The following is a 46,097-nucleotide window of genomic DNA, read 5'->3' as shown; positions in this document are numbered from 1 at the left end:
AGCTGACGCTGGCCGGGCCTTCCTGGCGTTTCGCGGCCCCTTGCGGCGGGGCTGCCGGGGCTAGCGCCGGGCGCGAATGGCCTGCAGCCGAAGGCTCTTCGCTGCACCGTCGGACAGCCGCCCGGCAGCCAGGCGGTGGAAGTACAGGACCGCGACGGCGGCCGTCACGATGCCGCCGAGGTTCACCAGCAGCTGCAGCGCAGAACTGGCAGCCTTGCTGAATTCGCCAAGGACCAGGGCAACGGCAACGAAACCAGCCGCGGGCACGGTGGTCACCGAAATAAAGACGCCGATGAGGGCGGCCGAGCGTCCGCTGATCACTGACAGCATCCCGGCAGCGCCGGCCAGGACTGCCACTACCAGCGAGAAGGGGCCCGGGTGGTAAATGAACTCGGCAGCCGAGGCGCGGTCCAGCACGTCCCGCGGGAACAGGCCCGCGGGCAGCGCGAGCCAGGTGATCAGCGCGGTGGTGAGCATCGCCGTCGGAAATCCCAAACCCAGCGCAAGTGCCGCCCGGCCGCCGAGCTTCCAGTTTCCTCGCACCACGGCCACGGCCAGCGCCGCAAGCGGCCCGAATTCGGGTCCCACCGCCATGGCGCCGACGATGGCGATGGTCGAGTCGGTGACGATGCCGATGGCCGCGAGCAGGGTGGCCAGCACAAGGAACGACAGGAAGGTCCAGCTGAGCCGGGACTCCTCGCCGGTCTGCCGCGAGACCTCCTCCCAGATGACCGTGTCCGCGCCTTCCCCCGGCGCGGTCTCCTCGGCTCTGTCAGCCCTGTCGGAGAGGACAAACTCCGGAGCGGACACGGCAATGGACCCGAGACTTTCGATCTTCAGGACATGGAGCTTTTCCAGCACTTCCTCAACCGATTCCCGGGCGACATAAGCCACCACGACATCCCCCTTGGGAAGAACCGACGCGCCGGTGTGCACAGCGACCTCAGCCGTGCCGGCCTGCTGCTGGCAGAGGTCAGCCACCAGGGCCGTCAGTTCGGCAGGGACGCAAATCCGCATCTGCACGATCACCGGACACTCCCATCGCCACGCCGTAACTCCTGTGAGGCAGACTCTACAGTGCCCAAAAACCCCTTGGCATGCCCAAAAACCAGGGTTCTGACGGGCCGAGACGCCAGTCACACCCGGCGCGTTTGATTCGTCTGGAATGTCACGAATCGGTAACATGGGTACTTTGTGCTGCCGTTTGAGGGGTTATCTGTGCCAGAAGCGAGATCGACGGACCCGAAGAGAAGCGTGACGTCCGAGGCGCCGGCGGGAAATTCCGACCTTGGGCAAAACGTCGCGCCGCGGGCTGCACGGCTCAAGGCAAAGCAGGGCTACCGTCCCGAGGTGCAGGGCCTCCGTGCCCTGGCCGTGCTCATGGTTGTCACCTACCACGTGTGGCTGGGCCGTGTTTCCGGCGGCGTGGACATCTTCCTGCTGATCTCGGCGTTCCTGCTGACCCTGTCCTTCGTCCGCAAGGTGGAGAAGGGCACGCCGCTGCGCCTCGTGACCCACTGGCTGCACCTCTTCAAGCGCCTGCTCCCGGCGGCCGTCGTCGTGATCCTGGGCGTGCTGGCCGGAACGTGGCTGGTCCTGCCGCAGAGCCGTTGGCCGGACCTCCTCAATGAGGCCTGGGCGTCCCTTCTCTATGGACAGAACTGGCTGCTGGCCAACACGGCGGTGGATTACTACGCGCAGGACCACTCCGGGGCCAGCCCCCTCCAGCACTTCTGGTCGCTGTCCATCCAGGGCCAGGTCTTTATTCTCTGGCCGCTCATCTTCGCCGGCTCCGCACTGGTGTGGCGGCTCCTGCGGCGCCGCCGGGACGTCAGCTACCGGTCCGTCCTGATGGTTGCCTTCGGCGCCATTTTCATCGCATCGCTGGTGTTCTCGGTCGACCAGACAGCCAGCAACCAGGCCTATGCCTACTTCGACACCCGGACCCGGCTGTGGGAGTTCGCGCTGGGATCGCTGCTTGCGCTGGCGCTGCCTTACCTCAAACCGGGCAAGGCGCTGCGTGTGGTGCTTGGCTGGGCCGGGCTCGCTGCCATGATTTCCTGCGGCCTGCTGCTTACCGTTGACCGCTCCTTCCCGGGCTTCATTGCGCTGTGGCCCACCCTGGCCGCGGCCGCCATCATCGTCGCAGGGCAAAGCGGCAGCCGGTTCGGTGTGGACCGGATCCTGAGCTCCAAACCGCTGGTGGCCCTGGGGGACAACTCCTATGCCCTGTACCTGTGGCACTGGCCCATCCTCGTCCTGTCGCTGGCGGCCACCGGCATTGCGGCGCCCAATCTGTTCCAGGGCCTGGTGATCGTGGGCTGTTCGGTGGTGCTGGCCGTGCTCACCACCCGGTTCGTCGAAAAGCCCCTGCGCGAATGGCACTGGCCGCAGCTGCGGGCCTGGCGCACCGCCGTCGTCATTGTTGCCTGCGGTGCGCTGCTGGCCGGACCGGTTGCGCTGTGGCAGACCAAGCTGACCGCCGAGGAGGCGGCAGCAGCGGCGCAGCCGCGCGAACTCACCCCCGGCGCCGCGGCGCTGGCGCCGGAGAACGCCGGCAAGCCGACCCCGGAGGCCACCGTCATTCCTGCCCCGGCCGCCATGAAGAACGAGTGGGCGGACATCGACGGTCTGTGCACCGACGGCAACGTCCCCAGCGACCCGCTGCTCAATGGATGCCTGCAGAACAGCAAGCCGGACAAGGTCACCAAGCGGATCGTGGTGCTCGGCGATTCCCATGCCCAGCAGTACATGGCCGCGCTCGGCCCCATCGCCAGGGACCACGGCTGGGAGGTGGTCACCCTGCTGAAGGGCAACTGCCGGTTCGGTGCCGAATCCCCGGAACGCGACGCCGACTGCAACGCCTTCAACAAAGCCAGCGCCGCGTACGTCATGGAGCACAAGCCGGACGCGGTGTTCACCGTGGCATCCCTCACGCACAAGGAAGCCCCGTTTGAAACCGAGGTGCCCGGCTACCTCGAAGGCATCAAACAGTTCACCGACGCCGGGATCGACGTTGTGGGGGTCCGGGACAACCCCCGCTTCGCCATCAACATGCCCGAATGCGTGCAGAAGTACGGCACCGACGCACCCGAATGCAACCCGCCGCTGGGCGAATCCCTGGCCGCGAAGTCGCCGCTGGACGCGTACCGGGGCAAGGTGAAGGGGCTGTCCCTGATGGACATGAGCGACTTCATCTGCGCCGGCGGCATCTGCCCGGCCGTGGTGGGCAATGTCTACGTCTACAAGGACGACAACCACCTCACCAAGACCTACGTCCAGTCCATGATTCCGATGTTCGAGAAGCGGCTGCTGGCCGCCACGGGGTGGAAATAGGGGCCCACGCTTGCGAGGTTAGGGAGCGAGCGGGAGTGCCATTGCTCACAATGCCGGCATGGAATATGGGGATGGCCGCCGAGGTTCTAGTATTAATTCAATTCCTCCAGAACCACCTCCTGGCCCCGCTTTAACCAGCACAGGGCCAACCCTGCACAGGCCAGTCCCGTAATGACGGGCTGGTCATCGGCTGCAACCCCTACCCGTGAACCTGCAAAACAAGGTAAGAGGCGCACTCATGACCCAGCCCGAGCACGACCCCTTCGGCTTCATTGGCCTGACGTACGACGACGTCCTGCTGCTTCCCGGCCACACCGACGTGATCCCCTCCGAGGCTGACACGTCCTCCCGTATCTCCAAGCGCATCACCGTCCAGACGCCGCTGCTGTCCGCCGCGATGGACACTGTCACCGAATCCCGGATGGCCATCGCCATGGCACGCCAGGGCGGCCTCGGTGTCGTCCACCGCAACCTCGCGATCGACGACCAGGCCGACCAGGTGGACCGCGTCAAGCGCAGCGAGTCGGGCATGATCACCAACCCGCTCACCATTGGTCCCGAGGCCACGCTGCTGGAACTCGACGAGCTGTGCGCCCGCTACCGCGTCTCCGGCCTCCCCGTGGTCGACGACGGCAACCGGCTCCTCGGCATCGTCACCAACCGCGATACGCGCTTCGTGCCGGAATCCGACTTCCCGATCCGGCTGGTCAGCGACGTCATGACCAAGATGCCGCTGGTCACCGGCCACGTGGGGATCAGCCGTGACGAGGCCTCGCACAAGCTGGCCACCAACAAGATCGAGAAGCTTCCGCTGGTGGATGACCAGGGCCGACTGAAGGGCCTGATCACCACCAAGGACTTCACTAAGGCCGAGCAGTACCCGCTGGCCACCAAGGACGATGAGGGCCGGCTACGTGTCGGTGCCGCCATCGGCTTCTTCGGTGACGGCTGGGAGCGCGCCATGAAGCTGATCGACGCCGGCGTGGACGCCCTCTTCGTTGACACCGCAAACGGCCACTCGCAGGGTGTGCTGGACATGATCCGCCGCCTGAAGTCCGATCCCGTAGCGGCACACGTGGACATCATTGGCGGCCAGGCCGCCACCCGCGAAGGTGCCCAGGCACTAATCGACGCCGGTGCCGACGGCATCAAGGTGGGCGTGGGCCCCGGCTCCATCTGCACCACCCGCGTGGTGGCCGGGGTGGGCGTCCCGCAGATCACCGCCATCTACGAATCGGCGAAGGCCGCCATTCCGGCGGGCGTTCCGCTGATCGCCGACGGCGGCCTCCAGTACTCGGGCGATATCGGCAAGGCGCTGGTTGCCGGGGCCGATACCGTGATGCTGGGCTCCCTGCTGGCCGGCTGTGACGAATCCCCGGGTGAGCTCATCTTCGTCAACGGCAAGCAGTTCAAGAGCTACCGCGGCATGGGCTCCCTCGGCGCCATGCAGTCCCGCGGCAAGAACACGTCCTACTCGAAGGACCGCTATTTCCAGGCCGACGTCTCGGGCGACGACAAGCTCATCCCCGAGGGCATCGAAGGCCGCGTGGCCTACCGCGGTCCGCTGGCCTCGGTGGCATACCAGCTGGTGGGCGGCCTCCGCCAGACCATGTTCTACACCGGAGCGCCGACCGTTGCCGACCTGAAGGCCCGCGGCAAGTTCGTCCGGATCACCCCGGCCGGCCTGAAGGAATCGCACCCGCACGACATCCAGATGACAGTCGAGGCGCCAAACTACGGCTCCCGCTAGGTCCTCCGAAGGCCGGGATGGGCAGTTCTGCCCATCCCGGCCTTTTGTCTACTTAAAGTACAATCGATGGATAAATGGTTGCCGTCCTGGGGGAGAGCTTGTTGAGCGGTTTGCAGGGTGCCGACGTGGCAGAGCTGAGGCAGTTGGCGTCGAAGATGCGTACGGCGGGCCAGAAACTGGAAGGGCAGCGGCACTCGTTCAGTGCTTGTATAGCCGGGACCTCCTGGCCCGGACCGGACGGGGATCGGTTCCGTCAGGACTGGCGAGCTGATCACAGCCGCACGCTGGGGGCGGCGGCCCTCTTCCTCAAGCAGGCCGCCGACGAGCTGGTGCGGCACGCCAACGAGCAGGAGACGGCAAGCGCGGGAAGCGGCGGCTCGCTTGCGGGTGGAGCGCGACCCGGGGTGCAAGCCTCGGTGCCGGGCCCGGGTGACGTTATGGGAAAGTCTGCTGCCGAGGTCCGCACCTGGTGGCTGGGCCTCACCGCTTCCCAGCAGCGGGCCTTCGTCCAGAAGTACCCCACCGTGGCGGGCAACACCAACGGCATACCGTTCGCAGCGCGGATCGAAGCGAATCGTGCCAACGCCCAGAGCAGGATCGACTGGCTGAAGAACCACGACCCGGAGCCACGGTTCAACCCGCTCCTCATGGACATTAGTTACCCGGCCCGGTACGCGAAAGAGCACGAGGCGTGGCAAGTTCGCCAGGAGAAGGGGCTGGAATACTTCCAGCAGGTGGTCGCGGGCGAGGTGCAGCTTGCGGCCTATGATCCCGCAGCCAATTCCATCGTGGAACTCATCGGAAATTTTGACGAAGAGACGTCCACGGTGCTCACCTACGTTCCCGGTACGCTGACCAACGAAGCGTCGTTCTACAGCGGGGGTGGGGCACAGGACATGGCCAAATACCTGGTCAGCAACACCGGTAGCACCGCAGCCTTTGTGTACAAAGGCACCGAGTTCCCCGACGGCGGCCCGGAGGCCTTCCTCGTGGAGGCCAGAGAGGAATATTTTGTTGATGCCACGGCGCCGGTGTTGAGGGATTTCCAGGCTGCAGTTGACGTCGAGAAGCCTGACGATGCACAGACCGTCGGCATTGGCCACAGCTGGGGCGCACGCAACCTCACCGGCTCGGAGGCTGCGGGGGCACACTATGACAAGGTCCTCGCTTTGTCAGGCGCGGCCATTCCGACCGGCTGGACCCCGGATCCCCACACGGAATACTTCGCTTACTCTTACCCCGACCTCCTGCTTTCAGCGGAACTCGCTGGTGCCGTAGGTGCCAACTACCCCATGAAGGAACCAGCTTTCGATAAGTACTTTTATGCGCCTCCCGGCGGAGTGGAATGGGGAGACATGGTCAGCATGGAAAACCACAGCCTAATCACCAGCATCGGGCCGGAGAACGAAATGGCGATGCGGGACATCAGGAAGGAAATCAGTCGGTGATGGGCCATCGGAAGAGCCGTGCGGCATGGCCGCAGGCCGCGGCAGCGGTCACTCTGGCCTTGGGCCTTTCATCGTGCGGAGCAGCAGGAGCAAGCAAGCAGATGCCAAACATCACGCTAGAAGAAGCAAAAACGAAAGTTCTAGCCCTCCAGCATCAGATCGTTGAGAAGGTTCCCAAGGACCTGGTGATTTCCGTCTTCGAAAGCGATACCTCAAGCCTCATGTCTTGCGGGGGCGACCGGAAGAAGTGGATCGGAACCGGGCAGGTTGATCTTCAGCCTGGGCTGGACCGCGACAAATTCCTCGACGACGTCCGGGACAGTGTGTCCGGTCAGGCGGGCTGGAAAGCCGGCGACAGCACGGACAAGGACGGAGCGCGTATCGTGGACCTGCTCCACGACGACGGTACGCACCTGATCGTGGGCATCTGGGACGGGCCGGAGAGCCTGCAGATAGACAGCTTCAGCGCCTGCTTCGACTTCCCGGAATACCAGTACGGTGAAGAGTACTGACGGCTATCACACCGGCCTGCCGGACTAGGCTGGAGCCATGTCCCAACCACGCCATCCCGCCGAACTGAACCCGAAAAGGGAACCCCAGCGGCGGCTGGCACTGAAGCCCTATGCCCGGGCCGTCGCCCAGGTCCTGCGCGTCAGTTTCCGCGCGTCGCCAGGTGCCGTGCTTATGAAGGTCGCAGGTTCGCTGATTTCGGCGGTGCTGCCGCTGGTCACCACGTACTTCGCCGGCCTGACCACCACCGCGCTGGCGGCCGCGTACAGCGGGGACGCCGGCGCCGGGCAGCAGGCCATCGTCTACGTCATCATCACCGCCGCGCTGGGGCTGTTCTGGGGTGCGTTCGGCAGCGTGGACCGCTACATCCAGCAGGTCATGAGCTTCCGGGTGGGAGCCATCGTGGGCGACCTGATGTACGAGCGCTTCCTTGCGCTGGACTTCTGGCGCTACGACGACAAGGAAACCGTCGACCTTTACGACCGCGCCAAGCGGTTCTCCGACTCCTACGCCAGGGTCCTGGACCGGATCGCGGCCATCTTCACGCAGCTGGTGTCGGTGGTCCTGGCCATCGGCGCGCTGCTGCTCGTGAGCTGGTGGATTGCCGTGATCGTGCTGGTCGCGATCGTCCCCAGCGTCTACCTGCAGTTCAAGCTGTCCCGCGAGCAGATCGCGCACTGGAACACCCAGGTGGATTCACGGCGGCAGCGGCGGATGATCGAGACCAACCTGCTCCGACCGCAGCACATCGCCGAGATGCGCCTGTACGGGATTGTCCGGTACCTCATGGACTTCCGCTCCCGGCTTCGGGACGCCGACGAGAAGCGCAGGCTGGATTTCCAGAAGCGGTACATCCCCAAGCAGCTCGCCGCCGACGCCGTGCAATACGCCGCGGAAGTGGTCTCGCTCATCTGGGTGGTCGGCCAGATCATCGCCCGCGCCCAGCCCGTGGGGCAGTTCCTCTACGTCCAGCAGATCGTCAGCAGGGCGCTGTCCACAGCGAACGGCCTGGTCTCCTCGCTCAGCTCCATCGACGAGGACCTTGCCAACCTCAAGGACTACGAGCTGTTCATGGCCTTGCCGGTCCACTCGAGCCACGCGCCGCCGCTGCTGGAGGCCCCAAAAACCGTGGAGCTAAAAGACATCCGCTTCACGTACACGGGCAGCGATCTCGAGGTCATTAAGGGCATCTCCATGACCATCCACGCAGGCCAGCACATCGCCATCGTGGGGGAAAACGGAGCCGGCAAGTCCACCCTGATCCGCATCCTGGCCGGGCTCTACAGGCCGGATTCCGGCCAAGTGATGCTCGACGGCATCGATCTCGCCGCCGTCGACGTCACCTCCTGGCACCGCCACCTGGCGGTGCTGAGCCAGGAATTCCTCAAATACGAATTTGCCACCGCAGCCGAAAACATCCTCTTCGGCGACGTCGATTCGCCACGCGACGACGGGCGTATCGGCCGCGCGGCCGCTGATGCCGAGGCCTTGGACTTCATCAACAAATTGCCCAACGGCCTGGACAACCATGTCAGCAACTGGATGGAGGATCCGCGCGGCCGCAAGGGGAGCGGACTGAGCGGCGGGCAGTGGCAGCGGCTCGCCATGGCGCGGAACTTCTACCGCAACGCTTCCTTCATGGTCATGGACGAGCCCACCTCGGCCATCGACGCGCTTGCCGAGCACCGGATCTTCACCCGGTTGTTCGCCGAGCGCAGCAGCACCATCATTGCCATCAGTCACCGCCTCGCAACGATCGAGAAGGCGGACATCGTGTACATGCTGGAGGACGGCCGGATCGTGGAGCAGGGCACGCACCGGGAACTGGTGGCCCTGCGCGGCCGGTACTTCCGGATGTTCGAATCCCAGCTCAGCGTCCCCACCAGCCCCCTAACCTCACAAGTTCGGCCAGGGAACCCTCCCCACCAGCCCCCTAACCTCGCAAGCTCGGCCAGGGAACCCCGCTGGCGTGGGCCCGGCGTGGGCCCGGAAGCCGGCGGGATCTAGCTTCCCACCACCGTGGTCCGGACCCGGGCCAGGCTGGGCCGGCGGAACACTGCTGAACCCGAATGTCACCGGCGGGCTGATCGGGGACAGGGGGCCGGCGTCGATGCCTTCCCAGGTGACGACGGCGGAGCTGACATGATGCAGGTCGCTCACCCCGTAATACTCAAGTCGGCCGTTGCCCGCCGTGCCGAACGTCCGGGTTCCGGTGCCGGCTGCAGCCACGAGCGGACTCACTGCGGCCAGCCAGCGCGTGTGCACGGCAATCGGCCGGGGCACCGTCCGCAGCAGCGCGCCCAGCAAGGCCCGGCCGCCGATGCCTGCCCGGACCACGAGGGGACCGGCGTCGACGCTTAGCGACTGGCCGGCCAGCACGGCGGACACGTCCAACACGCGGACCTCCTCGAAGCGGTAGGTGGCGGCAATGAACTCAGCCACCTCCTCTGTCGGAGCCAGCAGCACGCGCCGCCCCGGCGGCAGTTGCACCATCGCGTCCGCAAACGGACCGAAGGGCGACTCCTGCCAGATCCCCACCACCACGCGCAGGCCGGAACCCGATCCGATCCCTGCTATGTGGCCGTCGAAGACCCACCGGCTGCCCATTCGGCCACTCTAGCTGGGATAACCTAGAGCAGTGACTTACGAGATTGAGATTGGCCGTGGCAAGCGTGGGCGTCGTGCCTACTCCCTGGACGACATTGCGATCGTCCCCAACCGTCGCACCCGTGACCCCAAGGACGTCTCCGTCTCGTGGCAGATCGATGCCTACAAGTTCGACATGCCGGTCATCGCAGCACCCATGGACTCCGCAATGTCCCCGGCAACGGCCATTGCGCTCGGCAAGCTCGGCGGCCTGGGCGTCCTGGACCTCGAGGGCCTCTGGACCCGGTATGAGGACCCGCAGCCCGTGCTGGACGAGATCGGTGCGCTCGCGGACGAAACCAACAGCCCGGCCGTCACCCGGCGGATGCAGGACCTCTACCAGGCACCCATCCAGCCCGAACTGATCACGTCCCGCCTGGCCGAAATCCGAGCCGCCGGCATCACCGTGGCCGGGGCCCTGACCCCGCAGCGCACCCAGGAGCACTACAAGACCGTGGTGGCTGCCGGCGTCGACATCTTCGTGATCCGCGGAACCACGGTTTCCGCCGAGCACGTCTCCAAGGACCACGAACCGCTGAACCTCAAGCAGTTCATCTACGAACTCGACGTCCCCGTCATCGTGGGAGGCGCCGCCGGCTACACCCCGGCCCTGCACCTCATGCGCACCGGCGCGGCCGGCGTCCTGGTCGGCTTCGGCGGCGGTGCCACCACCACCACGCGCCGGGCGCTGGGCATCCACTCGCCCATGGCCTCGGCCATCTCCGACGTCGCGGCCGCCCGCCGGGACTACATGGACGAGTCCGGCGGACGCTACGTCCACGTGATCGCCGACGGCGGCATGGGCTCCTCGGGTGACATCGTCAAGGCCATCGCCATGGGTGCCGACGCCGTCATGCTCGGCACTGCCCTGGCCCGCGCTGAGGAGGCCCCCGGGAAGGGCTGGCACTGGGGCCAGGAGGCACACCACACAGAGCTGCCGCGCGGCGACAGGGTCAACATCGGAACCGTCGGTCCGCTGGAAGAGGTGCTCTTCGGGCCGGGCCACCACACCAACGGGACCTCCAACCTGATCGGTGCCCTCCGCCGCTCCATGGCCACCACCGGCTACTCGGACCTGAAGGAGTTCCAGCGGGTCGACGTCGTGGTTTCGCCCTACGCCGAAAACTGATCCGGCCGCGGGCAACACAGCCCGCGCCCTGCCCATCGGCAGAGGTACGAAGTACTCTGGTGAACTACAACGTTCGATGAGGATGGAGGCCTGTCATGACCGGTTTCGGTGAACGTCCGGCGGCTGCCAGCGGTGCCCTGGGGCCCGAGGCGCGGGAGGCCGCGCTGGCCGCTTTGAAGGCATCGGCGGAGCCCGGCAAGGAACTGGACATCCTCATCGTCGGCGGCGGCATCGTCGGTGCCGGTGTGGCCCTCGACGCTGTGACCCGCGGCCTGAACGTCGGCATTGTGGAAGCCAGCGACTGGGCCGCCGGGACGTCATCGCGGTCCTCCAAGCTCATCCACGGCGGCCTCCGTTACCTGGAAATGCTCGACTTCGCACTCGTGAAGGAGGCGCTGCAGGAACGGGGGCTGCTGCTTTCGGAGCTGGCGCCGCACCTGGCCCGGCCGGTGCCGTTCCTGTACCCGCTGACCAAACACTTCGTCGAGCGCCCGTATATCGGTGCCGGCATTGCGCTGTACGACGCCATGTCCATCTCCGGCGGGCACAAGCGCGGCGTGCCGTTCCACAAGCACCTTTCCCGGCGGGGCACCCTGCGTGCCGCCCCGAGCCTGAAAGACGATGCCTTCGTCGGCTCGATCCGCTACTACGACGGCCAGGTGGACGACGCCAAGTACGTGGCCAACCTGGTCCGGACCGCCGCCTACTACGGGGCGCATGCAGTCAATCAGACGGCCGTCGTCGACTTCCTGCGCGAAGGCGAGCGCGTGGTGGGTGCCAAGGTGGTCAACCGCGAGGACGGGTCCAGCTTCAACATCCGGGCCAAGCAGGTCATCAACGCCACCGGCGTGTGGACCGACGAAACCCAGGCCATGGTCACCGAGCGCGGCCAGCTGAAGGTGCGGGCCTCCAAGGGCATCCACCTGGTGGTGCCGCGGGACCGCTTCCAGTCAACGGTGGGCCTTATCCTGCGGACCGAGAAGTCTGTGCTGTTTGTCATCCCGTGGGGGCGGCACTGGATCATCGGCACCACGGACACCGACTGGCACCTGGACAAGGCCCACCCCGCGGCGTCCAGCAAGGACATCGACTACCTCCTGGAGCACGTCAACAAGGTCCTGAAACGGCCCCTGACCCGGGAAGACGTGGAGGGTGTCTATGCCGGGCTGCGGCCGCTGCTGGCGGGTGAAAGCGACTCCACCGCAAAGCTCTCCCGCGAGCACATCGTGGCGCACCCGGTGCCCGGCCTGGTGGTGGTGGCCGGCGGAAAATGGACCACCTACCGGGTCATGGCCAAGGACGCCGTGGACGAGGCCGTCCGCAGCATGGACGAGCGCGTGCCCGCGAGCTGCACCGAGACCATCCCGCTCCTTGGAGCCAGCGGGTTCAAAGCCGCCTGGAACCGCCGCAACCGGACGGCCGAGGACTACGGGGTGCACGTGGCACGCGTGGAGCACCTGCTGAACCGCTACGGCTCCATGGCGACGGAGGTGTTGGCCCTCATCAAAGACCGGCCCGAACTGGCCGAGCCGCTGCCCGGTGCGGACGACTACCTGCAGGCCGAGGCGGTCTACGCGGCCACCCATGAGGGCGCCCGGCACGTGCATGACGTCCTGACCCGCCGCACACGGATCTCCATCGAGGCATGGGACCGCGGTGTGTCGGCCGTCCCGGTAGTCGCTAAGCTTATGGGAGAAATTCTTGGCTGGAGCGACGCGCAGCGGGAAAGCGAAATCAAGCATTACCTGGCGCGGGTGAAGGCCGAACGGCTGAGCCAGCAGCAGCCCGACGACGAATCGGCGGATGCTGCCCGGCTGGGCGCGGAGGACATCGTCCCGCTGCGCTGAGGCCGCAACCCGCCGGACAGGCCCCGGCCGCACTGAAGGGACACCACTTGGCGGAACCACTGGACCGTTACGACGCGGAACTCACCACACCGGACCTGGTGATCCTCGAAATGGAAGCCGAGGACAAGGTGGATGCGGCCAGCCAGCTGGCCCGCAAACTGTTCGACGCCGGCCGCGTCTCGGACCTCGAGGGCTTCCTGAAGCACGTCAACGCCCGGGAGCACCAGCTCGCCACCGGCCTGCCCGGGGGAGTGGGACTGCCGCACGCCCGCAGCGAGTTCGTCTCCGAGACCTCCATCGCCGTCGGGATCACCAAATACGGCAAGGCCCTCGACTTCGGCGCCGCCGACGGCCCTGCCACGGTGGTCCTGCTCATCGCGACACCGGCGAGTTCCTTCTCCGACCACCTTGAGGTACTGGCGACCCTGGCGCGGTCCCTGTCCAAGGAGTCGTTCCGGGAATCGCTGCGCCGGGCCTACGACGCGGAGGTCATCGCCGAACTCATCAACTCAAGCCTGGTCTTCTTCGACCACTAGCGGTTCGTTGTTCTACACGAGGACGAAGTAACGTTAAGGGGTGTGGAAAACAGCCCTCCAGCCCCGGTGGATCGCAGGCCTGGTCTTTGCGATCGCCGTTTCAGGCGTCTTCGTGCTCCTGAGCCAGTGGCAGTTCGGCCGTTCCACGCAGCCCGAAGTGCCGGTTAATCCCGCCACGGAACAGGTCAAGTCTCTGACCGAAACCCTGCAGCCCGGTGACTTCTTTCGGGCGTCGGCGGCAGACCAGATGGTGACCGCATCCGGCAGCTACGATCCCGCCAGGCAGGTCCTGGTACCGGGGCGCCTCAAGGACGGCAAGACCGGATACTGGGTGGTCACCGCCTTCGCTGTGACGGACGCCCCCGTACTCAAGGGCGTCGCGGCCTCACCCAAAACCTACATACCGGTGGCCCGCGGCTGGATCGCCGAACCGGCGGACGCCGGCGCCCCGCCGTCGGGCATCATCCGGCTGACCGGACGGCTGCTGCCGTCCGAGGCCCCGGTGCCCAATACCGCCCCCGAACCCGGCCGGGCGACGGCCGTCTCCGTCGCCGAGCTCATCAACGCCTGGAACGTCAGCAGCTACCCCGCCTTCGTTTCCGCCACGGCGGAAAAAGCGGGTACGGCCGACGTCGGTGCTGCCGCCGGCAGCGGCCTCGAGCCGCTCAGCATCGCCGCCCAGCCCCCGGCCGCGAAGGTCAACTGGCTGAACCTGTTCTACTCCGTGGAGTGGATTGTGTTCGCCGGCTTTGCCCTGTTCATCTGGTGGCGGCTGGTCAAGGACGACTACCGCCGGAGCCTCGAGGACGCCGAGGACCACGACGGACCGGAACATCCCCAACACAATGAGATCCAACAAAAGGTACAGCCATGATCGAACCCAAGCCGGCCATCCAGCCCTCCAACCCGACCGGGGCGAAGAAGCGACGCTTTGGCGGCACGGAGGCCCAGATCCGCTCCGCCCTGAAGTTCTACAAGGTCATGGCCTACCTCACGGGTGCCATGCTGCTGTTGCTGTGCGCTGAGCTCGTTGCCCGCTACGGCTTCGGCCAGTACCTCTTCGCGGGCGGAACGGACGCCCTGACCGGCCAGCCGTTCGGCTTTGGCTTCGCCCAGGCGGAACCGAAGGGCGTGCTCGGCGGATTCAACGTCTCCGTCACCGTGCTGATCGTCCACGGCTGGATGTACGTGGTGTACCTGATGTCCAACTTCCGGCTGTGGACGCTGATGCGCTGGCCGTTCGCCAAGATGATCCTGCTGGCACTCGGCGGCGTCGTGCCGCTGCTGTCCTTCATCGTGGAGAAAAAGTTCCACGCCGAGGTGGAAGCTGAGCTCGCCGCCAACCCGCAGGCAGCCAGCCGCTACTGACCGGCTGCCTCTCGGCGTTCCGTGCGTCACAGCGGGCCCGCTCAAGATGCGTCGGGGCAAGCGCGCCAAGTAGGCTAGTACGGTGACTACTCCCACTGCATCCCAAACTTCCCAGAAGCCGGTGCTGGTAGTTGACTACGGTGCCCAGTACGCGCAGCTGATTGCCCGCCGCGTTCGGGAAGCGAATGTGTATTCGGAAGTGGTTCCGCATACCTACAGCACTGAGCAGCTCCTGGCCAAGAACCCAGCCGCCATCATCCTCTCCGGCGGCCCCGCCAGCGTCTACGCCGACGGTGCTCCGAGCGTCGGTGCCGACCTTTTCGAGGCCGGTGTCCCGGTCTTCGGCATCTGCTATGGCTTCCAGGCCATGGCCAACGCCCTCGGCGGCAAGGTGGACAAGACCGGCCTGCGGGAGTACGGCTCCACCCAGACCACCATTCTCGGTGAAGGCCGTTCCGTCCTCGAAGGAATGCCGCAGCACCAGAACACCTGGATGAGCCACGGCGACTCCGTCCATGAAGCACCCGAGGGCTTCGAGGTGCTGGCCACCACGGCCGGCGCTGAAGTTGCTGCCTTTGCCAACGAGGAAAAGTGCCTCTACGGCGTGCAGTGGCACCCCGAGGTCAAGCACTCGGCCTACGGCCAGCAGGTGCTGGAAAACTTCCTGTTCAAGGGCGCCAAGCTGGAACAGAACTGGACCACGGGCAACATCCTCGAGGAGCAGGTGGAGCGCATCCGCCAGCAGATCGGCGACGCCCGCGTCATCTGCGGCCTCTCCGGCGGCGTGGATTCAGCCGTCGCCGCGGCTCTCGTCCAGCGCGCCGTGGGCGACCAGCTGACCTGTGTCTTCGTTGACCACGGGCTGCTGCGCGAAGGCGAGGCCGAGCAGGTGGAGCGCGACTTTGTAGCCGCCACCGGCGTGAACCTCTACGTGGCCAACGAGCAGGAGCGGTTCCAGGCGGCGCTGGCAGGTGTCAGCGACCCCGAGACCAAGCGAAAGATCATCGGCCGCGAATTCATCCGTGCCTTCGAAGAGGCCGAGCGCGCCATCATTGCCGACGCCGCGGCCCACGGCGAAAAGATCAAGTTCCTCGTCCAGGGCACGCTGTACCCGGACGTCGTCGAATCCGGCGGCGGCGAGGGTGCAGCCAACATCAAGAGCCACCACAACGTGGGCGGGCTGCCGGAAGACCTGCAGTTCGAGCTCGTCGAGCCGCTGCGGGCCCTGTTCAAGGATGAGGTGCGTGCCGTGGGCGCCCAGCTCGGCCTGCCCCAGGAGATCGTCGGCCGCCAGCCGTTCCCCGGCCCCGGCCTGGGAATCCGGATCGTCGGTGAAGTCACCAAGGAACGCCTGGACCTGCTGCGCAAGGCCGACGCGATCGCCCGCGCCGAGCTGACAGCCGCCGGACTCGACAACGACGTCTGGCAGATGCCGGTGGTGCTCCTGGCGGACGTCCGCAGCGTCGGTGTCCAGGGCGACGGCCGTACCTACGGCCACCCGATCGTGCTGCGCCCCGTTTCCTCCGAGGATGCCATGACGGCTGACTGGTCGCGGCTTCCCTACGACCTGCTGGCCCGGATCTCTAACCGGATCACCAACGAGGTGGACGGCGTCAACCGCGTTGTGCTCGACGTCACGAGCAAGCCGCCGGGAACCATCGAGTGGGAATAGCGTTGTAAAAGTGGCCGGCCTCCGCAGGGAGGCCGGCCATTTTGCATTCCCGGCCCCCGGAGGCGGGTGCGCGGCTGCGAAATGCGCCGCAACTTGGGCACGTCCAGTGTTGCGGTCTCTCAACCGCGGCGGTTTCCGGCTACGCTCGAAACTATGCCCGTATGGTCCAAGGCGTCACGTGCAAGCGCAGAAAAGAAGGCAGTAGTGTCAGTAGGTCAGCTCGACTCCGAGGGTTCGGAGGAGCTCAGGAAGTGGCTGTCCGGGCTCAAGCCCGTAACCGGGGCAGACACCATGCTGCGCTTCACCAAGACGCCCGAGGGTTCCATCGACCTCACCCACGCGCATCCGTCCGGCCTCGCGCAGCTCATGGCAGGACGCCGCACCCGGCTCTCCACGCTGATCCGCGACCAGCAGCAGTACGTCGTGGCCGCAAGGGCCTGCCGCAACCTGCGCTCCAAGATCTTCGAACTGGCCAATGACCGCGGCATCGAGGCCGGATACTTGTCGGCGGGCACGGTGGTGTGGACGTCTGCCGTCGGGGGCAAGCCGCAGCGGGTCTCGGCGCCGGTGATGCTGACTGCCATGTCGCTCACCATCCGCCCCGGCGAAGACGACTACGAACTGCAGCTTACGGAGCAGGCACACATCAATCCCGCCCTGATCCGTCACCTGAAGACGATCCACGGGATAGTGTTCGACGTCAACGCCGTGACCCGTATGGCGTACAGCACGGCGCGGTTCGACCCCCTGCCCGTGCTGGACCGTATCAGCACCTTGGTCAAGCCCATCCACGGCGCCGAAGTGGAGCACAACCTGCTGGTCTCCACCTTCGCGGACCTGTCCGGGAACCTCGACGATCCGTGGATCAACGGACAGAACGCGCTGGTGGCCTCGCTGGCCAAGGCTGCCTCCGGCGAGGTCATAGACGTTCCGGACCTCGAATCCGGACGCTTTCCCAGCGTGGACGAGCGGGACCCTGCCGAGGAACTGCTCCTCCTGGACGCCGATGCCGACCAGCAGTACGTGATTGACGCCGTCCGTGCAGGTGACTCGCTGGTGGTGAGCAGCCCGCCCGGGACCGGCCAGACACAGACTGCGATCAACACGATCGGCGCGCTCGTGGACGAAGGCAAGACCGTCCTGGTGGTTGGGGACCGGCGTGCCAGCCTCAACGAAGTGGCCGGACGCCTGGAGAACCTGGGGCTGGAGTCCATCCTTTTCCAGCTGTCCGGAAATGCGACACCGCAGCAGCTCAAGGGCCAGCTGGTGCGCGCGATCGTGCGGAACGAGAAGGCCCAGGAACCGCAGCTCGGCAGCCTGCACAAGACCCTCACCGAGCACCGCCACGCCCTCCTGGACCACGTGGCGTCGCTGCACAACGTGCGGCAGCGGTGGGGCTGCTCGCCGTACCAGGCCATGCAGTCGCTCGCGGAACTGACGTCCATCCAGCCCGCGCCGGCTACCACCGTCCGCCTCAAGCGCAGCGTCCTGGACAACATCCGGGACCGCGAGGAGCTGGCCGGACGGCTGAAGCGGGCCGCTGAACTCGGCGCGTTCAGCAGGGCTTCAACCACCAGCCCCTGGCACGGTGCACGCCTGGTGACCCGCAAGGAAACCGAGGAGGCCCAGGAACTGGCGCGTTCGGTGGCGAAGAAGCTGCCGCAGTTGCAGGAGCGGATGAAGGACGTGGCCAGCCACGCTGAAATCCGCCTGGGGAGCACCTTCGCCGAATGGGGATCCCAGCTCAAGCTCCTCGTGGCCGTCCGCGAAAGCCTGGACAAGTTCACCCCGGATATTTTCGACCGGCCCGTCACTGACCTGATCTCCGCGACGGCGTCCTCGTCCTGGCGGCGGGAACGCGGCGTCGAGATGGCCTCCATGCAGCGCTCCCGCCTGCGCCGGGTAGCCAAGGAGTACGTCCGTCCGGGTGTCCACATTGCCGACCTTCACAGTTCGCTGGTGCTGGTGCAGGAGCAGCGTGCCCAGTGGGCGGGCTACGCCACCACGCAGCGTCATCCGGCCGTGCCCTCCGGCCTGGCCGAGATCAGTATCATGCACCGCGGCCTGACCCGCGAGATGAAGATGCTGGGCGATGCCCTGCGCCACACGGCAGCCGGCGGTTCGCTCGAGAACATTCCCTACCCGGAGCTCATGGAGCGGCTGGAACGCCTGGTCGCGGATACGCAGACGCTGCAGACCCTGCCCGAACGCACGCTGCTCATTGAGAACATGCGCGAGCATGGGCTGGGGGAGCTGCTGGCAGACCTCTCGGAACGAGAGGTCGGGGCCGACTCCGTCGCTGCCGAACTGGATCTGGCCTGGTGGCAGTCGGCACTCGAAGCGATGATCAGCGGTGACGACTACCTGGCCATGTCCGACGGGGACGCGCTGCGCCAGCTGGAGGCCGAGTACCGCCTCGCGGACAACGCCCACATCGCCAGCGGCGCAGGCCGGCTGCGGTGGAAACTGGCAGAACGCTGGCGCGCGGGCATCGAGGAGCATGCCCGCCAGGCGGATCTGCTTCGGAGCCTGCTCAAGGACGGGCGGGTCACGCTGGCTGCGCTGACGGCCCAGGCGCCCGGGCTGGTTCCCATGCTGGTGCCAGTCTGGTCGGTCAGTCCCTACCTCATGACCGGGCTCCTTCCCGCCGAGCAAAAGTTCGACGCCGTCGTGATCCTCGACGCCGAGGCGACGTCGCTGCAGGCTGTCCTGCCCGCCGTCGCCCGCGCCCGGCAGGTGATCGCCTTCGGTGACGACAAGATCGCCAGCCCCCGCACCTTCACCGTCGCGGTGGAGCGGCTCGCCGCCGGTGAGCAGTCGCACCACAGCGTTGAGAGTGCCTTCACCGCGCTTTCGGCCGTGCTGCCCACGGCGCCGCTGCGGTCCGTCTACCGTGCGGTGGACGAGGACCTGGTGCTGCAGCTGAGCAAGAACTTTTACGACGGCGGCCTCCGCCGCCTGCCCGAGGGCCAGTCGGCCACCGGGCTGGACCGTGCGCTGACGGTGGAATACCTGCCCGACGGCACGGGCCTACCCAGCGCAGACCACGAGGGCGTTGAATCCGTGGTGGCCGAGGTCAACCGCGTGGTTGATCTCGTCTTCGAACACGCCAGGGTGCGGCCCCGGACGTCGCTGGCGGTGGTGACCGCCAGCCTCCGGCACGCGGCACGGATCGGCGAGTCGATCCGGCTGCAGCTGCCCAACCATCCTTCGCTCTCCGGGTTCTTCACGGCAGGAGAAGAATCCTTCCGCGTTGTTGACCTGGAACGCGCCCAGGGGCTGGTCCGTGACCGGGTGATTTTCTCGCCCGGCTACGGGCGGACGCCGCATGGCCGGGCACTGCACAGCTTCGGCCCGCTGTCAGCCGAGGGCGGCCGGGCCAAGTTCGCCCTGGCCATGACCCGGGCACGGCAGTCGCTGCACGTCCTGACATGCTTCAAGCCGGAGGACCTCGACCGGACCCGGCTGGCCCACGGTGCCGTTGACCTCTACGAACTCCTGGACCGTGAGATCTCCGGCAACACCGACCTGGGAACCCCCGCGTCCAGAGCTGCTGCGAGTGAACAGGCACTGGGGGCTGATCCGCTGGTTGCCGACCTGGGCGACCGTCTCCGCGCCCGCGGGGCCCGCGTCTGGCACCAGTACGACGGCGCCATCGACGTGGTGGCCGCAGCTGATCCGCTGAGCACCATGGGCCAGGACGACGCCGACATACCCCGGCCGGTGGCCATCGAGTCCGATGGCACCGAGCAATACCGGCAGATGACGGTCCGGGAACGAAGCCGGCTGCGTCCCCAGTTGCTGGAACGTCTAGGCTGGCGGTACATGCCGCTGTGGACCATTGAGGTCTTCACTGACCCTTCCGCCTGCGCCGACAGGATCGGCGGGTATCTCGGGCTGGAGAAGCCCGCGCCTCCGCTGCGCTCCCTCGGGACGTCAGGGTTCTTCCTGGATGAGGACGTCAGCACCCTGGCGGTGGACGACTTCGAGGCTGGGGCTGATAGCCGGCCCGGACAGGGTGACAGGTACGGCCAGGCTCCGGACGACGGTTTTGGGGACGAACAGGGCGCTGACGCGGACGGGGATCCAGGTGATCGTGAAACGGGCGACGGCCACGCTGCCGATGCGGCCCGCACCGGTGCGCACCCGGCCGAGGCTGACGCGACTGACACGGCCCCGGCTGGGCGTAGAGCAGCTGACCGGGAAGACGACGGCGCCGGCCAGCCCGCCAAGGCAGCCGGCGACGATGCAGACGCCTCTGTGGACGCTGCCGGGAATGAGGCTGCCGGCAGTGCGCAGCCGGCAGGTGAACGGACGGAGGGTCTGTAATGGCATCCGATGACGTGAATCCGAACGGGACGCCCGCCCCGCCTGCGGGGGAGAAGCTCGCCGGTGCTGCCGCAAAAGCCGGCGCTGCCGCCGAAAGCAGTGGAGGGAAACCTGCCGAAGCGAAGCCGGTGACACCCGTGGAGCCGGAGGCACCCGTGAAACCGGTGAAGCCGGTGAAGCAGCAGCGCGGCGGGGTGGTACCGAAGAAAGCGGCCGAGGACGATCCGCGCACGTGGGGCGACTCCGAATCCGACAACGACCACGACGCATGGCTGAAGGAGCAGAAGCCTCCGCACTGGGGCTGATTTGCCGCACGGGTGCTGATGGGGGCACCGGGGCAGACTGGGGCGCTGGGGCAGAATGGGGCGCACGCGCTGGTCCGTGTCAGCGCGCATTGGGTCCCACCAGCACAAAGAACAGCTTCCCCTGGGTGGACGCTCCCGCCAGCGCGCTGGCCTGGTCCGGCGTCGCGGCCACAACCAGCAGCCCGTCTGAATCACCGGCCGCAAGCCATTGGCCGCCCTGGCTCTCCTGGCCGGAGGTCCACAGGACGGGCACTGACCGGGCGAGCACCTTCGAGGCTGATGCCTGTTCATAGCCGTTGCCGCTGGTCAGCACCACGTTCACCAGCTGCCCCGGCGAGACCAGCTGGATGGAGGAGGGATCCGCCATCCGCAGCGGAACTGCAGCAGAACCGGGCGGCGCCCCAGTCAGCAGGCCGGGTCCGACGAGCTGCGCATCGGTGAGGAGTTGGCCCTTGCGCAGCGGCGCGGCCAGTTGTCTGCCGCTGACCCCGGCGCTGTCAGTGAAGGTGCCGTCCGGCACCACGGCAGGCGGCACGTTGACAGGCACGGCGTCACTGCCGTTCAGGGTTGCTCCGGCCGGCAGGTCACGGGCAGCGGCCAGGACGCTCACGGTCCGGGCAGGGGCGGGAGTCAGCTGGTGGACGGCGATCCCCGCGGCTGCGCACAGCAGCAACGCCACGGCAAGGCGACGGTTGCGGTTCAGCCAGCCCGCAAACCGGCGTCCGCGCGGGCGCTGGCGGGCGGCAGGACCGGACAAGGCGCCGCGGCGCCCCGGACGAACGGCCGGGCGGGACGCCCGTGCGGGGAAAATTCCGGTGACTGGCATGCCGCCACGCTACTGGTTGCCCTCCCGGCCCTGACAGATCCGGGCCGCCGTATGTGGAAAAAGCAAAGGAGTCCGGCCGGGTAAACCCGGCCGGACTCCTGAAGTTTGGAAGCGACTGCAGCTTGAAGGCTGCCCTGCCGCGGGCGCGCGCCTAGCTTGCGGCTGCGGCTGCCGGAGCAGCGGATGAAGCAGCCGAAGAGGCGGCCGCGGGGGCCGGTGTTGCCGCCGCCGGGGAAGCCGAGACGGTGCTTCCCTTGGCATCCCGTGAGTCAGTCCGGTAGAAGCCGGAGCCCTTGAAGACCACGCCCACGCTGTTGAACTTCTTGCGGAGCGTGCCTTGGCACTCGGGGCAGGACGTCAGAGTGCTGTCGGTGAAAGACTGCACGATGTCGAAGGCATGGCTGCAATCCTTGCAGGCATAGGCATACGTGGGCACTGTAGATCCTCCTCTTGGACAAACGACAGGTCCCGTGCTGCCGGGCTTCACCTCCCGGTTTCTCCTTGACGGATCACCGTGGCGGAAATGACTCCATTAGCAGTCGCAGGGCCTGAGTGCCAATTCTAGCACCCCGGCCCGGGCGAGGTCACGCGAACGCTACCAGCCCGGAGGGCATGAGCACTGCTTCGACGGGACGGTCGAAATCTTCAGCCGGGATGGTCTCAGCGGGCAGGAGCTCCATGTCGTAGATGATGGCTGCCTTGGGCAGATGCAGGCCGCCGGCGTTCGCTGCAGCCAGGAATTTGTCGTAATACCCGCCGCCCTGTCCGATCCTGTTGCCGCTGCGGTCCACGGCGGTTGCCGGCATGAACATTCCGGCGGCGGTGCGCACAGTGTCCAGGCCGTGGCGCTCCCCGGCCGGCTCCTGAATGGGCGCGTACCTGCTGCGGATGAACTCGCTGTCCGGGGTCCAGAAGACCCAGCTGAGCTCCCGGTCCGGTTCGCAGACCGGGAGCAGGATGCTGTGCCCCGCCTCATACAGGGCATGCAGCAGGGGAAGGGTGGGCGGCTCGAAATCGACGCCGAGGTAGGCGGTGAAGGTCGCCGGCTTGCCCGCGGCGATGGCCTCCGCCCAGGGCAGGCCATGGGAAGCGATGCCGTCGCCGGCATTAGCAAGGTCCGCCGGTGTCAGCGTGGCCCGGACTTGCCGGTGCCGCGAACGGATCCCGTCCTTCGACTGCGTGGTGCCTGTTGGCATGGGCCCTCCCTTTGTCGCAGGGGCAGGCGGCCGGGCCCCTGCCGCAAGCATTTACCGTATGAATGTTCCCTCGGATAGATTAGACCAGTGACTTCCACTAATTGTTCAGTCCGCAAGGCCGTCATCCCCGCTGCGGGTCTCGGCACCAGGTTCCTGCCGGCCACCAAGGCCATGCCCAAGGAGATGCTGCCGGTGGTCGACAAGCCGGCCATCCAGTACGTCGTTGAAGAAGCCGTCAAAGTTGGCCTGAGCGATGTCCTGATGATCACCGGACGCAACAAGCGCGCACTCGAGGACCACTTCGACCGCGTTCCCGCCCTGGAGGCGACGCTGGAGGCCAAGGGCGATACCGCCAAGCTGGAGTCAATCCAGGCCGCAAGCAACCTGGGCGACATCCACTACGTCCGCCAGGGTGACCCCAAGGGCCTTGGGCACGCGGTGCTGCGTGCGCGCCAGCACGTCGGCTACGAGCCGTTCGCCGTGCTCCTCGGGGACGACCTCATCGACGCCCGCGACGAGCTCCTCAGCACCATGATCGAGGTGCAGTCCAAGACCGGTGGTTCCGTGGTGGCCCTCATCGAGGTGGAGCCCTCCCAGATCAGCGCCTACGGCTGCGCGGACATTTCCGAGATCGACGGCGAGGGCTTCGTCCGCATCAACAAGCTGGTGGAGAAGCCGGACGCCGATGAAGCGCCGTCCAACCTGGCCGTCATCGGCCGTTACGTGCTCCACCCTGACGTCTTCGATGTGCTCGAAAAGACCGAACCCGGCCGCGGCGGAGAAATCCAGCTGACGGACGCCCTGCAGGAGCTGGCCAGCAGGGACGGCGAAGGCGGCGGCGTCTACGGCGTGGTCTTCCGCGGCCGCCGGTACGACACGGGGGACAAGCTCAGCTACCTCAAGGCCTGCGTGGAGCTCGCCATCGACAGCGACGACCTCGGCCCCGGTCTGCGTGACTGGCTTCCGCAGGTCGCCGCCCGCTTGTCCGAATAGCCCTTCATGAGGGTCAGCCACATCTGGCCGGTCACGCTGGAATGCGGGGACCTTGTCCTGCGCCCCATCAGGTACCGCGACCGGAAGGAATGGACTGAGGTCCGTTCACGCAACAGCGACTGGCTGGCGCCCTGGGAAGCGTCCAACCCGATCCCGGGCGGGTCGCTGCCCGATTACCGGCAGATGGTCCGGTCCCTGAACACCCAGGCGGCACAGGCTACAGCGCTGCCGTTTGTGATCGCGGAATGGACTCCCGGAAACCGTGATCCGGTCATCGTGGGGCAGCTGACAGTGTCCTCCATCGTTTGGGGATCCGCGATGATGGCGACGCTCGGCTACTGGGTGGACCAGGCCAAGGCCGGCCACGGGATTGCGCCCACCGCCGTGGCGATGGCAACTGACCACTGCTTCCGGACCCTTGGCCTGCACCGGATGGAAATCAACATCCGCCCGGAAAACGGTCCAAGCCTGCGCGTCGTGGAAAAGCTCGGGTTCAGGGACGAGGGCTACCGCCCGCGCTTCCTGCATATCAACGGAGAATGGGCGGACCACCGCTCCTTCGCGCTGACGTCGGAGGAGGTTCCGGAAGGCCTCCTGAGCCGCTGGCTGAGGACCAGGTCCGCCTGACCGCTGACCTGCAGAGCGGCTGGTCAGAGCCGGGTTAGCCGCGTAACTCCATTGATTTGAACCTCGGTCGCGACACACCGAGACGAATGCCACAGGAGCCACAACATTCCTCATACGGTTTTGTTGTGGATTTCCCCCTTAGCAGCTCAGTCATCCTTGTGGCTGCTGTTGCGCTCTGGATCGTTTGGGTAGCCCCTTACGTGCTCCGCAACGGCCGGCATCAGTTCCAGGCTGCCGGTGACCTGACGCTGGAGAGCGTCGACGCCGAAACTGCAAACCCGCAAGCCGGGACGGTTGTATATATGGCCGCCCAGCAGGAGAAACGCATGGACACCAGGAAGAGCAGCGAACCAGCAACAGGCCCCGCACCGGCTCCGTCCGGCAGCAGGCCTGCCGCCACAGGGAACGGTGCTTTTCGGATCCGCTACGGCCGGACGGCTGTCGCATTCATTGGGCTGCTGTCCTTCCTGACGGCGATCGTGGCGGGTGTCCTGCGGCTGTTCGGGCTCGGCAACCCCTGGGTCCCGGCCGTCGCCGTCCTCACCGGTGTTGCCGCCGTCGTGGTTTTACGGCGCCTCGCCGTCCGGGACCGCCGCAGGAAAGTCAACGCCGCCTTCAAAGCTGCCATGGGTTCGCCCGCCGGCCGGGCGCCGTCGGGCCGCGAGTCGGCAGCTGAGCCTGTAACCGAGGCGGCACCCGCTCCGGAGCCCGTGAAGCCCCCGGAAAACGCGCTGTTCGATGCGGAGGCGGAAGTACCGAAGCCCAAGCCCCTCACGGCAGTCGAACTTCGCGAGGCTGCATTGGCAGTTGCCCTCGCAGCCGGGGATGAAAGCGCCGCAGCTCCGGTGGAGGGTCCGGCGGTTTCGCCCGAGTCCAGCTGGGACCCGGTGGAGGTTCCCAAGCCGACGTACGTCGAGGCTGCCAAGGCCGAGCGTCCGGCTCCTGAACCGCTGGCGCTTCCCGAGGCCCCGAAGTCGGTGGGCAAGCCTTCGCTGAAGCAGGGCCCGGCCGCAGCACCTCCTGTAGCATCCCCGAACGCGGCCCCCGCCAAGCCGCTGACAAAGGCCCAGAGCGCGCTGAGCAACCTTGACGACGTCCTGCAGCGCCGCCGCGCGTAGCACGGTGCGTGTGTCGTACCAGGCGCCACAGTAGTGGTCCGCATCTGCGTGGCCGGCGGCACGGGCCAGGCCGGCCGGGAAGTGGTGCGCCAGGCACTGGGACGGGGACACGCCGTCGCCGTCTTCAGCCGGAACCTCCCGCACTCCGCGTCCGGGAAAAACGGTGCCCGGGAGCTTTACGACGGCGCTGACTACTTCCGCGCGGACGTCACCACCGGGGAAGGGCTGGCAGAGGCGCTGGCGGGTGCCGACGTCGTCATCGACTGCCTCGAAGCACGGGCGGGCAACGCCCTCAAACACTACGCGGCCGGCGGTGCCCTGCTGCTCGGGGAAGCGGCGGCGGCGGGCGTGGCCCGCGCCGTACAGCTTTCCATCGTCAACTGCGACCAGAGCACTCTCGCCTACTACCGGTCCAAGGCGGACAAGGAGCGCGTGTACGCAAGGTCGCCGCTGGAAACCCGGACAGTGCGGAGCACACAGTTCCACAGCCTCGTGGCGGGGATATTCGACGCCGGCTCCCGCGTGGGCCTGGTGCCGGTGGTCAAGGGTGCCCGGTTCCAGACGATTTCGCCGTCCGAGGTGGCGTCGGCACTGCTGGAGGCCGCTCTTGAACAGCCCTCGGGGGATTCCCATACGTTGGTGACGATCGGGGGTCCGGAGGTGGTGGACACGGGCCAGCTGGCCAGTACCTGGAAACGGACAACCGGTGCCAGGGGCCTCGTGGTGCACCTGCCGCTCCCCGGCCCGGCGGGAACGTTCCTGCGGGAAGGAAGGAACCTGGCGCCCGGACAACGTTACGGCGACACGACATTTGGAGCCTGGTTGGCAAACCGGGAAGAAAATTTGTAGCCTAGGGAAACCGGCGTTGGAATTCCTCCGGAAAACGGCGCCCCGGGGTTATAGCTCAGTTGGTAGAGCGCTTCGTTCGCATCGAAGAGGTCAGGGGTTCAAATCCCCTTAACTCCACAGAATTTAGCTGGACTGCGCATCACCATATAATCGGAGCATGCCGATCACGCCCCTCACCCGAGGCCTCCATGACCAGCAGCCCGACCCTGAGCAGCGCGGGAGCGACCTGTGAGCGGCGGTCTCGTCGCGCTGCTTGACGACGTCGCAGCCATCGCCCGTATTGCGGCCGCCTCGGTCGACGACGTCGCAGCCGGTGCCGCCAAAGCGAGCGCCAAGGCCGCCGGTGTGGTCATCGACGACGCCGCCGTCACCCCGCAGTACGTCTCGGGGGCGGACCCCTCCCGCGAACTGCCGATGATCAAGAAGATCTTCTGGGGCTCGCTGCGCAACAAGCTGCTGATCATCCTGCCCGCACTGCTGGTCGTCAGCACCTTCATTCCCTGGGCGATCCCGTTCATCCTCATGCTCGGCGGCACCTACCTCTGCTACGAGGGCGCCGAGAAGGTCTGGCACAAGCTCCGTGGCCACCATACGGCGGACGAGGACTCGCCCGCCGTGGAGCGCGGCCCGGGCGCTGAATCCAAGGTGGTCAAGGGTGCCATCACCACCGACTTCATCCTGTCCTGCGAGATCATGGTCATCTCGATGAACGAGGTAACTGATCAGTCCCTGTTGGTCCGCGCACTCATCCTGGTCCTGGTTGCGTTTGTGATCACGGTCGCCGTGTATGGCGCCGTGGCACTGATCGTCAAGATGGATGACGTCGGCATGCACCTGGCTGCCAAACAATCCGCGAGCTCCCAGCGCATCGGCGAGATGCTCGTCAAGGGAATGCCCTCGGTACTGGCCGCGATCACCTTCGTCGGTACAATCGCCATGCTTTGGGTCGGTGGCCACATCATGCTGCAGGGAGCCTACGACCTCGGCTGGCACGGACCCTATGACATAGTCCATGCCCTCGAGCATCCTGTCGCCGAGCTCTCCGTGGTGGGCGGCTTCCTGGCGTGGCTGGTCAACACCCTGTGCTCCGCCGTCATCGGGCTCGCCTGGGGCCTTGTTGTCATGGCCGTTGTTGGCCCGCTGCTGAAAGTGCTGCCGTTCGGCAAGAAGAAGGGCGGGCACGAAGAAGGTGACGTCCGGGCCGCAGCCGCCGGTCACGGTCCCGCCGACCGTGAGTCCGGACCAGCCTCCTAGCCCCTAGCCCGGGGGCATCGTCAGTCTGAGGGGCCGTGCGGCTTCGGCGGCAGATGGCCGCGCCGGGACGCCTCACGGACCACCTGCCGGATGTTGGCAAAGAGCACGGCCTTGACTGCCGTCATGTCCGGGCTGTGGCCTTGCTTCAGCGCGCTCTCCAGGGTGCCGCAGTAGGCTTCAAGCCGCTGGGCGCCGGCCATCCCGGAGCTGACCCGCAGGCTGATGATGGCCTCCAGCGTGGTCTCGGCGTCGCCCCGGGTAAGGCCCTTGAAGATCTTCGCCGCCCGTACGGGGAGCATCACCAGGTACTCCTCCATGTACTGCTGCGCCACAGCCTCGCCGGCTTCATCCTTGAGATTCTGCAGCGCACCGTCATCCAGGACCGGAAGGTCCTGGCCCGCGTCCGGGTCCTCCGCCATGCAGCCACCTCATCCAGTTGTCTATGCCGTCCTGCGATCCGTACTGAAAATGTTCCGCGACGCAGCTCAAGAACCTGACACCGTCGTCGCAGGTTCGGATCAAGAGTTGGTTAGAATTTTGCCGACGTCTCCGGCCCGGCCGCTGAGGTCCGCGGTGATGGAAAAACAATGTCCCCGGACTGTGATTGTCCGCCGGGTCCGGAGTACATGGGGGGAATGCGTTCCGGACCCGGCAGTTCTGAAGCCCAGGTTCGCGGCTACCTTCTGCTTCAGGGACGTGAACAGTCTGTGGCCCGCACATTGGAAAACGCCGGAGCTACCTGAGAGTCAGGGTTCGGTTTTATCCCCCTGCACGCGGCGCGGGATGCGGCTCCTCCAAGGTTTCTCCAAGCCTGGGCGTGGCGGTTCCGTCTTGTGAGGCAGAAAGGCTTTTAAGACGGGAAAGGCGGTCAGGGGCAGGGCTTAGCCCCGCCCGCGACCGCCGGACGCGTGAAGAAGCGGCTACTGGCCGCCGCAGAACCTGCTGTAGGTGCTGCCTGCCTGCTCGTAGCCGGCCTTCAGATCCGTGAGCTTCGCCTGGTCCGGGGTTTCCTTGGCGGACTCGTCCGTGAATTCCAGGATGGCCTGCAGGGCGGGCCGCAGCTCGTCCGAGGACACGGCCTCGATGGGGCGGATTTGGTTGGCCAGGCGGGTCATGCCGGTCTTACCCACGGAGTTCGCGGGGTTCGAGACAACGGTCCTGATCCGGTCGCAGGTCTGCGCGGTGGTGAGCTGCGGGGAGGCGCAGGCGGAAGCGGAGAGGACGAACCCGGCGGCAAGCAAGGCGGTGGTAAGTTTCTTCATGTTTCCCTCAGTAGTTGATGTCAATCGATTGTAAGCAGACGCAACCCCCTCAGGACGGCCGGATTACGGCCGGGGCTAGCAGCCGCCGGACCGCTCGTCCTCCAGCTGCTCGTCCGACTCGATCCAGAGAAGCACGGAGAGCCGCTCTCCGATGCGCGACAGCACGGCGGTGATTTCCTCACCAAAGCCGTCCGGCGGCACCGCCAAAAGACCGGGGAGCGGCGCCGGGGCGATGAGGAACGGAAGGACGTCCTCCCTGTGGAGGACCTCCAGCACGGCCAGGAACCGTTGCCAGCCGCCCGCGCCGGCGGCGTAGTCCGAAGACGGCGAAGGTATTCCATCCACCACCCAGGCGGGGAACCTGCGGGCCAGCAGCAGATAGTCCGCGGCCGGCCGGTCCACGCCACACAACTCATCAAAGCCGGCCCAGAGCAGGTCCGGGGCGGCGCCCTTGACTGCCAGCTGCCCGGAGGGCAGGGCCAGGACGCCATGCTGGGAAGGGGAGGGCCGGAACAGCCCGTAGGCGCCCAGCTGCCGGTCCGTGCCGGGAGAAATGACCAGGCCCTGCCGAAAACCGGCCACTAAAGCCAGCCCTTCCGCTTGAAGATGAGGTACATCAGGGCGGCTGTAGCGACCATCAGGAGCATGGCCATGGGATAGCCGTACGCCCAGTGCAGCTCCGGCATGTGGTCAAAGTTCATGCCGTACACGCCGGCCACAAAGGACGGGGCGAAGAAGATGGCCGCCCACGAGGAGATCTTTTTCACCTGCTCGTTCTGCTGGGCGCTGGCCTCGTTCTGCCGGTTGGCCGTGAGAGTGCCGTCCAGGGTCAACGCGTTCTGCAGGAGGTCCCGGAAGGAGTCGGCCCGCGAAATTACCCGCTCCACGTGGTCCTCCACATCGCGGAGGTTGTGCTGCAGCTCGTCATCGGCAGCGAAGTCGTGGACCCCCGCGTTGAGCTGCTGCATCATTGCCGGCAGCGGATGGATGGCCCGCTGGAACTGGATGACCTCGCGGGCAAGTTCGTAGATCCGGCGCGAGACCGCCGGATCCCCGGAGAACAGCTGGTCCTCGATCTCGTCGATGTCGTTTTCCAGTCCCGCCACCACCGGGGCATAGTCGTCCACCACCTGGTCCAGCAGCGCATACAGCACTGCCGGCGGCCCGTGGCGAAGGAGGTCCGGCCGGGTCTCCAGCCGGCGCCGCACCTGTCCGACGCCGGACATCTCCGCGTGCCGGACGGTCACCACGAAGTTCCTGCCCACAAAAATATGAAGCTCACCGAATTCCACTGTTTCGGTGTCATCGCGGTACCGGGCCGGCCGGAGAACGGTGAAGAGGTTGTCGCCGTAACGCTCCAGTTTGGGCCTTTGGTGGGCCGAGATGGCATCTTCGACGGCCAGCTCGTGCAGGCCAAACTCCTCGGCGACGGCGGCCATCTCGGCTTCTGAGGGGCGGTACAGGCCGATCCAGGCCATTCCGCCATGGTTGTCGAGCGTTTCAAACGTCTGTTCCAGGTTTTCGGGCTCCGCGGTGCGGAGCCCGTCCACGTAGACGGCGTTATCGATGATGGTCACAGTCTGAAAGTCTCTCCGTCTGTTGGGTCAGGACATCACGGGCATCAGGACATCGCGCCGATGATGGCACCGGCGGCCGTCATCGCCAGGACATCGTGTCCGGAATCGATAAGGGTCAGAGCTGCCGGGCGTCCGGCAAAGCCGTTGTGGATGAGGTGGCCGCCCACGCGGAACACCAGTGCCAGGACGAAAGCGAACCATCCGCCGGCCAGAGCTGTGTCGAGTCCGAGTTTGCTGATCAGGATGGCGAGGAGGATCGCCGTCAGGGCTGCCGCACCCATCATGGGGCCCCAGATGGTGGTGCCGCCCTCGGAGTTCCGCAGTTCCTCTTCCGTCTTGCCCACGGCCTCCATCCAGCGCCTGCCGAGTACGCCGGGCAGATACCAGACGAAGCCGATGGCCATGCTGGCGAGGAAGGCAAGGAGCACCGCCACCCAGTTGATCTGAAAGACGTACGAGAGCCAGTCCACAGTCGCATCCTATTCCGGCCGCGCCGGCCCCTGGGCGGCCGCGGACTGACCAGCTGCCGACTGAACTCCTGCCGACTGAACTCCTGCCGATTGAACCAGGCGGCTGATCAGCGGCTCGGTCCGGTACGGGATGTGCGTGTGGAGCGCCAGCACTGTTTCGGTCCGGATGACACCCTTGATGCGCAGGATCGAGCGCAGAGCACCCTGAAGATTGTGCGTGTCCGTGGCCACCACCCGGCACCAGACATCGCCCCGGCCGGAGATTTCATGGACCTCGAGAACCTGGGGAATGAGCCGTAAAGCAGCGATCACACCGTCAAGCTCGCGGTGGGTCACCTCAATCGTCACGAAGGCGACGACGTCGTACCCCACCGACTCGAGGTCGATCTCACGGCCGCCGTCGTGCAGGATGCCCGAACGCAGCATCCGGCGTACGCGCGACTGGGCAGTATTCCGCGCGATGCCCAGTTTCTCGCTGAGTTCGCCGATCTGGACCCGGGGGTCCCGGATCAGTTCGAGCAGGATCTTCAGATCCGTGGGGTCCAAGGTGTTCAAATCGTCACTTCGGTTCATGAATCCGGCTAAAGATTGATGGTTTTGCTCAATTTTCCCACAGAATGCCGACCTCGGTACGCACTCCTGCCGCATTCTTTAGGTACCAATTTCCATCCGCGGGAGCAGCCTCCACAAGGGGCCGGTCTCCCCGGGCACACAGGCAGGGCACGGGCATGACCGTCTTTAGCGAACTTCGAATGCGTCCGGCTGCGGCCACCCGCTGGGGCTGGGATGCTTCCACCACCTCACGGCTGGCCATGGCCGGCGTCGTCATTTTCACGCTCCTGGTGGGAGCAAATCTGGCGACCCCGCTGTATCCGCTGCTTCAGGCGAGGCTGGGCATCGGTTCGCTGGGCATCACCGTGGCATTCGCCGCCTACGTCCTGGCGCTCGTGGCCACGCTCATGCTTGCCGGACACTGGTCCGACCACATCGGCCGCCGCGCTGCCCTCCTCCTCGCCGTCGTGACAGGGCTTGCGGGCGGCCTCGTCTTTGCGAATGCAGGCAGCCTGGCCGCCCTGTGCGGCGGACGGGCGCTGCAGGGCGTGGCTGTCGCCCTCGCCACCGGCGCCAGCTCAGCCGCACTTCGCGAACTGCTGCCGGAGCGGCCGGAATGGGCCTCCCGATTCACCCTGCTGGCCTCCGCCGGGGGAGTGGCCGCGGGGCCGGCGATCGGCGGGGTCCTCTCCCTGCTGCCCGGCTCCACCACGACGCCGTACCTCATCCACTCCCTTGTTCTGGCCGCGCTGCTCGTTCCGCTCTACCTGTTGCGTGCACGTCCCGCCATCAAACCGGCGGCAGGCCCCCGCCCGCTGAAAGCGCTGGCGCCGCGCCGCCCGACGGTGTCCCGGGAGGCCCGTGGGGCGTTCTGGCTGGCGGCGGCGGTCGGCTTCCTCAGCTTTGCCGTCTTCGGCTTCTGCCTGTCCCTTGCCCCGGCCTATTTCGCAAAGATTCTTGGCACCGACTCCCGGCCACTGATCGGCCTCCTCGCCGGGCTCACCCTGGGCTCGTCCGCCCTGAGCCAGCTGATCGGAGTCCGAAGCAGGTTCGCCGTGCCGGCAGGCCTTGCTGTGCTTGGTGGCGCGGTGGCGCTCATCGCGGCCGCAGCTGCTGCAGGCAATCCGTGGCTGCTGGCCGGAGCGAGCGTGGCCGCCGGCGCAGGCCAGGGCGTCGCCTTCCGGACCGTTTTCAACGACGTGGCGGGCAAGGTGGAGGCGTCCCGGCATGCGCAGATTATCAGCACTGTTTACGTGATCACGTACCTTGGAAGCGCTGTTCCGGTCATCGGGCTGGGGCTGGCGACGGCGGCTTACGGGCTTGATGCGGCCGTCACTGGATTTGTGGCAGGCTGTGCCGCTGCCGCCGGGCTGCTGGCCGTGATCACGTGGCGCCGCGCACTCTGCCGGTAGGTACAGGTAAACCGCCGTCGTCCGCTTCATCGCCGGCGCGCGCCACGGGCCGGGGGCAGGCTCAGCGCCGTCCTGACCTGCTGCCCGGCCGTTGCAAAGGAGCGTTTGCAAAGAAGTGATTGCAAAATAATCGTTGCAAAGGATTCTTTGCAAGCGTAGCCTTGGCGTATGGCCACTAAGCCGAACACCGAAGCCGCTGTTGCGCAGGAGTCTGCTGAGCAGGAGCCTCCTTATCAGGAGTCTGCTGAGCAAGGGCTTGCGGCCGGGCAGGAACTGCCGTTTCCCGTCCGGAAGATGGACCCTGCGTCCCTCAAAGCCCTGGCGCATCCGCTGCGCGTCCAGATCCTGGAAATGCTGTCCCGGTACGGCGCCCAGACGGCGTGCAGCCTTGGCGAGCTGCTGGGGGAGTCCAGCGGCTCCACAAGCTACCACCTGCGCCAGCTGGCCAAGCACGACTTCGTCCGTGAAGTGGAGGGGAAAGGCACGGCCCGGGAGCGGTGGTGGGAACGGCCGCGCGGTGCAATCGAGGTCTCGTCACCGGAACTGGCCAGTTCCCCCGCCACACAGGAAGCATCCCGGCTGGTCAACCGGGAGTTCGAACACCGCCGGCAGGCTGTGCTTGCGGATTTCATGGCGCACGGGGCGGACACCCTGGACAGGGATTGGCTGGAAGCCGCCACGGTGAGCACCGCCAATGTGCGGATGAACGAGCAGCAGCTGGGCGCCTACACCCGGGCAATGGAGGCCTACTCGTACCGGCTGCTGGAGGAAATCCGGGGCGGGGGCGAGCAGGAGGATGCCCGGCCGGTCCAGATCCACTTCAATGCCTTCCCCATCCTCGGGGTGCCTGCGTCCGCAGGCACCCGCGGCGAGCGCAAGGCCCAGAACACCGCCCCGGCGGAATCCGTCAGCACCAGACCCTCGAAAAAATCCGAAAGGAAAGAGCCATGAGCGCTCTGTCAGTCAACCATTCCATCTCCGGTTACCGCCGTGCCTCCGTGCTGGAAGCTGTGGCCGTCCGTGTCGGCGCCGGCCTGGTGGAATGGGCGGAGCGGCGGCGGGCTGTTCCGGAGGAAGCTGTCCGGCAGCAGCGGGACGCCGCGCGGCGCCGGGATGAACTCAACCTCCTCCGCAGCGACGTCCTTGGCGCGGCCCACTCGGGGCTGCTGCTGTCCCGCCGCTAGGCAACCCCGGTCCCGGCTGTCCGGCCGTTGCAGGGTCAGTGGTCGTCCGGCAGCGGTCCGTGGTTCCCGGGCATGTGTTCGAAGACAAGGGTCGTTTCGGTGTGGCCCACCACGGGGTCGGTGGCAAGGTTGTCCAGGACCCAGTCCCGAAGGTCCTCGGTGGTGGCGACGGCGATGTGCAGCAGATAGTCCACCGAGCCCGATGTGTGAAAGGTGGACAGCACGGCCGGCAGCTTGGGGACGCGGGAGGTGAACCGGTCGATCTGCTCCCGGTCGTGGGCCCGGAGCCGGACGGCGATCAGCGCCTGCACGGACCGGCCGATCGCGGAAAGGCTCAGTTTCGCCTCGAACCCCTGGATGATGCCCCGCTCCGAGAGGGCACGGGTGCGCATGAGGGCGGTGGACGGGGCGATGCCTACCAGCTCGGCCAGCTGCTTGTTGGAGATCCGCGCGTCGTCCACCAGGGCTGCCAGCAGCCGCTCATCAATGGCGTCCAGCGGCTCCTGCCCCGCGGCCGGCCGAATATTCTTCGCGTTGGTGCTCACGGATCCTCCTGAAGTGTTCTCCGTTCATCTTAGCGGCGCCAATTCGGCCAAGACATTCACAGGGAACGGGCACCTCCGAACATCTGCAAGATTGGAGGTCGCTTCGCCCGCGGGTTATTCAGGGAACCTGCAAGCCTGCCGGGTCCGGCCGGCCGTTCCGCCCGTGCTGCGCCGCGGCGGGATGTACGACGGCGGTGATCACCGCCGTCGTACATCCCAGGATGATGACGGCGGCCGCCAGCGCCGGCCAGCCAAGTGACTGGAACAGCAGACCTCCCGCCCAGCCCAGGATGCTGGAACCCAGGTAGTAGGCGAGGTTGTACAGCGATGCCGCCTGTGCCCGGCCCGACTCGGCGATGGCTCCGGTCCAGCCCGCGCCGATGCTGTGGGCGGCGAAGAAGCCGCCCGTGAAGATGATGAGCCCGGCAAGGATCAGCACCAGCACTTGGGTGAGGGTGAGGGCCAGGCCTGCCGCCATCACCGCGATGCCCGCCAGCAGCACTGTGCGGCGGCCGAAGCGCTGCGTGAGGGCGCCGGCCCAGCGTGACGTGGCGGTGCCTGACAGGTAGGCCAGGAAAATGAGGCTGATCAGCGTGGCGGGAAGGCTGAAGGGTTCCCCGGAGAGCCGGAACCCCAGGTAGTTATAGACGGCCACGAAACCGCCCATCAGCAGGAAGGCCTGCACGTAAAGTGCCAGCAGCCGCGGGTTCGCCATATGGCCGGACAGGGTCCTGGCCGCACCACGGAAGCCGATGCCGTGCGACGGCCTGAAACCGCGGGCCTTGGGGATCAGAACCAGAAACAGCACGGCCGCCACGGTCGCGAGGACGGACACGGACAGTGCCGCCGCGCGCCATCCCCAGAGCTCCCCGGCCGGTCCCGCCACGAGCCTGCCGGCCAGGCCGCCCAGCGTGGTTCCGGCGACGTAGCTGCCGGCAGCCAGGGCGGCGTGTGCCCTGTCGATCTCCTCGTTCAGGTAGGCGATGGCTATGGCGGGGATGCCGCCCAGGGCCATGCCCTCCAGCATGCGGAGTCCCAGCAGGACGGGGAAGGACGTGGCGAGCGGCACCAGCAGCCCCAACGCTGTGGCGAGGCAGATTCCCCAGGTCATGGCCTTCACCCGCCCGATCCGGTCCGCGAGGAACGACCAGGGGATGACGGTTACGGCCAGGCCCACGGTGGCCAGCGAGATGGTTAAGGCGGCTTCCGAAGCAGTTACCCGAAGTTCGGCGGCCATGATCGGAAGCACGGCCTGGGTGGAATAGAGCTGGGCGAAGGTGGCCACCCCGGCAAACGCCAGGCCGGCCAGGATCCTGCCGTAGGCCTGTGAACCCTTCCGGTGTCCGTCCCACCCGGCGTTGTCGCCTGCGCCGGCATCGGAAGGATGCCGAGGCTGACCCTGCGCGCTTGCGGTGACGCGCTGCTGTGGCGTTGGCATGCCCCCAGCTTAGATCTATGCTGACCTAGTATCCAATGCATGATTCGCTTGTAATTCATGCTCCAGTGGATTGATTGACGGAGGTAAACCGTGGATGTTGAGCACAGGCAACTGGTGCAGCTTTTGCCGATCCTGCCGCTGCTGGCGGAGCTCGGACGGACGCAGCACATCACCGAAACCGCTGAGCTGCTGGGCGTTCCGCAGTCCACGGTCAGCCGTGCGCTGGCGCGGGCCAGCGCCGTGGTGGGGACCGATCTGCTGGTCAGGGACGGCCGGGGCGTGCGGCTCACTCCTGCTGCGACGACGTTGCTCCCGTATGTGGAGTCGGCGCTCGCCGAGTTCCGTGCCGGCCTGGACCTTGTCCGGCACGAATCGGAGGTGGTGCGCGGCCGGATCGGCGTCACCTTCCAGCACACGTTCGGTGAGGCCACGCTGCCCCTGCTGATCAGTGCCTTCCGGAGCCGCTATCCGCAAACGGAGTTCGATCTCAGCCAGGGCTCGCGCGAGAGCTGTCTGGCGGAACTTTCGTCAGGCGCCGCCGACGTTGCCCTGACGGCACCCGTGGCACCGGCCAGCAGGGCCATCGGGTCCGCAGCGCTGTACCGGGAACCTCTGCGGCTCGTGGTGCACCACCGGCACCCGCTGGCGATGCGGACGTCGGTGGCCATGACCGAGATCCGGAAGGACCCGTTCGTCGCGCTCGGCTCCGGCTACGGCTTGCGCTCCCTGACGGATGCGCTGTTCCGGGAGGCCGGCTTCAGGCCACGCATAGCCTTCGAAAGCCAGGATTCACACACTGCGCGCGGCCTCGTTTCCGCCGGACTGGGGGTCAGCATCCTTCCCCCGGAAAACGGCAGCAGACCGGGCCGCGACGTCACAGCAGACACCGGAGACCTTGGCTGGGTCGAAGTCGCGCTGGAATCGGAACTGGCGTACCGCGAGATCGGCCTGTCCTGGCGGGAACGGCGCAGCGTTCGGGACCATGAACCGGATGCCGTGCGCCTCTTCCGGGAGCTGGTGCTGGAGGACGGGCCCGGACTCCTGGCGGGGCTGGTCCGGGCCCGCGCCGGAGCCTAGGAATAGGCGAGGCTTAGCATCAGGGCCTTCAGCTGTGCGTACTGTTCGGTTCCCATCCAGGCTTTGGCTGCCTCCCGGCTGGGGAATGCCGGTTCGGCAAAGATGGTCCGGGTCTGGGCGCCGCCGTTCCCCATGACGAGCAACGAACAGCCCGATGAGACGCCCGCGCCTTCTTGCAGGGACCGGGGATTGCTGATCTCCATGCCGTAGTGGTCTGCAGCTCCGAGGCGTTCCACGTCGAACCCGAAGTGGGGCGTGGTGCCGTCGGTTTCGCGCAGCCCGGGAACTGGCGCCCGGTCCAGGACCGTGCGCGTCACCGGGCCCGCTGTGCAGCCGATGCCGTTCGCGCCGCTTGAGATGCTGGCCAGGTCATCGCCGGTGGCGTCCGAGACGATCGCTTCCACCGGCTGCCACGGGGGCGCGTCGGTCCCCGGGCCGCGCTGCGTTCTCACCGACCAGTCCGCAGGGTAGGAGAAGGAGATGTGCCCGTCGGGGAAGGTGAAGGACTTCAGCGCGGGCTGGGCAGGCTGCGAGGGTGCAACGGGAACTGCGGGCGCTGCTGCCGCAGCCGTGCTCGCGGCACTCGTGGCCGGCGTGCTGGCAGCAGGCGTGGCGGGGGTGCCGGCAGCAGGAGTGGCCGCGGTGGACGCCGCAGCGGTGGGCGATGGTGACGGGGGTTCCGGTGCCGGGGTGGAAGCCGAACCGGCGGGACGAGGGCTTTCGGCGTGGACGTTTTCCGCCCCCTGCTGGGCTCCGCAAGCCGAAATTGCAAAGCTGATGGCAAGGCCGGCTGCGGCAACTGCCACTCCGGTTCCGAAACGATTGGAACGCATGGTTTTCTGATCCCCCTGATAAGCGCATAAGTGCGTACCGCGAGATTACTGAATTTTGGCTCCAGCGTTTGGATAAATTGGTCTCGGTTTGGAATCGATTCCTGAGGGCAGGACGGGGACCCCAGTGGCGTTCCGGGGCACTACTCCAAAAGCGCGCCAATCGCGCCTGCCACGGGGCCTGTCCGGGCGGAGCGCCAGCCCTTGCCCGCCCAGAGGTTCAGCCGCTCGGGGTCACCGGCGGCGGCCGCGGCCGCGCGGATGGGCGCGGTCAGGTGGTGGATGGCGGGGTAGCCCTGCGGGGCATCCAGGTGATCGCGGACAAAATCGTTGACGAGCGCCCGTGCGTAGCGGCCGGTGAATGCACGGGTGGGCGTGGTCTCGCTGAAGCGGTCGTCGCCCAGGGCATCCTTGTGCAGCTGTCGGGCGCCGCTTTCGTCCGTCCGCAGCAGCGCTGTGCCCACCTGCGCGGCAACGGCCCCGGCCCCAGTCACCGCCCTGACGGTGCCGGCGTCGGACACGGCGCCGGCCGCAACCAGCGGGAGTCCGACGGCGGCCCCCACCTCCCGGACCAGGTCGGCGGTTGACGGCGGCGTGGCTCCCTGTTGCGCTGCCGGCAGGAAAGCACCTGAGTGGGCACCGGCACTGCTGTGCTGGACGACGAGGGCATCGAAGCCGCAGTCCGCTGCCAGCTCAGCCTCGGCCCGGCTGGTGACCGTGGCGAGGACAGTCGACCCGGCCTTCCGGAGTGCCCGGACTACGGCGGAATCCGGAAGCCCGAAGGCGAAGCTGACCAGCTCAACGGGATCCTGCAGCAGGAGGTCGATCTTCTCCTGCCAGGCATCGTCGTCGTCAAGCACCAGCGGCGGCACGCTGACGCCATAGCGCGCGGCGTCCTGGCCGAGGCTGCTCCTGTACTCCTCCAGGGCAGCCACGGCATCGGGGGAAGGGCTCAGCTGGGCAGGGTCGGGCACAAAGACGTTGACGCCAAAGCGGATGCCGGCCTCGCGGCAGGCGCGGATCTCGGCGCTGACCGCCTCGGCACTCTTGTAGCCGGCGGCGAGAAAGCCCAGTGCTCCGGCGCGGTGGACGGCGGTGACGAAGCCCGGCGTCGACGTCCCGCCCGCCATGGGCGCTGCGATGATGCTGGTACCAATCTCGGCGAAGGGCATGGCCGGCTCCTTGGGGCTACTCAGTAATCTGTTCTGGTGACTAACTCTGACAACCTATCCGGTGCGGCCCCCAAAGCGTCCAATGCCGCAGCGTCCAATGCCGGCGCATCCAACGACGCCGCAGCCACTGTGTCCCGGTCCGGTTCTGTTCCGGACGGCGCCGCGGACTCGCACGGCGTCGTCATCGGCCTCGACATCGGCGGCACCAAGACGAGGGGCGTCCGCTTCGAAGGCGGGGAACCGGTGGCGGACGAGAGCGTGGGAAGCGCCAACGTCCAGAACGTCACCCGCGAGGAGGCCGCCGCGCATCTGGCAGAGCTTTTCGCCAGAATCGGCCGCGGACCGGTGGCCCGCGTGTATGCCGGTGCCGGCGGGATCGACACGGAGGATGACGCCGCCGCGCTGGCCGCCCTCATCGAGCCGCACGCTCCCGGGGCCCGGATCACCGTGGTTCACGACTCCCGGCTCCTGCTCGCGGCCGGCGGGGCGAGCACCGGCGTCGCCGTCATCGCGGGCACCGGCTCGGCCGCCTGGGGTACGGACGGCCGCGGCAGCGAGGCACGCGCCGGCGGCTGGGGCTACCTCCTGGGCGATGAGGGCAGTGGCTACTGGCTGGGACGGGAGGCAGTGCGGCACAGCCTGCGGCGCATGAACCAGGGACAGGAGCCGGACGAACTCACCCGCGCGCTGCTGGACTCCTGCAGCACGGATGACCCCAACAAGCTGATCGCACTGTTCCACTCCCCGGACACCGGACGCCGCTTCTGGGCGCAACGGGCGCGGCTGGTGGTGGAGGCGGCCGAGGCCGGCCACAGTATCAGCCGGGATCTGATCGACCAGGCAGGCAGGGACCTGGCGGACATGGCGGCCCAGGTTCTCCGCCAGTTGGGGCTGGAGGGACCCGTCATCCTGGGCAGCGGTCTGGGCATGAATGTGGTGCGGCTCCAGGAAGCGTTCCGGAAGCACCTTGCCGCAGCAGGGGTCAGCGACGTGCGGATCCTGGCGCAGGACCCCGTTTTCGGTGTCCCGCTGCTGGTCCGCGAGCAGGCCTAGGACCCGGTCGGCGGCCGGGCTTCACACAGGTTGAGGGGCGGTACGGGGCTCTGCCGCAGCGGACGCACATCAGCGGCACACGGGCGCCGCGGGGCTACGCTGGAGCCATGACCGTTCTCTTCGACACACGTCCTGCCGCGTACGCGGTGATTATCCGCGACAGCGCGATCCTTCTGGCGTACTGGAAGCAGGACGGCAAGGAAGGCTGGACGCTGCCCGGCGGCGGGCTGGATCTCGCGGAGCATCCCGTGGACGGCTGTGTCCGCGAGGTCTTCGAAGAGACGGGGTACCACGCCGAGGTCGGCGCCATGCTGGGGATCGACGTCGGGCATTGGCCGGCGGGTTCTCGGCTGGACGGGACGGACCGTGACTTTCAGGCGCTCCGCCTGGTGTACGAGGCCAGGATTACCGGCGGGGAGCTTACCCACGAAACGAACGGCACCACCACGCATGCCGCGTGGATACCGCTGACCGACGTCGGCACGCTCAACAGGGTGTCACTGGTGGACGCCGCGCTGCGGCTGTTCCGGGAGCGGCCGGTCAACGGCAAGCTTGACTGAGCCTTCGGGGATCTAAATTTTATGCCCCGTCTCCCTAGCCAGCCGGTGCGCCACTGGCTATTCTGGGGGAGTCCGCGGACGTTCTGCCCTGCGGCGGCCGGTCCGGCACGAACTTCGAACGGGGAGGTGGACCTGATGATTGCAGAATTCGCGCGCGCAACGCGCCCTGCCGAAAACACCTTCATGATCCCCGCCCCTGTTGCCGCCCGCTCCTAGCCAGCTCAGTCAGTGCACCCAGCACAGCTGTGCTGCCCGGCGCCACTTCGGGGCCAACCCGAGGTTCACAGTGAAAATTTCTTCCGGCATCCGTGCCAACCAGCTTCAATTTCAAAACCCTTCAACAACACCTGCCCCCATGACCGGCCCGCTCGCGTACGGATTCACGGCGGCAACGGCGGAGCACTTCGCGGCCCATCCCGCAGACGGCGGCGAGGCTGCGGGGCGGATCGTCCGGGTGGACCGGAACCGCATTGTCGTAGCCACCGCCGGGGGACTGGTGCACCTGCCGTACCCGGCGGACGCAAGTCCGGCCACCGGCGACTGGATCTGGCTTGGCCGCAACCGGGCTGCGGAGCCGGCCGTCGTCGCCGTGCTTCCGCGGACGTCTGAGCTAAGCCGCAAGCGCGCCTTCGACCCGTCCACCGAAGCGCAGGTCCTCGCCGCCAACATCGACATGGTGGGCGTCGTGGTTCCCGTGGACCGCCCGCTGAGCCACAACAGGCTCGAACGGACCCTGGTGGCCGTCTGGGATTCCGGTGCCACACCGTTGGTGATTATCACAAAGGCAGACCTGGCAGACATCGCCGATGACGTCGTCGGGAAGGTCATCCTGCAGGCGGCCGGCGTGGACGTGGTGACCACCTCCGCCGAGCAGGGGGACGGCATCGACGAACTGCTCACGCGGGTACAGCCGGGGTGGACGATTGCCCTCCTCGGGCCCTCCGGGGCCGGGAAGTCCACGCTCATCAATGCCCTCGTGGGGCACCACGTGCAGTCGACCGGCGATGTGCGCGCGGCCGACGGCCGGGGACGCCACACCACCACGGCGCGGGAGCTGGTGCCGCTGTCCAACGGTGCCGTGCTGATGGACACCCCGGGTGTCCGCGGGTTCGGGCTGTTCGACGCCGAGGACGGCATGGAGGAAATGTTCGGTGACCTGCAGGTCCTCTTCGGGCAGTGCCGCTTCTCCGACTGCGCCCATGACAGGGAACCGGGGTGCGCCGTCCAGGCAGCGCTTGAGGACGGGTCCCTGGAGGAGCGGCGCTGGGCCAGCTACCTGAAGCTGCAGCGCGAGCTCGCCGCCCTTGAAAGGCGCCACGACGCTGCCGCGCGAAGGGCGTACCAGCGTGAATGGCACCAGAAGGTGGTGGTGGCCGGCCGGAGCCAGCGGGCCGCCGAGCGCTACCGGCATAGCTGACTGGCACTCCTGAAAACATTTGAGTTTTTGTCCAGATAATGGCCGCTCCGGGGCCTTTTGGCGCCATTATCTGGACAAAAACTTCGCCGCCCATCCGAACGGGGAGTGCACCGAATTAACAGTGTTTGTCTCCGAATGATTACGGTGTGTGCGCCTGCGGAGGTTTTGCTTCAGGCAGTGGTTACGCTGTGTCGAGGCGCGCTTTACAGCCAAAAAACAGCATGCATATGATCAGTTCGCTTTACCGTCCGATGTTGCCGCCCAACAGTTAGGTAAGCCGGGTATGGCCGAAGCCATGATTGAGTTCCAGAGCGTCACCAAGCAGTATCAGAGCGGCCAACCGGCGGTGGACCAGCTGAGCATGTCCATTGACCGTGGCTCCATCACGGTGTTCGTAGGACCATCAGGCTGCGGCAAGACCACCTCCCTGCGCATGATCAACCGGATGGTGGAGCCCACGTCCGGAACCATCACCGTGGGCGGACGGGATGTCACCTCCGTGCCGGCAGCCGAGCTCCGGCGCTCCATGGGCTACGTGATGCAGTCGTCGGGGCTGATGCCGCACCGCTCCGTCGTGGACAACATCGCCACCGTGCCCCGTCTGAACGGCGTTCCGAAGACCGATGCCCGCAAGCGTGCGGAAGAACTGCTCGACGTCGTCGGGCTGGCTCCGTCACTCGGCAAGCGGTATCCGTCACAGCTCTCCGGCGGCCAGCAGCAGCGCGTCGGCGTGGCCCGGGCGCTCGCGGCCGATCCGCCGGTCCTGCTGATGGATGAGCCCTTCAGCGCCGTGGACCCCGTGGTCCGCGACGAGCTGCAGCAGGAACTGCTGCGCCTGCAGCGCGACCTCGCCAAGACCATCGTCTTCGTCACCCACGACATCGACGAGGCCACCGTCCTCGGGGACAAGGTGGCAGTCTTCGCCGTCGGCGGCAAGCTGGCCCAGTACGCCACGCCGGAGGAGATCCTCCGGGCTCCGGCCAACGAGTTCGTGGCTTCCTTTGTGGGCCGAGACCGCGGGTTCCGGCACCTCGCCTTCACCACGGCCGACGGCGTGGCGGTCCATCCCGTGGAAACGGTCACCCGGGGCGGGAACTCCGCTGCCAGCGTGGACGGCTGGCGCCTCGTGGTGGATGAGCAGCAGCGCCCGCTCGGCTGGGAAGGGCCCGGCCCGGACTCCCGGCTGGTGCCCGGCGGCTCCCTGTTCCGGCCCGGCGGCACCCTCCGGCGCGCCCTGGACGCCGCGCTGTCCTCGCCCTCGGGGCTCGGTGTCGCGGTCGACGGCGATGGCAAGGTCGCCGGCGTCGTTAAGGCCGCGGATGTGCTCGCCGTCATCGAATCCGCGCGACGCACCCGGCAGGGCGCACTCTGATGGAGTGGTTCCTGGCGAACAGTCCCATGGTCTTCGAACGGGCCGGCCAGCACCTGGTTCTGGCCCTGGTCCCCATGGTCCTGGGTTTGCTGATCTCCATTCCGCTGGCACAGCTGGCCCGTCGGCACAGCGCACTCCGGCACACCGTGACCACCGTGAGTTCCCTGCTGTACACCATCCCCTCGCTGGCGCTGTTCATCATCCTGCCGCCGCTGCTGGGGACCCGGATCCTCGACCCGCTGAACGTCATCGTCGCGCTGACCATCTACGCTGTGGCACTGCTGGTGCGGGCGGCCATGGACGCCTTCGATTCCGTCAATGACGACCTCCGGCAGTCGGCCGTGGCCATGGGGTACAAACCGGCCGCCCGGTTCCTGCAAATCGACCTTCCGCTGTCCCTGCCGGTGATGTTCGCCGGCCTGCGCGTGGTGTCGGTGAGCAACATTTCGCTGGTGAGCGTCGCCGCCCTGCTGGGCGTGGGAAACCTGGGCATGCTGTTCACGGACGGTCTGCAGCGGAACTTCGTCACCGAAGTGGTGGTGGGGATTGTCGCCATCCTGCTGCTGGCGCTGGTGATGGACGCGCTGCTGGTGATCCTGGAACGCATCCTTACGCCGTGGACCCGGGCCGGAGCGGTGCGGACCGATGCGCAGGCGAAGTCCGGCGCCGAGTTCCTCGCCGACGCCAAAGTGCATGCGGGGGCAGGCTCATGAACATCTTCACCGAAACGTTTGCGTGGCTCGCCGATCCTGGGCACTGGTCCGGGCCGGGAGGCATCCTCGTCCGGCTGCTCGAACACCTTCAGTACAGCGCCCTCGTCCTGGTCATCGCCGCGGCCATCGCTGTTCCCGTGGGGCTGTACATCGGGCACACGGGACGGGGCCGCGTGGTGGCCGTTGCCGTGGCCGGTGCCCTCCGCGCGCTGCCCACCCTCGGTCTGCTGGTGCTGTTCGCCCTGATTGCCGGAAGCGGGCTCATGCCGCCGGTGTGGGCACTGGTCATCCTGACGGTGCCGCCGCTGCTGGCCGGCACGTATGCGGGCATTTCCAGCGTGGACGCCAGCGTGGTGGACGCGGCCCGCGCCATGGGCATGAAAGAGCTGCAGGTCCTGTTCGGCGTGGAGGTGCCGAACGGTCTCCTGGTGATGTTCGGGGGCATCCGCACCGCCGTTCTGCAGGTGATCGCTACGGTGTCCGTGGTGGCCTACCTTCCACTCGGCGGCCTGGGGCGCTACCTGTTCGACGGGCTCGTCCTCCAGGACTTCCCGAGAATGCTGGCAGGTTCCCTCCTCATCGCCGCGCTGGCGATCGTCGTCGACCTTGTTTTGGCCGCCGTCCAGCGGCTGGTTGTTTCACCCGGACTTTCCGCCCGTTCCAAGGGCGGCCGCAAGGCCGCCACCGATCTCTCGGCTGCCGCGCCCGCGGCGGCCGCTGTTCAAGGAGGCACCGCATGAAGTATCCCGTCCGCACGACTCTTACCCGCCGTGGCCTGGGCGGCCTCGCCGCCGGTGTCGGCGTCGCCCTTGCCCTGGCCGCCTGCAGCAGCGGCAATCCGCTGTCTTCCCCCAGCACGAGCGCAACCGGCGGGGCCACCGCCGGCGGTTCGCTCGTCGTCGGTTCCGCGGACTTCCCGGAAAGCCAGATCATCGCCGAGATCTACGCAGGCGCCCTGAACGCTGCGGGGGTCACGGCCACCACCAAGCCGAACATCGGTTCCCGCGAGATCTATTTCAAGGCCGTCCAGGACGGGTCGGTGGACGTGGTTCCCGACTACTCCGGCAACCTCCTGTCCCACGTTGACGCGCAGGCCGCCGAGGTCACCCCGGAGGACGTCTACAAGGCCCTGCCGGGCAAGCTGCCGAAGGGGCTCGCCGTGCTGGAGCCGTCCAAGGCAGAGGACAAGGACGCCATGGTGGTCACCAAGGCCACCGCGGAAAAGTACCAGCTGAAGTCCATCGAGGACCTGGCCAAGGTCTGCAAGGACCTGACCATGGCCGCGCCCGCCACTTTTGAAACCCGGTCCTACGGGTTCCCGGGGCTGAAGAAGAATTACAACTGCGAACTCAAGGCGCTCAAGCCCTTCAGTGACGGCGGCGGCAACCTCACGCTGCAGGCCCTGCTGAGCGACGAGGTCCAGGTGGCAGACATCTTCACCACCACGCCGTCCATCGCGGACAACGACCTTGTTGTGCTGGAGGACCCGAAGAACAACTTCAAGGCACAGCAGGTGCTCCCGCTCTACAACGACGCCAAGGTGACGGACAAGGCCAAGGAGGCGCTCAACAACGTTTCCAAGACTCTCACCACCGATGACCTGATCAACCTGAACCGGGCGGTCAGCGGAAGCCAGAAGCAGAACGCCAAGGACGCCGCCGCTGCCTGGCTCAAGGACAAGGGCATCGTCAAGTAGTCCGCGCTGCTGACTAAAAAACCAGTAC

At 66.9% G+C, this 46,097-nt stretch carries 44 protein-coding genes and 1 tRNA gene; 30 read left to right on the top strand and 15 right to left on the bottom strand.

Annotated elements, in window-relative coordinates:
* Positions 1-60: 60 nt before the first annotated feature.
* Positions 61-1,029 carry a DUF389 domain-containing protein gene (locus ACFUTU_RS16570; RefSeq protein ID WP_377966172.1) on the bottom strand — a complete coding sequence of 323 codons (969 nt, stop codon included), beginning with the start codon at positions 1,027-1,029 and terminating at the stop codon, positions 61-63.
* Positions 1,030-1,350: 321 nt separating this feature from the next.
* Here ACFUTU_RS16570 and ACFUTU_RS16565 point away from each other — a divergent pair, with 321 nt between their 5' ends.
* From ACFUTU_RS16565 to ACFUTU_RS16545, 5 genes are all read left to right on the top strand, one after another.
* Positions 1,351-3,336 carry an acyltransferase family protein gene (locus tag ACFUTU_RS16565; RefSeq protein WP_377966178.1) on the top strand — a complete coding sequence of 662 codons (1,986 nt, stop codon included), beginning with the start codon at positions 1,351-1,353 and terminating at the stop codon, positions 3,334-3,336.
* 238 nt (positions 3,337-3,574) lie between these two features.
* Positions 3,575-5,086 (top strand): IMP dehydrogenase, encoded by a 1,512-nt coding sequence (gene guaB, locus ACFUTU_RS16560; protein ID WP_377966170.1) that lies wholly within the window; start codon positions 3,575-3,577, stop codon positions 5,084-5,086.
* A gap of 101 nt (positions 5,087-5,187) precedes the next feature.
* Positions 5,188-6,534 carry a hypothetical protein gene (locus ACFUTU_RS16555; protein ID WP_377966168.1) on the top strand — a complete coding sequence of 449 codons (1,347 nt, stop codon included), beginning with the start codon at positions 5,188-5,190 and terminating at the stop codon, positions 6,532-6,534.
* Between the two features lie 101 nt (positions 6,535-6,635).
* A complete protein-coding gene (locus ACFUTU_RS16550) occupies positions 6,636-7,046 on the top strand; it encodes a hypothetical protein (RefSeq protein ID WP_377966166.1) in 411 nt (136 codons plus the stop codon).
* A gap of 37 nt (positions 7,047-7,083) precedes the next feature.
* Positions 7,084-9,051, top strand: coding sequence for an ABC transporter ATP-binding protein (locus ACFUTU_RS16545; RefSeq protein WP_377966164.1), 1,968 nt, complete (start codon positions 7,084-7,086; stop codon positions 9,049-9,051).
* Here ACFUTU_RS16545 and ACFUTU_RS16540 read toward each other — a convergent pair.
* A complete protein-coding gene (locus ACFUTU_RS16540; RefSeq protein ID WP_377966162.1) occupies positions 8,941-9,651 on the bottom strand; it encodes a hypothetical protein in 711 nt (236 codons plus the stop codon). The two genes, ACFUTU_RS16545 and ACFUTU_RS16540, sit on opposite strands and share 111 nt — an antisense overlap.
* A 31-nt stretch (positions 9,652-9,682) precedes the next feature.
* Between ACFUTU_RS16540 and ACFUTU_RS16535 the strand changes: the two genes are divergently transcribed.
* The 8 genes from ACFUTU_RS16535 to ACFUTU_RS16500 all read left to right on the top strand — a co-directional run bounded on the left by ACFUTU_RS16535 (position 9,683) and on the right by ACFUTU_RS16500 (position 20,876).
* Positions 9,683-10,819, top strand: a complete 1,137-nt coding sequence (locus ACFUTU_RS16535; RefSeq protein WP_377966160.1) for a GuaB3 family IMP dehydrogenase-related protein — start codon at positions 9,683-9,685, stop codon at positions 10,817-10,819.
* A 95-nt stretch (positions 10,820-10,914) separates the two neighbouring features.
* Entirely contained in the window at positions 10,915-12,666 is a 1,752-nt protein-coding gene (locus ACFUTU_RS16530; RefSeq protein ID WP_377966158.1) for a glycerol-3-phosphate dehydrogenase/oxidase, read from the top strand.
* A gap of 47 nt (positions 12,667-12,713) precedes the next feature.
* On the top strand, positions 12,714-13,202 hold the full coding sequence (locus ACFUTU_RS16525) for a PTS sugar transporter subunit IIA (RefSeq protein WP_377966156.1): 489 nt from the start codon (positions 12,714-12,716) through the stop codon (positions 13,200-13,202).
* A gap of 40 nt (positions 13,203-13,242) precedes the next feature.
* Positions 13,243-14,076 carry an SURF1 family protein gene (locus tag ACFUTU_RS16520; RefSeq protein WP_377966154.1) on the top strand — a complete coding sequence of 278 codons (834 nt, stop codon included), beginning with the start codon at positions 13,243-13,245 and terminating at the stop codon, positions 14,074-14,076.
* Entirely contained in the window at positions 14,073-14,570 is a 498-nt protein-coding gene (locus tag ACFUTU_RS16515; protein WP_377966152.1) for a DUF3817 domain-containing protein, read from the top strand. Before ACFUTU_RS16520 ends, ACFUTU_RS16515 begins: the two co-directional genes overlap by 4 nt.
* A gap of 82 nt (positions 14,571-14,652) precedes the next feature.
* Positions 14,653-16,242 (top strand): glutamine-hydrolyzing GMP synthase, encoded by a 1,590-nt coding sequence (gene guaA / locus ACFUTU_RS16510; RefSeq protein ID WP_377966150.1) that lies wholly within the window; start codon positions 14,653-14,655, stop codon positions 16,240-16,242.
* Between the two features lie 153 nt (positions 16,243-16,395).
* On the top strand, positions 16,396-20,571 hold the full coding sequence (locus ACFUTU_RS16505; protein WP_377966148.1) for an AAA family ATPase: 4,176 nt from the start codon (positions 16,396-16,398) through the stop codon (positions 20,569-20,571).
* Complete coding sequence (locus ACFUTU_RS16500) at positions 20,571-20,876, top strand: hypothetical protein (RefSeq protein WP_377966146.1); 306 nt, start codon at positions 20,571-20,573, stop codon at positions 20,874-20,876. Before ACFUTU_RS16505 ends, ACFUTU_RS16500 begins: the two co-directional genes overlap by 1 nt.
* 79 nt (positions 20,877-20,955) lie before the next feature.
* Here the strand turns inward: ACFUTU_RS16500 and cpaB are convergent, their stop codons facing one another.
* From cpaB to ACFUTU_RS16485, 3 genes are all read right to left on the bottom strand, one after another.
* Positions 20,956-21,702 (bottom strand): Flp pilus assembly protein CpaB, encoded by a 747-nt coding sequence (gene cpaB, locus ACFUTU_RS16495; RefSeq protein ID WP_377966144.1) that lies wholly within the window; start codon positions 21,700-21,702, stop codon positions 20,956-20,958.
* Between the two features lie 151 nt (positions 21,703-21,853).
* Positions 21,854-22,138: an FmdB family zinc ribbon protein gene (locus tag ACFUTU_RS16490; protein ID WP_377966142.1), complete on the bottom strand. Its 285-nt coding sequence runs from the start codon at positions 22,136-22,138 to the stop codon at positions 21,854-21,856.
* A 148-nt stretch (positions 22,139-22,286) separates the two neighbouring features.
* Positions 22,287-22,898 carry a 5-formyltetrahydrofolate cyclo-ligase gene (locus ACFUTU_RS16485; RefSeq protein ID WP_377966140.1) on the bottom strand — a complete coding sequence of 204 codons (612 nt, stop codon included), beginning with the start codon at positions 22,896-22,898 and terminating at the stop codon, positions 22,287-22,289.
* Positions 22,899-22,985: 87 nt separating this feature from the next.
* Here ACFUTU_RS16485 and galU point away from each other — a divergent pair, with 87 nt between their 5' ends.
* The 6 genes from galU to ACFUTU_RS16455 all read left to right on the top strand — a co-directional run bounded on the left by galU (position 22,986) and on the right by ACFUTU_RS16455 (position 27,739).
* On the top strand, positions 22,986-23,891 hold the full coding sequence (gene galU / locus ACFUTU_RS16480; protein WP_377966138.1) for a UTP--glucose-1-phosphate uridylyltransferase GalU: 906 nt from the start codon (positions 22,986-22,988) through the stop codon (positions 23,889-23,891).
* Between the two features lie 6 nt (positions 23,892-23,897).
* Positions 23,898-24,518 carry a GNAT family N-acetyltransferase gene (locus ACFUTU_RS16475; RefSeq protein WP_377966136.1) on the top strand — a complete coding sequence of 207 codons (621 nt, stop codon included), beginning with the start codon at positions 23,898-23,900 and terminating at the stop codon, positions 24,516-24,518.
* 125 nt (positions 24,519-24,643) lie between these two features.
* A complete protein-coding gene (locus ACFUTU_RS16470; protein WP_377966134.1) occupies positions 24,644-25,636 on the top strand; it encodes a hypothetical protein in 993 nt (330 codons plus the stop codon).
* 33 nt (positions 25,637-25,669) lie between these two features.
* Positions 25,670-26,485 (top strand): SDR family oxidoreductase, encoded by an 816-nt coding sequence (locus tag ACFUTU_RS16465; protein WP_377966132.1) that lies wholly within the window; start codon positions 25,670-25,672, stop codon positions 26,483-26,485.
* A 44-nt stretch (positions 26,486-26,529) separates the two neighbouring features.
* Positions 26,530-26,602, top strand: a tRNA-Ala gene (locus ACFUTU_RS16460).
* A gap of 111 nt (positions 26,603-26,713) precedes the next feature.
* A complete protein-coding gene (locus tag ACFUTU_RS16455) occupies positions 26,714-27,739 on the top strand; it encodes a DUF808 domain-containing protein (RefSeq protein WP_377966130.1) in 1,026 nt (341 codons plus the stop codon).
* A gap of 20 nt (positions 27,740-27,759) precedes the next feature.
* On the opposite strand, the gene ACFUTU_RS16450 is transcribed toward ACFUTU_RS16455, so the two are convergent.
* The 6 genes from ACFUTU_RS16450 to ACFUTU_RS16425 all read right to left on the bottom strand — a co-directional run bounded on the left by ACFUTU_RS16450 (position 27,760) and on the right by ACFUTU_RS16425 (position 31,621).
* Positions 27,760-28,158, bottom strand: coding sequence for a hypothetical protein (locus ACFUTU_RS16450; RefSeq protein WP_377966128.1), 399 nt, complete (start codon positions 28,156-28,158; stop codon positions 27,760-27,762).
* Positions 28,159-28,659: 501 nt separating this feature from the next.
* Positions 28,660-29,001: a hypothetical protein gene (locus tag ACFUTU_RS16445; RefSeq protein WP_377966126.1), complete on the bottom strand. Its 342-nt coding sequence runs from the start codon at positions 28,999-29,001 to the stop codon at positions 28,660-28,662.
* Between the two features lie 75 nt (positions 29,002-29,076).
* Positions 29,077-29,583 carry a hypothetical protein gene (locus ACFUTU_RS16440; protein ID WP_377966124.1) on the bottom strand — a complete coding sequence of 169 codons (507 nt, stop codon included), beginning with the start codon at positions 29,581-29,583 and terminating at the stop codon, positions 29,077-29,079.
* Complete coding sequence (corA, locus tag ACFUTU_RS16435) at positions 29,583-30,578, bottom strand: magnesium/cobalt transporter CorA (protein WP_377966122.1); 996 nt, start codon at positions 30,576-30,578, stop codon at positions 29,583-29,585. Before corA ends, ACFUTU_RS16440 begins: the two co-directional genes overlap by 1 nt.
* Before the next feature lie 44 nt (positions 30,579-30,622).
* The gene (locus tag ACFUTU_RS16430) at positions 30,623-31,048 is read right to left on the bottom strand and encodes a DUF1761 domain-containing protein (protein WP_377966120.1); all 426 of its coding nucleotides are present in this window, start codon (positions 31,046-31,048) and stop codon (positions 30,623-30,625) included.
* Positions 31,049-31,057: 9 nt separating this feature from the next.
* Complete coding sequence (locus tag ACFUTU_RS16425) at positions 31,058-31,621, bottom strand: Lrp/AsnC family transcriptional regulator (protein WP_377966118.1); 564 nt, start codon at positions 31,619-31,621, stop codon at positions 31,058-31,060.
* Positions 31,622-31,776: 155 nt separating this feature from the next.
* Here ACFUTU_RS16425 and ACFUTU_RS16420 point away from each other — a divergent pair, with 155 nt between their 5' ends.
* The 3 genes from ACFUTU_RS16420 to ACFUTU_RS16410 all read left to right on the top strand — a co-directional run bounded on the left by ACFUTU_RS16420 (position 31,777) and on the right by ACFUTU_RS16410 (position 34,196).
* Entirely contained in the window at positions 31,777-33,012 is a 1,236-nt protein-coding gene (locus ACFUTU_RS16420) for an MFS transporter (RefSeq protein WP_377966116.1), read from the top strand.
* Between the two features lie 168 nt (positions 33,013-33,180).
* On the top strand, positions 33,181-33,963 hold the full coding sequence (locus ACFUTU_RS16415) for an ArsR/SmtB family transcription factor (protein WP_377966114.1): 783 nt from the start codon (positions 33,181-33,183) through the stop codon (positions 33,961-33,963).
* Entirely contained in the window at positions 33,960-34,196 is a 237-nt protein-coding gene (locus ACFUTU_RS16410; protein ID WP_377966112.1) for a 2-nitropropane dioxygenase, read from the top strand. Before ACFUTU_RS16415 ends, ACFUTU_RS16410 begins: the two co-directional genes overlap by 4 nt.
* A gap of 35 nt (positions 34,197-34,231) precedes the next feature.
* On the opposite strand, the gene ACFUTU_RS16405 is transcribed toward ACFUTU_RS16410, so the two are convergent.
* Both ACFUTU_RS16405 and ACFUTU_RS16400 read right to left on the bottom strand, forming a co-directional pair.
* The gene (locus tag ACFUTU_RS16405; RefSeq protein ID WP_377966110.1) at positions 34,232-34,741 is read right to left on the bottom strand and encodes an Lrp/AsnC family transcriptional regulator; all 510 of its coding nucleotides are present in this window, start codon (positions 34,739-34,741) and stop codon (positions 34,232-34,234) included.
* A gap of 118 nt (positions 34,742-34,859) precedes the next feature.
* The gene (locus ACFUTU_RS16400; RefSeq protein ID WP_377966108.1) at positions 34,860-36,179 is read right to left on the bottom strand and encodes an MFS transporter; all 1,320 of its coding nucleotides are present in this window, start codon (positions 36,177-36,179) and stop codon (positions 34,860-34,862) included.
* A 90-nt stretch (positions 36,180-36,269) separates the two neighbouring features.
* Here ACFUTU_RS16400 and ACFUTU_RS16395 point away from each other — a divergent pair, with 90 nt between their 5' ends.
* Positions 36,270-37,256 (top strand): LysR family transcriptional regulator, encoded by a 987-nt coding sequence (locus tag ACFUTU_RS16395; RefSeq protein WP_377966106.1) that lies wholly within the window; start codon positions 36,270-36,272, stop codon positions 37,254-37,256.
* Here ACFUTU_RS16395 and ACFUTU_RS16390 read toward each other — a convergent pair.
* Both ACFUTU_RS16390 and ACFUTU_RS16385 read right to left on the bottom strand, forming a co-directional pair.
* Positions 37,253-38,089, bottom strand: coding sequence for a hypothetical protein (locus ACFUTU_RS16390; protein WP_377966104.1), 837 nt, complete (start codon positions 38,087-38,089; stop codon positions 37,253-37,255). The two genes, ACFUTU_RS16395 and ACFUTU_RS16390, sit on opposite strands and share 4 nt — an antisense overlap.
* A 140-nt stretch (positions 38,090-38,229) precedes the next feature.
* Positions 38,230-39,258 carry an NAD(P)H-dependent flavin oxidoreductase gene (locus ACFUTU_RS16385; RefSeq protein WP_377966102.1) on the bottom strand — a complete coding sequence of 343 codons (1,029 nt, stop codon included), beginning with the start codon at positions 39,256-39,258 and terminating at the stop codon, positions 38,230-38,232.
* 129 nt (positions 39,259-39,387) lie between these two features.
* Here ACFUTU_RS16385 and ACFUTU_RS16380 point away from each other — a divergent pair, with 129 nt between their 5' ends.
* The 7 genes from ACFUTU_RS16380 to ACFUTU_RS16350 all read left to right on the top strand — a co-directional run bounded on the left by ACFUTU_RS16380 (position 39,388) and on the right by ACFUTU_RS16350 (position 46,069).
* Positions 39,388-40,311, top strand: coding sequence for an N-acetylglucosamine kinase (locus tag ACFUTU_RS16380; RefSeq protein ID WP_377966176.1), 924 nt, complete (start codon positions 39,388-39,390; stop codon positions 40,309-40,311).
* Positions 40,312-40,418: 107 nt separating this feature from the next.
* Positions 40,419-40,871 (top strand): NUDIX hydrolase, encoded by a 453-nt coding sequence (locus ACFUTU_RS16375; RefSeq protein ID WP_377966100.1) that lies wholly within the window; start codon positions 40,419-40,421, stop codon positions 40,869-40,871.
* Between the two features lie 355 nt (positions 40,872-41,226).
* Positions 41,227-42,288, top strand: coding sequence for a ribosome small subunit-dependent GTPase A (gene rsgA, locus ACFUTU_RS16370; protein ID WP_377966174.1), 1,062 nt, complete (start codon positions 41,227-41,229; stop codon positions 42,286-42,288).
* Positions 42,289-42,571: 283 nt separating this feature from the next.
* Positions 42,572-43,660, top strand: a complete 1,089-nt coding sequence (locus ACFUTU_RS16365) for an ABC transporter ATP-binding protein (protein ID WP_377966098.1) — start codon at positions 42,572-42,574, stop codon at positions 43,658-43,660.
* Complete coding sequence (locus ACFUTU_RS16360; protein WP_377966096.1) at positions 43,660-44,373, top strand: ABC transporter permease; 714 nt, start codon at positions 43,660-43,662, stop codon at positions 44,371-44,373. The genes ACFUTU_RS16365 and ACFUTU_RS16360 overlap by 1 nt, the downstream gene beginning before the upstream one ends.
* The gene (locus tag ACFUTU_RS16355; RefSeq protein WP_377966094.1) at positions 44,370-45,113 is read left to right on the top strand and encodes an ABC transporter permease; all 744 of its coding nucleotides are present in this window, start codon (positions 44,370-44,372) and stop codon (positions 45,111-45,113) included. Before ACFUTU_RS16360 ends, ACFUTU_RS16355 begins: the two co-directional genes overlap by 4 nt.
* Positions 45,110-46,069, top strand: coding sequence for an ABC transporter substrate-binding protein (locus ACFUTU_RS16350; protein ID WP_377966092.1), 960 nt, complete (start codon positions 45,110-45,112; stop codon positions 46,067-46,069). Before ACFUTU_RS16355 ends, ACFUTU_RS16350 begins: the two co-directional genes overlap by 4 nt.
* Positions 46,070-46,097 lie beyond the last annotated feature (28 nt).

The organism is Arthrobacter sp. NPDC057388, from assembly GCF_042668165.1.
In the GTDB taxonomy this organism is placed as follows: domain Bacteria; phylum Actinomycetota; class Actinomycetes; order Actinomycetales; family Micrococcaceae; genus Arthrobacter.
The sequence above is the reverse complement of the archived record's forward strand: the minus strand, read 5'-3'. Positions and strand labels throughout refer to the sequence as shown.

What these genes read in the sequence shown, in the direction of transcription:
- ACFUTU_RS16445 (WP_377966126.1), bottom strand. Translation starts at nt 29,001, where the DNA reads ATGAAGAAACTTACCACCGCCTTGCTTGCCGCCGGGTTCGTCCTCTCC.
- ACFUTU_RS16410 (WP_377966112.1), top strand. Translation starts at nt 33,960, where the DNA reads ATGAGCGCTCTGTCAGTCAACCATTCCATCTCCGGTTACCGCCGTGCC.
- ACFUTU_RS16350 (WP_377966092.1), top strand. Translation starts at nt 45,110, where the DNA reads ATGAAGTATCCCGTCCGCACGACTCTTACCCGCCGTGGCCTGGGCGGC.
- ACFUTU_RS16475 (WP_377966136.1), top strand. Translation starts at nt 23,898, where the DNA reads ATGAGGGTCAGCCACATCTGGCCGGTCACGCTGGAATGCGGGGACCTT.
- ACFUTU_RS16385 (WP_377966102.1), bottom strand. Translation starts at nt 39,258, where the DNA reads ATGCCCTTCGCCGAGATTGGTACCAGCATCATCGCAGCGCCCATGGCG.
- ACFUTU_RS16550 (WP_377966166.1), top strand. Translation starts at nt 6,636, where the DNA reads ATGCCAAACATCACGCTAGAAGAAGCAAAAACGAAAGTTCTAGCCCTC.
- ACFUTU_RS16425 (WP_377966118.1), bottom strand. Translation starts at nt 31,621, where the DNA reads ATGAACCGAAGTGACGATTTGAACACCTTGGACCCCACGGATCTGAAG.
- ACFUTU_RS16515 (WP_377966152.1), top strand. Translation starts at nt 14,073, where the DNA reads ATGATCGAACCCAAGCCGGCCATCCAGCCCTCCAACCCGACCGGGGCG.
- ACFUTU_RS16390 (WP_377966104.1), bottom strand. Translation starts at nt 38,089, where the DNA reads ATGCGTTCCAATCGTTTCGGAACCGGAGTGGCAGTTGCCGCAGCCGGC.
- ACFUTU_RS16485 (WP_377966140.1), bottom strand. Translation starts at nt 22,898, where the DNA reads ATGCCAACAGGCACCACGCAGTCGAAGGACGGGATCCGTTCGCGGCAC.
- ACFUTU_RS16400 (WP_377966108.1), bottom strand. Translation starts at nt 36,179, where the DNA reads ATGCCAACGCCACAGCAGCGCGTCACCGCAAGCGCGCAGGGTCAGCCT.
- ACFUTU_RS16545 (WP_377966164.1), top strand. Translation starts at nt 7,084, where the DNA reads ATGTCCCAACCACGCCATCCCGCCGAACTGAACCCGAAAAGGGAACCC.
- ACFUTU_RS16375 (WP_377966100.1), top strand. Translation starts at nt 40,419, where the DNA reads ATGACCGTTCTCTTCGACACACGTCCTGCCGCGTACGCGGTGATTATC.
- ACFUTU_RS16540 (WP_377966162.1), bottom strand. Translation starts at nt 9,651, where the DNA reads ATGGGCAGCCGGTGGGTCTTCGACGGCCACATAGCAGGGATCGGATCG.
- rsgA (WP_377966174.1), top strand. Translation starts at nt 41,227, where the DNA reads ATGACCGGCCCGCTCGCGTACGGATTCACGGCGGCAACGGCGGAGCAC.
- guaB (WP_377966170.1), top strand. Translation starts at nt 3,575, where the DNA reads ATGACCCAGCCCGAGCACGACCCCTTCGGCTTCATTGGCCTGACGTAC.
- ACFUTU_RS16500 (WP_377966146.1), top strand. Translation starts at nt 20,571, where the DNA reads ATGGCATCCGATGACGTGAATCCGAACGGGACGCCCGCCCCGCCTGCG.
- ACFUTU_RS16505 (WP_377966148.1), top strand. Translation starts at nt 16,396, where the DNA reads ATGCCCGTATGGTCCAAGGCGTCACGTGCAAGCGCAGAAAAGAAGGCA.
- ACFUTU_RS16365 (WP_377966098.1), top strand. Translation starts at nt 42,572, where the DNA reads ATGGCCGAAGCCATGATTGAGTTCCAGAGCGTCACCAAGCAGTATCAG.
- ACFUTU_RS16450 (WP_377966128.1), bottom strand. Translation starts at nt 28,158, where the DNA reads ATGGCGGAGGACCCGGACGCGGGCCAGGACCTTCCGGTCCTGGATGAC.
- cpaB (WP_377966144.1), bottom strand. Translation starts at nt 21,702, where the DNA reads ATGCCAGTCACCGGAATTTTCCCCGCACGGGCGTCCCGCCCGGCCGTT.
- ACFUTU_RS16355 (WP_377966094.1), top strand. Translation starts at nt 44,370, where the DNA reads ATGAACATCTTCACCGAAACGTTTGCGTGGCTCGCCGATCCTGGGCAC.
- ACFUTU_RS16415 (WP_377966114.1), top strand. Translation starts at nt 33,181, where the DNA reads ATGGCCACTAAGCCGAACACCGAAGCCGCTGTTGCGCAGGAGTCTGCT.
- ACFUTU_RS16360 (WP_377966096.1), top strand. Translation starts at nt 43,660, where the DNA reads ATGGAGTGGTTCCTGGCGAACAGTCCCATGGTCTTCGAACGGGCCGGC.
- ACFUTU_RS16420 (WP_377966116.1), top strand. Translation starts at nt 31,777, where the DNA reads ATGACCGTCTTTAGCGAACTTCGAATGCGTCCGGCTGCGGCCACCCGC.
- ACFUTU_RS16530 (WP_377966158.1), top strand. Translation starts at nt 10,915, where the DNA reads ATGACCGGTTTCGGTGAACGTCCGGCGGCTGCCAGCGGTGCCCTGGGG.